Source organism: Facivitalis istanbulensis, from assembly GCF_040560405.1.
In the GTDB taxonomy this organism is placed as follows: Bacteria; Pseudomonadota; Alphaproteobacteria; order Sphingomonadales; family Sphingomonadaceae; genus Sphingomonas; species Sphingomonas istanbulensis.
Genome location: NZ_JAVSCQ010000032.1, coordinates 1 through 45,571 on the forward strand (window position 1 = coordinate 1; position 45,571 = coordinate 45,571).

General features: G+C 66.3%; 36 protein-coding genes and 2 pseudogenes. 20 read left to right on the forward strand and 18 right to left on the reverse strand.

The window, feature by feature from the left end; all coding sequences use genetic code 11:
• Positions 1-196: 196 nt before the first annotated feature.
• The 6 genes from RN629_RS15260 to RN629_RS15285 form a co-directional block, all read right to left on the reverse strand.
• Positions 197-1,282 (reverse strand): Rieske 2Fe-2S domain-containing protein, encoded by a 1,086-nt coding sequence (locus tag RN629_RS15260; protein ID WP_407036000.1) that lies wholly within the window; start codon positions 1,280-1,282, stop codon positions 197-199.
• 32 nt (positions 1,283-1,314) lie between these two features.
• The gene (locus tag RN629_RS15265) at positions 1,315-2,286 is read right to left on the reverse strand and encodes an alpha/beta hydrolase (protein ID WP_407036001.1); all 972 of its coding nucleotides are present in this window, start codon (positions 2,284-2,286) and stop codon (positions 1,315-1,317) included.
• Entirely contained in the window at positions 2,283-3,365 is a 1,083-nt protein-coding gene (locus tag RN629_RS15270; RefSeq protein ID WP_407036002.1) for an NAD(P)-dependent alcohol dehydrogenase, read from the reverse strand. Before RN629_RS15270 ends, RN629_RS15265 begins: the two co-directional genes overlap by 4 nt.
• 13 nt (positions 3,366-3,378) lie before the next feature.
• Complete coding sequence (locus tag RN629_RS15275) at positions 3,379-5,982, reverse strand: TonB-dependent receptor (RefSeq protein WP_407036003.1); 2,604 nt, start codon at positions 5,980-5,982, stop codon at positions 3,379-3,381.
• A gap of 89 nt (positions 5,983-6,071) precedes the next feature.
• Positions 6,072-6,959, reverse strand: a complete 888-nt coding sequence (locus RN629_RS15280; RefSeq protein WP_407036004.1) for an AraC family transcriptional regulator — start codon at positions 6,957-6,959, stop codon at positions 6,072-6,074.
• 29 nt (positions 6,960-6,988) lie between these two features.
• Positions 6,989-8,410: an aldehyde dehydrogenase family protein gene (locus tag RN629_RS15285; RefSeq protein WP_407036033.1), complete on the reverse strand. Its 1,422-nt coding sequence runs from the start codon at positions 8,408-8,410 to the stop codon at positions 6,989-6,991.
• A 77-nt stretch (positions 8,411-8,487) separates the two neighbouring features.
• Here RN629_RS15285 and RN629_RS15290 point away from each other — a divergent pair, with 77 nt between their 5' ends.
• Positions 8,488-8,943: a MarR family winged helix-turn-helix transcriptional regulator gene (locus RN629_RS15290; protein WP_407036005.1), complete on the forward strand. Its 456-nt coding sequence runs from the start codon at positions 8,488-8,490 to the stop codon at positions 8,941-8,943.
• Here RN629_RS15290 and RN629_RS15295 read toward each other — a convergent pair.
• The gene (locus RN629_RS15295) at positions 8,930-9,754 is read right to left on the reverse strand and encodes a p-hydroxycinnamoyl CoA hydratase/lyase (protein ID WP_407036006.1); all 825 of its coding nucleotides are present in this window, start codon (positions 9,752-9,754) and stop codon (positions 8,930-8,932) included. The genes RN629_RS15290 and RN629_RS15295 overlap by 14 nt on opposite strands.
• Positions 9,755-9,852: 98 nt before the next feature.
• Here RN629_RS15295 and RN629_RS15300 point away from each other — a divergent pair, with 98 nt between their 5' ends.
• Positions 9,853-10,578 (forward strand): alpha/beta fold hydrolase, encoded by a 726-nt coding sequence (locus RN629_RS15300; protein ID WP_407036007.1) that lies wholly within the window; start codon positions 9,853-9,855, stop codon positions 10,576-10,578.
• A 60-nt stretch (positions 10,579-10,638) separates the two neighbouring features.
• Here RN629_RS15300 and RN629_RS15305 read toward each other — a convergent pair whose 3' ends face one another.
• The 4 genes from RN629_RS15305 to RN629_RS15320 all read right to left on the reverse strand — a co-directional run bounded on the left by RN629_RS15305 (position 10,639) and on the right by RN629_RS15320 (position 15,552).
• The gene (locus RN629_RS15305) at positions 10,639-12,714 is read right to left on the reverse strand and encodes an acetate--CoA ligase family protein (RefSeq protein WP_407036008.1); all 2,076 of its coding nucleotides are present in this window, start codon (positions 12,712-12,714) and stop codon (positions 10,639-10,641) included.
• Between the two features lie 33 nt (positions 12,715-12,747).
• Positions 12,748-13,584, reverse strand: a complete 837-nt coding sequence (locus tag RN629_RS15310) for a p-hydroxycinnamoyl CoA hydratase/lyase (protein WP_407036009.1) — start codon at positions 13,582-13,584, stop codon at positions 12,748-12,750.
• 19 nt (positions 13,585-13,603) lie between these two features.
• Entirely contained in the window at positions 13,604-15,034 is a 1,431-nt protein-coding gene (locus RN629_RS15315) for an aldehyde dehydrogenase (protein WP_407036010.1), read from the reverse strand.
• 65 nt (positions 15,035-15,099) lie between these two features.
• Positions 15,100-15,552: a MarR family winged helix-turn-helix transcriptional regulator gene (locus RN629_RS15320; RefSeq protein WP_407036011.1), complete on the reverse strand. Its 453-nt coding sequence runs from the start codon at positions 15,550-15,552 to the stop codon at positions 15,100-15,102.
• A 176-nt stretch (positions 15,553-15,728) separates the two neighbouring features.
• On the opposite strand from RN629_RS15320, the gene RN629_RS15325 reads away from it, so the two are divergent.
• Positions 15,729-15,923 carry a hypothetical protein gene (locus RN629_RS15325; protein ID WP_407036012.1) on the forward strand — a complete coding sequence of 65 codons (195 nt, stop codon included), beginning with the start codon at positions 15,729-15,731 and terminating at the stop codon, positions 15,921-15,923.
• Between the two features lie 29 nt (positions 15,924-15,952).
• Here the strand turns inward: RN629_RS15325 and RN629_RS15330 are convergent, their stop codons facing one another.
• Positions 15,953-16,144, reverse strand: coding sequence for a hypothetical protein (locus tag RN629_RS15330; RefSeq protein ID WP_407036013.1), 192 nt, complete (start codon positions 16,142-16,144; stop codon positions 15,953-15,955).
• On the opposite strand from RN629_RS15330, the gene RN629_RS15335 reads away from it, so the two are divergent.
• Positions 16,143-17,813, forward strand: a complete 1,671-nt coding sequence (locus tag RN629_RS15335; protein WP_407036014.1) for an aspartyl protease family protein — start codon at positions 16,143-16,145, stop codon at positions 17,811-17,813. The genes RN629_RS15330 and RN629_RS15335 overlap by 2 nt on opposite strands.
• Before the next feature lie 87 nt (positions 17,814-17,900).
• On the opposite strand, the gene RN629_RS15340 is transcribed toward RN629_RS15335, so the two are convergent.
• Positions 17,901-19,025, reverse strand: a complete 1,125-nt coding sequence (locus RN629_RS15340) for a glycosyltransferase (protein ID WP_407036034.1) — start codon at positions 19,023-19,025, stop codon at positions 17,901-17,903.
• Positions 19,026-19,253: 228 nt separating this feature from the next.
• Between RN629_RS15340 and RN629_RS15345 the strand changes: the two genes are divergently transcribed.
• Positions 19,254-20,756, forward strand: a complete 1,503-nt coding sequence (locus RN629_RS15345; protein WP_407036015.1) for a hypothetical protein — start codon at positions 19,254-19,256, stop codon at positions 20,754-20,756.
• A gap of 137 nt (positions 20,757-20,893) precedes the next feature.
• On the opposite strand, the gene RN629_RS15350 is transcribed toward RN629_RS15345, so the two are convergent.
• Entirely contained in the window at positions 20,894-21,322 is a 429-nt protein-coding gene (locus tag RN629_RS15350; RefSeq protein ID WP_407036016.1) for a MerR family transcriptional regulator, read from the reverse strand.
• 33 nt (positions 21,323-21,355) lie between these two features.
• Here RN629_RS15350 and RN629_RS15355 point away from each other — a divergent pair, with 33 nt between their 5' ends.
• From RN629_RS15355 to RN629_RS15365, 3 genes are all read left to right on the forward strand, one after another.
• The gene (locus RN629_RS15355; protein WP_407036017.1) at positions 21,356-22,135 is read left to right on the forward strand and encodes a MauE/DoxX family redox-associated membrane protein; all 780 of its coding nucleotides are present in this window, start codon (positions 21,356-21,358) and stop codon (positions 22,133-22,135) included.
• A gap of 441 nt (positions 22,136-22,576) precedes the next feature.
• Positions 22,577-24,778 carry a TonB-dependent receptor gene (locus tag RN629_RS15360; protein ID WP_407036035.1) on the forward strand — a complete coding sequence of 734 codons (2,202 nt, stop codon included), beginning with the start codon at positions 22,577-22,579 and terminating at the stop codon, positions 24,776-24,778.
• Positions 24,779-25,188: 410 nt separating this feature from the next.
• Positions 25,189-26,317 (forward strand): IS3 family transposase gene (locus tag RN629_RS15365; protein ID WP_407036018.1). Its coding sequence is split into 2 segments (ribosomal slippage): positions 25,189-25,479 and positions 25,481-26,317, totalling 1,128 coding nucleotides; the frame shifts between segments, so codons are not numbered across the junction.
• 228 nt (positions 26,318-26,545) lie between these two features.
• Here RN629_RS15365 and RN629_RS15370 read toward each other — a convergent pair.
• Positions 26,546-27,077: pseudogene (locus tag RN629_RS15370) on the reverse strand (transposase).
• A 451-nt stretch (positions 27,078-27,528) separates the two neighbouring features.
• The gene (locus RN629_RS15375) at positions 27,529-29,217 is read right to left on the reverse strand and encodes an FAD-binding protein (protein ID WP_407036019.1); all 1,689 of its coding nucleotides are present in this window, start codon (positions 29,215-29,217) and stop codon (positions 27,529-27,531) included.
• Between the two features lie 186 nt (positions 29,218-29,403).
• On the opposite strand from RN629_RS15375, the gene RN629_RS15380 reads away from it, so the two are divergent.
• From RN629_RS15380 to RN629_RS15400, 5 genes are all read left to right on the forward strand, one after another.
• Positions 29,404-30,627 (forward strand): cytochrome P450, encoded by a 1,224-nt coding sequence (locus tag RN629_RS15380; RefSeq protein WP_407036020.1) that lies wholly within the window; start codon positions 29,404-29,406, stop codon positions 30,625-30,627.
• Between the two features lie 79 nt (positions 30,628-30,706).
• Positions 30,707-31,024 carry a 2Fe-2S iron-sulfur cluster-binding protein gene (locus RN629_RS15385; protein WP_407036021.1) on the forward strand — a complete coding sequence of 106 codons (318 nt, stop codon included), beginning with the start codon at positions 30,707-30,709 and terminating at the stop codon, positions 31,022-31,024.
• Positions 31,025-31,088: 64 nt separating this feature from the next.
• Positions 31,089-32,180, forward strand: a complete 1,092-nt coding sequence (locus RN629_RS15390; RefSeq protein WP_407036022.1) for a Gfo/Idh/MocA family protein — start codon at positions 31,089-31,091, stop codon at positions 32,178-32,180.
• A gap of 142 nt (positions 32,181-32,322) precedes the next feature.
• A complete protein-coding gene (locus RN629_RS15395) occupies positions 32,323-33,087 on the forward strand; it encodes a glucose 1-dehydrogenase (protein WP_407036023.1) in 765 nt (254 codons plus the stop codon).
• Between the two features lie 215 nt (positions 33,088-33,302).
• Positions 33,303-35,741, forward strand: coding sequence for a TonB-dependent receptor (locus tag RN629_RS15400; protein ID WP_407036024.1), 2,439 nt, complete (start codon positions 33,303-33,305; stop codon positions 35,739-35,741).
• A gap of 101 nt (positions 35,742-35,842) precedes the next feature.
• Here RN629_RS15400 and RN629_RS15405 read toward each other — a convergent pair whose 3' ends face one another.
• Together RN629_RS15405 and RN629_RS15410 are read right to left on the reverse strand one after the other, a co-directional pair.
• Complete coding sequence (locus RN629_RS15405; RefSeq protein ID WP_407036025.1) at positions 35,843-36,724, reverse strand: SDR family oxidoreductase; 882 nt, start codon at positions 36,722-36,724, stop codon at positions 35,843-35,845.
• An 83-nt stretch (positions 36,725-36,807) separates the two neighbouring features.
• Entirely contained in the window at positions 36,808-38,097 is a 1,290-nt protein-coding gene (locus RN629_RS15410; protein WP_407036026.1) for a cytochrome P450, read from the reverse strand.
• 177 nt (positions 38,098-38,274) lie between these two features.
• Here RN629_RS15410 and RN629_RS15415 point away from each other — a divergent pair, with 177 nt between their 5' ends.
• From RN629_RS15415 to RN629_RS15445, 7 genes and pseudogenes are all read left to right on the forward strand, one after another.
• Positions 38,275-39,216 carry a LysR family transcriptional regulator gene (locus RN629_RS15415; RefSeq protein ID WP_407036027.1) on the forward strand — a complete coding sequence of 314 codons (942 nt, stop codon included), beginning with the start codon at positions 38,275-38,277 and terminating at the stop codon, positions 39,214-39,216.
• Between the two features lie 66 nt (positions 39,217-39,282).
• Positions 39,283-39,618: a Dabb family protein gene (locus tag RN629_RS15420; RefSeq protein WP_407036028.1), complete on the forward strand. Its 336-nt coding sequence runs from the start codon at positions 39,283-39,285 to the stop codon at positions 39,616-39,618.
• Positions 39,619-39,687: 69 nt separating this feature from the next.
• Positions 39,688-41,367, forward strand: coding sequence for a hydantoinase B/oxoprolinase family protein (locus RN629_RS15425; RefSeq protein ID WP_407036029.1), 1,680 nt, complete (start codon positions 39,688-39,690; stop codon positions 41,365-41,367).
• Complete coding sequence (locus RN629_RS15430; protein ID WP_407036030.1) at positions 41,364-43,460, forward strand: hydantoinase/oxoprolinase family protein; 2,097 nt, start codon at positions 41,364-41,366, stop codon at positions 43,458-43,460. Before RN629_RS15425 ends, RN629_RS15430 begins: the two co-directional genes overlap by 4 nt.
• On the forward strand, positions 43,457-44,218 hold the full coding sequence (locus tag RN629_RS15435; RefSeq protein WP_407036031.1) for an HpcH/HpaI aldolase family protein: 762 nt from the start codon (positions 43,457-43,459) through the stop codon (positions 44,216-44,218). The genes RN629_RS15430 and RN629_RS15435 overlap by 4 nt, the downstream gene beginning before the upstream one ends.
• A gap of 155 nt (positions 44,219-44,373) precedes the next feature.
• A pseudogene (locus tag RN629_RS15440) lies at positions 44,374-45,039 on the forward strand (thiolase family protein); the annotation flags it as partial.
• A 124-nt stretch (positions 45,040-45,163) separates the two neighbouring features.
• A complete protein-coding gene (locus RN629_RS15445; protein WP_407036032.1) occupies positions 45,164-45,478 on the forward strand; it encodes a hypothetical protein in 315 nt (104 codons plus the stop codon).
• Positions 45,479-45,571 lie beyond the last annotated feature (93 nt).

Genomic DNA, 45,571 nt, shown 5'->3' on the forward strand with positions numbered 1-45,571 from the left:
CTTGGGAAAGAACGGTTGCAGACGCGCCATCTGCTCATCCGTCAGCCAGTACAGGTCGCTCATCCACTCTCTCCTCACGGAGCCTGAATCAGATCGCGCCTCCCACATCAATGGGTCCTGACCCTAGGCCGTCCGGCGCACGGAACGCGGTGGAGGGCGCGGCGCTATCGCCCTCCAGCGCATCGGCGGGTTGGCGTCAGACGGCTTCCGGCTCGGGCTCGCGTTCGGCGGCGATCGCGCGGTGGATCATCAACCGGGAGCGCACGCCGCCGGCATCGATGTTCAGCTTCATCAGCCGGCGCTCGGGGTATCGCAGCAGGTTCGCCTGCTGCCGTTCGAGCATCTCCAGATCCTCGCCGAAGATGGTGCCCTGGCCGGAGCGGATCGTGTCGGTCAGGTCCTTGTCCGCCACGGCGAACCGGCGGGCCATGCCCCAGAAATAATGATGCGAGGTCTCGGTCTCGGGCGTGATGAAGTCGACCACGATGCTGGACGCCTTCCAGCGATCCTCGGCCTGGTAGCCTCCCTTGCCGGCGATGGCGACGCCCACTTCGATCAGCACATGGCTGGGCAGGGTGAAGCGGCAGATCTGCCAGCGATCGACCGGCTGCTCGTCCGGCAGCCCCGCGCCGCGCAGCGCCATCTTCCAGAAAGGCGGCGCCTCGATGCCGTCCATGAACCGGCGCGTGATCACCTCTTCGCCCGTGACGAGCGTTTCGACCGGGGCCTCGTCAATCTCCTTCTGGCCGATGCTGCTGCTGTGGACATAGGTCTCATGGGTCAGGTCCATGAGGTTGTCGATCATCAGGCGATAATCGCAGTCGATATGATAATAGCCGCCGCCATAGGCCCATTCGGGGCTCTCCGCCCATTCGAGATGGTGCAGCCTGGCGGGATCGGCGGTCTCGGCGTCGCCTGGCCATACCCATAGGAAACCGTAGCGCTCCAGCACGGCGAGGCGGCGGATCGCGGCGAACTTCTCCACCCGCTGGCCGGGCATCGCGGTGGCGCGACCGGCGCACCCCATCACCAGGCCGTGATAGCCGCACACCAGTTCGCCATCCCGGACGAAGCCGAGCGACAGCGGGGCGCCGCGATGCGGGCAAAAATCCTCAAGCGCGACGACCTGTCCTTCGGCGCCGCGGAAGAACACCATGGGCTGGCCGCAGATCGTGCGGGCGAGCGGGCGGTCGGTGAGTTCATCGGCCGATGCCGCAACGTACCAGGCGTCCTTGGGCCAGGGTTGCGAAGCGATAGGCGCAGTGGCGGCTTGCCCGGGCATGCATAGTCTCCGTTCTTGAATCCAACATATGTTCAGGCCGGCATGGTGTCCTGCCCGGCGTCGTGCCGAAGCGCCGCGAGCATGTCCGTCGCGGCGGCCGCGAAGGCGGCACAATCCCGCTGCGCGGACGGGAGCGCTTGGCGGAAATGGATGAAGCCGTGGATCATCCCCGAGGCCTCCAGCCGTCGTACCGGAACGCCGCTCGCTTCCACCCGGTCGGCATAGGCATGGGCCGCGTCGTGCAGCGGATCGAGCGCGGCGGTATGCAGCAGCAGCGGCACCGCGGGGATCGGCCCGTCCAGGCAATCGTGGCGCGGATCGCCGATCGCAGCATCATAGTGTCGATTGAACCAGGCCATGTCCTCGGCACCGAGGAAAAAGCCTTCGCCAAAGGTGCGGTGGGAGGGCCAGTCGGTTCCCCCGCCGACATAGGGATAGAGCGTCCAGCAGGCCAGCACCGGCACGGGCGCGGGGCGATGCGCCAATTGCTGCGTCGTGACGATGGCGAGATTGCCGCCGGCACTGTCGCCGCAGGGGATGAGACCGGTGATCCGAAAGCCGAATATGTCCTGCGTACCGGCGATCCAGCGGGCGGCGGCTTCGGCATCGTCCGCGGCGGCGGGATAGGGATGTTCGGGGGCCAGGCGATAGTCGATCGCCAGCACCGGCAGATCCAGCGTGTCGGCCAGCCAAGTGCAGACGCTGTGATGCGTGTCGAGATCGCCGATCACGAAGCCGCCGCCATGGAAGAACAGGACCAGCGGACTGATGAGGCGATCGGCCCGGCGATCGTAGAGCCGCGTGGCGATCGGCCCGGCGGGCCCGGCTATCGTCTGATCCTGCACGCGCGCCAGCGGGCGCGGCGGCAGATCGGCGACGACGCAAGTCGCACGCATCGCGAGCCGCGCCGCCGAGACCGTCAACGCCGAAAGCGGCGGGGCGGCGCTTTCCGCCAGACTGGCCAGGAAGGCGGCGACGTCGGGGCGCGGCGTGGTCGCGGTCACGCATCCTGCTCCATGAGCAGCACCGGCTTGATCACGGTGCCGGATTCCGAATCCTGGACGGCCTGGGCGATGGCGGTGAAGGGATAGGTGCGGACCAGCTTCTCCATCGGCAGCCGGCCGGCCCGGTAATGCGCGATCAGCGCAGGCAGGAAGCGCTGCGGATCGATGCCGCCTTCCACCACGCCGACGATATGGCGACCAAGACTCATGATCGCCGACGCGTCGATCGTGAGCCTGGGATCGGACGGATAGGCGCCGACCAGCGCCAGCGTGCCGCGCGTGGCGAGCAGATCGACCGCCGGGCCGAGCAGGGCCGGGACGCCGGTGGTGTCGACGATATGGTCGAAAGGCCCGGCGAGCGCATCGAGACTGGTGGCGGTGTCGGTCGCACCCAATTCGCGTCCGAGATCGAGCCGGTGCGCGTGGCGGTCGAGCAGCGCGATCCGCCCCGCGCCGGCAATCGCCGCCGCCATGACCGCGGCCAGCCCGACGGCACCGGCGCCGAACACCGCGATCGACTGGCCCGCGCCCACCTTCAGCGTCTCCAGCACCGTGCCCGCGCCGGTCTGGATGCCGCAGCCCAGCGGCGCGAGCAGGTGGAGCGGCAGGTCGGCATCCACCTTCACCACGTTGCGCGGATGGGCGAGCGCGTGGGTGGCAAAGGCGGACTGGCCGAAGATGTTGCTGCCGATCCGTTCCCCGCCGCGCCACAGCCCGCCCTGTTCGGGCCCAAGCACGCCGAGGAAGTTGCGCGGGAAGAATTCGGGGCAATAGCCGGGCTGATGATCGTGGCAGGCCGGGCAGGCGCCGCAGCTGTCGAAGCTGAGCAGCACCGTGTCGCCCGGCGCGAGGCCAGTCACCCCCGGCCCCACCGCCGCGACCACGCCGGCGCCCTCATGCCCGAACACGGCAGGGAAGGGCACCGGCAGCGCGCCGTCGCGCATCACCATGTCGGTATGGCAGATGCCGCAGGCGACGATCCGGACCAGCACCTGGTCGGGGCCCGGCGAGTCGATCCGCAGCCTCTCGATGCGGAAGCTGCCGCCTGCGGCCTCGGTGACGGCTGCCTGAATGTCCATGATCGTGCTTCCCTTAGAATTTGAAGCCGAGGCGCGCATACCATTCGCGCGGACGGCTATAGGTGCCGAAGAAGGTGCCGGCGGCGATGTTGGAGCCGCCGGAGGTGAGGTAGCGATTGTCGGTCAGGTTGGTGCCGCCCACCGTCAGCGTCCAATGGTCGCCCGGCTCCTGATAGGCGATGCTGGCATTGACGAGATCGACCGCCTTGCGGCGCAGCACGAAGGTCCGTTGGGTATCGTTCCACACGCTGCTGGCATGGCTCCAGTCGGCGAGCAGGATCACCGATCCGCCATTGCCGATCCGCGTCTCGTAGCGCGGCGAGATATTGGTCTTCCAGTTCGGCGTCTTGGGCAGCGCCGCGCCGACCACGGTGCCCGCCTGGAAGGAACTTGGCCCCCCCACCGCGGCGGCGGCGGCCGAGACGCGGGTGTAATAGGCGTCGATATAGCCGACCGAGCCGTTGATGGTCAGCCCGCGCATGGGGGCCGCGATCGCCTCCAGCTCGAAGCCGCGGATCCGCGCGTCGCCGGCATTGGCGATGGTGGGCGAGGTGCCGACCTGGATGTTGAGCTGAATGTCCCTATAGTCGGTGGTGAACGCCGCGGCGTTGAGCTGCAGCTTGCGTTCGAACAGCGTCGACTTGACGCCGAGCTCGATGGTCTTCGCGCTTTCCTCGTTGAAATCGGGCGCGACATTGCCCTGCGGGTTGGTGAGGCGCGTGGTCCAGCCGCCGGTCTTGTAGCCGCGCGACCAGCTGCCATAGACCATGATCGCGTCGCTCGGATGCAGCTGCACGCCGAACTTGGGCGAGAAGTCGCTGAATGTCTTGCGGTTCATGCCGGGCACATAGACGCGCACCGGATTGCTCGGATCGGGATAGCCCAGTCCGGTCTGGCAGGAAACCGGGGCGAGCGGGTAGGGGCCGTTCGGGGTGATGTTGCCGTTCGCGTCCGAACAGCCGAACAGCTTGTAGTTGAAGCCGTTGAGTTCCTGCTGGCCGCCCTCGAAGCGCTTCTTCTCCTTGGTGTAGCGGCCGCCGATCGTCACGCCCAGCCAGTCGGTGGCGCGATAGTCGATCTGGCCGAAGGCGGCATAATTGGCGGTCTCCAGCCGGTTGGGGCCGTCCAGCTGCACCTGGCCCTCGGCGAAGGTCACATAATCGTGGAGATTGCCCGCTTCCTTGAAGTAATAGCCGCCGAGCACATAGTTCAGCTTGTTGTCCAGCGCCTTGCCGAGCAGCTGCACTTCCTGGCTGAACTGCCACTGATGCATCCTGAAGCTGAGCTGGAGGAAGTTGAGCGGCGAACCGTCGGCGTCGAGACCGGCGGCCCATTCGAGCTGGCGATAGGCGGTGATCGACTTGAGCGCGATCGCGTCGCTCAGGTCATAGTCGATCACCCCGGAAAAGCCCCAGTTCTTGAGGTCGGAAAAGGCGTTGCCGGTGGCATAGCTCTTGTCCGGGTCGGCGATGAGGTAGCGGCTGTCCCAGGGCAGGCGGTTGTTCAGCGGGTTGGCGTCGACATTGACCCCGGCATAGCTCGGTATCTGGAGGTGCGGGGTGAACTGCGTGGCGGAGGTGCCGCACAGCGCCGAGGCACCGCGCGCCGCGATCTGCGCCTGGGTGGCGCCGATGCAGAAATTGTAGAGCCCGGCAAAGTTGAATCCGGTGGTGCCGGTGGGATCGAAACCGGTGCCGGGCAGGTTGGACGTGCCGGCGAAATTGCCGGGAACCGCTTCGGCCGTGGCGATCAGCTTGTTGGCGCTGGTGCCCTTGTCGCGGCTATAATCGCCCGAGATGGTAAGGGAGAGCGGGCCGCCATTGGACCATTTGGCCTTGCCGCGCAGGTTCCAGTTGTCGTTGCCGCCCTCGCGCGGGGCGTTGCCGTAGCCGGCGGCGGCGAACGCGGTGTAGGACGGGGTGTTGTTGACGCGCTGGTCCGGATAGGGGATGCGTTTCAGGAAGCCGTCGCGCGATTGCACCCCGAAGCTGAGGATCGCGCCCAGCCCCTCGGCGATCGGGATGTCGATCGCGCCGCGGGCGTTCAGCCGCTTGTAGCTGCCGGTGGTCACGTCGCCCTGGACGCGGAACGCCTTGCCCGGATCGCGGGTGACGATCGAGATCGCGCCGCCGATCGTGTTGCGGCCGAACAGCGTGCCCTGCGGACCCTTCAGCACCTCGACGCGGGCGACGTCCATGAGGTCCTGGTTCGCGCCCACCGTCCGGGCGAGGTACACGCCGTCGAGATAGAGGCCGACGCCAGGGTCGATGTTGAAGGCGAAATCGTCCGAGCCGATGCCGCGAATATAGGCGGAGAGCACCGCAGGCGACCCCGAAAAGGGCGTGCCGGCATCGAGATTGACGTTGGGCGCGATGGCGGAGAGCTGGGAGATGCTGCCGACGGCGCGCTCCTGCAGCGTGTCGGCGCCAAAGGCGGAAATGGCGATCGGCACGTCCTGGACGTTCTCGGCGCGCTTCTGGGCCGTCACGACGATCTCCGCGATGCCGCCATCCTGTTGCCTGGCGTCCGGCTGGGTGGGTTGTTCGGTGGTTTGGGCCCAGACGGGGGCCGTCCATGCCGCCGAAGCGAGCAGGGCCGTGGCGAGACCAATGCGCATTTTCCTCTCCCGATGACACGCCTTTTGGCGTTTGTGCAGGAAGGCTACCGCCTCGCCGCGTGCCCGTCTTGGACGGGCGCGCACCGCGATCAGGACGGACGCGCACCCGCCATGCGCCACTCGCGCGGCGTGGTGCCGAAGCGGCGGCGGAAGCACCGGCTGAAGAAGGCGGCGTCGTTGAAACCGAGCGTAAAGGCGATATCGGTCACGCTGCGCCCCGGCTCTGTCACCAGCAGTTCGGCGGCATGGGTGAGCCGGCGTTCGGCGACGAAGGCGGTGGGGGTCAGGCCGGTTTCGCGCAGGAACGCCTTCTGGACGGCACGGGGGCTGAGGCCGGTTGCCGCGCACAGGCTGGCCGTGCCGAGCTCGGGATCGTTCAGGTGGCGCAGCGCATGGGCGACGGGGGTCTCGGCGCCGCCTGCGGCCAATGGCGCGTTGCGCTGCTGGCGGAAGACCAGCCGCGTCGCATCGACCAGCAACCCGCCCACGCCGTCATCGACCTCGTCGAGCATCGCGCGCTGGTCCCACAGGCCGAGCAGCATGCGGTTGAGGAAGGCGACGTGCGGAACCTGCCCCGGCAGCAGCCGGCCATGCAGCGCGTCGAGCCCGATGCCGTCGACCAGCTGGTCGGCGGGGACTTGCACGATCAGGCAGTCGTTCGCGTCGGAGATATCGATCGTATAGGGCCGGCTGTCGTCGGCGACCAGGATGTCGCCCACGCCCCCCGAGACGGCCGCGTCGCCGTGCAGCATGGTCAGCCGCCCGCGCCGCTGGAGATGAAGCACGACATGGTGCCCGTCACGATTCATCTCGCGGCGGACCTGCGCCCGCCCGCTGCGGGCGCGGGCGAGGCCCACCGGACCCAGGCGCCACCGGGCGAGATCGGCGCGGATGCCTTCGGGGGCGATGGCGGTCATGCCCGGAAAGGCTTTGGCGACGATGTCGCGCCAGAAGAGGTGCCGCCGCGGGAGCGGCACCCCCTGGGTGGTGAAATGTTCGACCGCGCTCAGGCGGACGGCTCCAGCTCGACGGCGTTGACGATATGCGCCTGGGTATATTCGTGCAGCCCCGCCTGGCCGAGTTCGCCGCCCAGACCCGATTGCTTCGATCCGCGGAACGGAATGCGCGGATCGATGGCGAGATGCTGGTTCACCCACACCGTGCCGCTGTCGATCTTCATCGCCACGTCCGTCGCGCGGGCGACGTCGCGGCCCCAGATCGTGCCGCCCAGGCCATAATCGGAATCATTGGCGCGGGCGATCACCTCCTCGATGTCGCGATATTTCAGCACCGGCAGCACCGGGCCGAACTGCTCCTCGCGCACCAGCGGCGCGTCGTCGTCGAGATCGCGGACGATCGTCGGCGCGATGAAATAGCCGGGGCGGTCCAGCGCGTCGCCGCCGGCAACTATGGTGCCGCGCTGCCGGGCATCCTCAATCAGCGCCTTCACCTTCTCGAACTGCATCGCATTCTGCACCGGGCCGACCGTGGCCCCCTGCTTGGCGCCGTCATCGACCACCGCGTCGCGGGCAAGCTGCGCGATCTCGTCGCAAAAGGCCTCGTACATGCCTTCGGGTACATAGGCGCGCTTCACCGCCACGCAGATCTGTCCGGCGTTGTACATCGCGCCCTGGAAGACCTTCTGCGCGGCCAGGGCCGGCTCGACGTCATCCAGCACGATGGCCGCGTCGTTGCCGCCCAGTTCCAGCGTCACCCGCTTCACCCCATCGGCGGCGCTGGCCATCACCTTCTTGCCGGTCGCGGTCGAGCCGGTGAAGGCGACCTTGGCGACATCGGGATGGGTGGTGAGCAGCGCGCCGAGATCATTCTGGTCGCAGACGATGTTGATCACGCCCGGCGGCAGCAGCTCGGCGAAGATCTCGCCCAGCAGCAGCGAGGTGAGCGGCGTCGTCGGCGCGGGCTTGAGTACCATCGTATTACCCGCGACCAGCGCCGGGCCGATCTTGTTCGCCGCCAGGATCATCGGGAAGTTCCACGGCGTGATCGCCGCGACCACGCCCAGCGGCGTGCGATGCTCGACGATGCGGTTGCCGCCCTCATCGCGCAATATCCTGGTTTCCGGGCGCATCTCGGTAAAGGCGCGCAGCGTGAACACCGTTCCCATCACCTCGCCAGTCGCCTGATCGAGCGGCTTGCCCTGTTCGGTGGTGAGCAGGCTGGCGAATTCGCTCAGCCGCTCCTGCAGCCGCGCGGCGACCGCCTCGACCCGGGCGGCGCGCTCCTCGATCGGCGTCGCCGCCCAGGCGGGGAATGCGGCCTTGGCCGCGGCGACGGCGGCGTTCAGCTGCGCGGCATCCGCCCTGGGGCAGCGGGCGAACGGTTGGGCGGTGGCGGGATTGACGACGTCGAACTGCGATGCGCCATCGACCGCCTCGCCATTGATCAACAGCTTGAAGGTGCGTTCCAATGCCATTCTCCTAAAACAGGCCGCGACTCGCCGCGGCGGATTTTCTATTTTGATTAAATGTATCCCAGGCATACCAAATGGACAAGATGACCCAGCTGCCTCCAAAGGATCCCGAACTCGATGCGCTGATCGGCTACCAGCTGCAGATGGCGCGCCTCCGGCTGATGGACGCGGCCTATGCCGTGCTGGCGCCCTATGGCATCTCGCCCGCGCGGGTGACGGCGCTGGCGCTGATCCGCGCCCAGCCGGGCCTCGACCAGTCGGCGCTGGGCAGGGCCCTGTCGATCAACCGCGCGAGCGCGATGAAGCTGGTCAACCTGCTGGTGGAGCGCGGGCTGGTGGAGCGGCGCGCGGGGCGCAACCTGCGCAGCCACGCGCTGCACCTGACCGGGGAGGGCGAGACGCGGTTGCCCGAGATGATCGCGCGGCTCCGCGATTCCGAAGCGCCGCTCCTTGCCGATCTGTCCAGCACCGACCGCGCCACGCTACTCCAGCTGCTGCAACGGATCCACGACCCGCTCAGCTGCGATTGAGGTCGTAGCTGCCCAGCCCGGGCTTGTAGCTCTTTTCGTCGATGAACTGGCGGATGCCTTCCTTGCGGCCTTCGCTCTTGTCGTGGAAGTTGGCCGCTTCCTGCATCCGCACGAGATAGTCTTCGGCCTCGTCATAGGTCAGGTTGCCGACGCGGCGCACCGCGTCCTTGGCGTATTTGAGCGCGACGGGGTTCTTCTTGAGCAGCAGTTCGGCGATCTCGCGCACGCGCGCCTCCAGGCGATCGGCCGGGACGCTTTCATTGACCAGGCGGCAGGCGGCGGCCTGCCTGCCGTCGATCAGGTCGCCTGTCAGCGTCAGCCACATCGCGTCGCGCATCGGCAGTAGGTCGACCACCACCTTGGTGACGCCGCCGCCCGGCAGGATGCCCCAGTTGATCTCGCTCAGCCCGAACCGGGCGTCGTCGGCCGCCACCGCCAGGTCGCAGGCGAAGAGCGGGCCGAAGCCGCCGCCGAAGCACCAGCCATTGACCATCGCGATCGTGGGCTTCTGAAACCAGCGCAGGCGGCGGAACCAGCCATAGCTTTCGCGCTGCGACTTGCGGATGCCGCCCAGTCCCTGTGCCTCGGTCTCGCGGAAATATTCCTTGAGATCCATGCCGGCGGACCAGGCATTGCCCTCGCCGCCCAGCACCAGGACGCCGACATCGTCGCGGAATTCCAGCTCGTCGAACACCTCCGCCATGCGCCGGTTGAGCGCGGGGTTCATGGCGTTCCGCTTTTCGGGGCGGGCGAAATAGACCCAGGCGATGCGATCCTCGACCCGATACGACACGCCGTCCTTGCTGATCATCCGATTCCCTCCATCGATTGCTCTTTGAATGTATCATTGGCATACAATAATCCATTCGGAAAGGGGCAGTGTCGATCTGCCCGAAAGGAGCGATGCCGATGTCCAAGCCGTTCCCAAGCTTCGTTTTTCTCTGCGGATTGCTGAGCGATGCGCGGGTCTGGTCGCCGGTGACGGAAACGTTGCCGGGACGGATCTTCGCCTTTCCCGGCTTCGATTCGCTGGCCGCCATGGCGGAGTCGCTGCTGGCGGCGACCACGGGGCCGCTCGTGCTGGTCGGCCATTCGATGGGCGGGCGCGTCGCGCTGGAGGCGGTGCGGCAGGCGCCGGGGCGGATCGCCGGGCTGGTGCTCGCCAATACCGGGGTGCATCCGCCCGCGGAAAACGAGGGGGCCGGGCGCCAGCGCCTGATCGACATCGCCCGGACACAGGGCATGGCGGCGCTCGCCGCGGCCTGGCTGCCGCCGATGATGGGCGCGGCACCGGCGCGGGTCGAGGCGCTGATGCCCGGCCTGCGCGCGATGGTGGAGGCCTATCCGCTGGACGCCTATCTCGGCCAGATCGCCGCGCTGCTCGATCGTCCCGATGCGGGGCCGATACTGGCGGGCTATGGCGGTCCGGTGCTGTTGCTTTCGGCCGACCGGGATCGCTGGTCGCCACCCGCCCAGCACGCGGCGATGCACGCGCTTGCCCCGCAGGCCATGCTGCGCATCGTCGACGGCGCGGGCCATATGCTGCCGGTCGAGGCGCCCGAGGCGACGGCGGCGGCGATCGCCGACTGGGCCGCCGCCCATGGCCTGATCGATCCCGGAGCCGCCCCGGCGTAATGGTGGTCGGCGGTCGGCGGGGGCCAGGGTGGCCCACGCCGACCGCCTTCCGAACGCGGCTCAGGCGGTGAGGATCAGCGCGTCGAGCGCGACCGCGCCGTCGGGACGGGCGATCACCGGATTGAGGTCGATCTCACGAATGGCGGGCGTGCCGGCTAGTATATGGCCGAGCGTCTGCACGATCGCCGCGACCGCATCGAGGTCGACCGCCGGTGCGCCGCGATAGCCGTCGAACAGCGCCGCACCCTTCAGCCGGCGCAGCGCCGCGACGATGCTGTCGCGGGTCAGGTCCGGGGGCAGCAGGCATACATCCTTCATCAGCTCGGCGGTCACCCCGCCCAGGCCGACCAGGATCACCGGCCCCCATTCGGGATCGTTGCGCGCGCCGACGATCAGCTCGACGCCGCGTTCGCCCATCGCCTCGACCACCGCGCCTTCGAGCACGATCCCGGCATCATAGGCCGCGACATTGTCATGGAGCCGCCGCCAGGCCGCCCGCAGCGCGGCTTCGTCGGCGATGGAGAGGATCACGCCGCCCGCATCGCTCTTGTGGCTGAGCGCCACGGCCTGCGCCTTCAGGGCGACCGGATAGCCCACCCGCGCCGCGATGGCGACGGCCTCGTCCGGGGTCTGGGCGAAGTCGCCCGGCGGGAACGGGATGCCATGGGGGGCGAGCGCGCGCTTCGCCCGATATTCCGGCACCACGCCACGCGGCAGATCGAGCGTGATCGGCATCACGGCCTCGACCGCCTGGTACCGCTCGGGCGCGAGCAGGCGGGTCAGCGCGCGAAAGGCGCGGTCAGCGGTGGGGAAATAGGGGACATTCTCGGCATGGAGCGCCGCGATCGTCTCCGGCGGCACCGGTGCGCCTTCGTCCAGCCCGGCGAGGATCACCGGCTTGGTAGGGGCGAGCGTCCGCACCGCCGCGGTGATCGGCGGGAATTTGCGGGCGCAGGTGCCGATATCGGTCTGGATGATGCCCAGCACCACCGCGGCATAGGCCGGGTCGGCGAGGAGCGGGGCCAGCGTGCGGCGGTACAGGTCGGGATCGACCAGCGCCTGCGCGGTCAGGTCCATCGGGTTGGAGACGCCGATGAAATCCGGCAGCGTCGCGCGGATCGCGTCATGGGTCGCGCCGCCGATCGCGGGGAGGGGCATGCCGATCCGCTCGGCGAGGTCGAGCGTCAGCGCCTTGAACGCGCCCGATTCCGCCAGCACCGCGACGCCGCCCTGCGGCAGCAGCGGGGTGCGCGCCAGAATCTCGGCGACGTCGCCCAGTTCCTCCAGGCTTTCGACCACCACCACGCCCGCGCGGGTGACCTTGGTCTTCATCAGCGACCAGTCGCCCGCCATCGCGCCGGTATGGGTGGCGGCGCTGTCGCGCGCGGCGCTCGACGTGCCGGGGTGGAGCAGCACGATCGGCTTGCCCGCCGCCTTTGCCCGCGCCGCCAGGTCCAGGAAGCGCGCGGGCTTGCGGAACTGCTCGACGATCATCGCGATCACGCGGGTGTTCGGCTCGTCGATCAGCCAGGCGACATAATCCTCGACCCCGGAGGCTGCTTCGTTGCCGGTCGAGATCCAGGCCGAGACGCCGAGCTGCTTGCCCGTCAGCGTCGTGCCCAGCACCGCCGCCATCGCGCCGGATTGCGAGACGATGCCGACGCAGGGCCGGCCCGTCACGTCCAGCGGCGGCATCTCGACAAAGGTGAGCGGGACGCCGGCGATATTGTTGACGAGGCCGAGGCAGTTCGGCCCTTCCACCACCATGCCATGCTCGCGGGCGATGCGTGCCACTTCGGCCTGCGCCGCCAGCCCGTCCGCGCCGCCCTCGGCAAACCCTGCCGAGAAGATGATCGCCGCGCCCACGCCGCGCGCGGCCAACGCCCGGATGGCGTCGAGCACGGCGGGGCCGGGGATGGCGAGGATGGCGGCGTCCACCCCGGGCGGCAGCTGGTCGATCGAGGCGAGGCAGGGCCGCCCCTCGATCGTGTCCCGCCTGGGGTTGATCAGGTGGATGTCGCCCGCGAAACCGTGGCGGACGAGGTTGGCGAGCACCGTCGCGCCGAGCGCGCCGGGTTTCTCGGAGGCGCCGACGATGGCGACCGAACGGGGAGTAAGCAGGCGGGCGAGATCCATCGCTGGCGTCCGTTCCAAGAGGGCAGGGGAAGATCAGGCGCGGGTGCGATCCTTGTCGTACGCGCCGAGACCGGGCTTGTAGCTCTTCTCGTCGATGAACTGGCGGATGCCTTCCTGGCGGCCTTCCTTGTCGAAGCTGTTCGCGGCTTCCTGGGCGCGGACCAGATAGTCCTCGGCATCGTCATAGCTCATGATCGAGACGCGGCGGATCGCGTCCTTGGTCGCCTTGAGCGCCACCGGGTTCTTCTTCAGAAGCACGTTGGCCACGTCGGTGACGCGCGCCTTGAGCCGGTCGAGCGGATGCGCCTCGTTCACCAGGCCCCATTCGGCGGCGGTCCTGCCGTCGATATTCTCGCCCATCAGCGCGTGGTACATGGCGTTGCGGAACGAGGCGAGCTCCACCGCCACCTTGGTCGCCCCGCCGCCGGGCAGGATGCCCCAGTTGATCTCGGAAAGGCCGAACTGCGCGTCGTCCGCCGCGAAGGCGAGGTCGCAGGCGAAAAGTGGGCCATAGCCGCCGCCGAAGCACCAGCCATTCACCATCGCGATGGTCGGCTTCTGGTACCAGCGCAGCCGCCGCCACCAGCCATAGCTCTCGCGCTGCGCCTGTCGCACCGCCCCCAGGCCGCCCGCCTCGGTCTCGCGGAAATATTCCTTGAGATCCATGCCGGCGGACCAGGCGGTGCCTTCGCCGCTCAGCACCAGCACGCCGACATCGTCGCGGAATTCCAGCGCGTGGAGCACCTCCATCATGTCGCGGTTCAGGGTGGGCGACATGGCGTTGCGCTTCTCGGGACGGTTGAAGCGTACCCACGCGATTCCGCCTTCGACGTCGTAGGCCACGACGCCGTTGCTGCTCGTTTCGGTCATGTGCAATCCTTGCTTGGGTTCAGATCGGATAATGGCCGGGCTGGGTCTCGATCGTGATCCAGCGCAGCTCGGTGAAGGAATCGATACCGGCCCTGCCGCCGAAACGGCCATGGCCGCTGGCCTTGACGCCGCCGAACGGCATCTGCGCCTCGTCGTGCACGGTCGGCCCGTTGATGTGGCAGATGCCCGACTGGATCCGCCGCGCGACCCGCAGCCCCCGTGCCGTGTCACGCGTGAAGACGGAGGCCGACAGGCCGTATTCGCTGTCGTTCGCCAGCGCGATCGCGGCCTCTTCGTCGGCGGCGCGGATGATGCCGACGACCGGGCCGAAGCTCTCCTCGCGGAACAGGCGCATAGAGGGGGTGACGCGATCGACGACATGCGCGGGCATCAGCACGCCGTCCGTCGGACCGCCGGCGACCTGCACCGCGCCGTTCGCCACGGCATCGGCGACGAGCGACTGGACATGCCCCACCGTCTTGCGATCGACCACCGCGCCGAGCGGCGCCGTGCCCTCGCGCGGATCGCCGACGCCCAGCGTCGCCACCTTGGCGGCGAACATCTCGACAAAGGCATCGGCAACGGCGTCGAGCACGATGATCCGTTCGGTCGACATGCAGATCTGGCCCTGATTCATGAAGGCGCCGAACGCGGCGGCCTTCACCGCCTCGTCGAGATCGGCGTCGTCGAGCACGATCAGCGGGGCCTTGCCGCCCAGCTCCAGCAGCACCGGCTTCAGATGGCCGGCGGCGCGCTGGGCGATGATCCGGCCGACATGGGTGGAGCCGGTGAAGTTGATCCGGCGGATCCTGGGATCGTCGATCAGCGCGCCGACGATCTCGGCGGCATCGTCCGGCGCGTTGGTGACGATCGACACCGCACCCTCCGGCAGCCCCGCATCGGCAAAGGCCTCGGCGATCAGGCTGTGGGTGCGCGGGCATTGTTCGCTTGCCTTGAGCACCATGGTGTTGCCGCAGGCGAGCGGCACGGCGATGGCGCGGACGCCGAGGATGATCGGCGCATTCCAGGGCGCGATGCCGAGCAGCACGCCGACGGGCTCGCGCACGGCCATGGCGATGCAGCCGGGCTTGTCGGACGGGATCACCTCGCCGCCGATCTGGGTGGTGAGCGCCGCCGCCTCGCGCACCATGGCGGCGGCGAGCATCAGGTTGAAGCGGGCCCATCCCTCGGTGGCGCCGATTTCCCCCATCATCGCGTCGACAAAGGCGTCCGCGCGGGCCTCCAGCGCGTCGGCGGCGCGCATCAATGCGGCACGGCGGGCGGTCGGGCCCATGATCGACCAGCTGGCAAAGGCCGTGGCCGCGCGTTCCACCGCGGCATCCGCATCGGCGATACCGGCGGCACGGCTAATAGATGCAACCTGCCCGGTGACCGGGTTCAGCCGTTCGAATGTGGCGAATTCCGTCGCCTTCTCGATGACGATCGACATCGTCCCTCTCCCATTATTGTTATCCCATATAACTTAATGGAGGAGGGGCCGCAAGCCGGTTTGCGTCAGTCCGCTCCCGAGGCCTGAATCCTTTTGAGAAGCGCGACGAGCGTCTCGCGCTCTCCCACGGAGAGGTCTCGCAACAACCGGTCTTCGTGCAGGCGGATGCGGGCCAGGCCATCGGCAAAGGCGGCCGCGCCGCGATCGGTCAGCTGGAAGACGAAGGCCCGGCGGTCCTCCGGGGAGGTGGTGCGCGAAACATAGCCCGCATCGGTCAGCTCGCCGATGAGCGACACCATGTTCGCGCGCTGAATCCCCAGGACCTTGCCGATCTGGCCCTGGTTTATGCCGGGGTTGGCGGCAATGACCGAAAGGACGCCAAAGACGACCTGCCGGATCCCGGTTTCCGCCATCGCCGCATGGAAATCGACAGACATCCGGGCGGACGCACGTCTCATGTGATAGCCGACGAACGAATCAAGCGGTCCAAGTGTGGCGGTGTCATTGGCAGCGGCCATGCGTCCTCCTTTGTGCAAGTACGCGCCTAGCGACTCTGCCGATGCGGCCTCAAGCCCAAAGGTCGATCCACCACATGGCCGGGCGATTGTCTCGACGCAGGCGTCGGCCACCGATCGCGATTTCGATGATCGGACGCTGTCATGAAGACCATCCCCCGATCGAAGGACAGAATGGGTTGGCCGGTGAGGTGGAGCGAACTTTCGCCGGGGTCGACCGGCGCTATACCGGCGCCGTCTTCACCATGATCGACAAGCATCCGGCTGGCATGGACGGCGGTCTCAAAGACGAAACGGGATTTTGGGTGTCGGCGACCACCCAGTCGCGCGCGCTGTATCTATCGAGGAAGAAGGACTATTCGGGTGGGTCTTGATCCCGCCCGCGCTCTTGCTGTCGAAAATGTCAGTTGTTCGTTATCGGAAGCGAATATGGCATTTGATACGCCGTGCCGATCAAAGACCGAACGGGGGGTGGCGTGAGGGGGATGAAGGACGCTGGCGCGATCATATCATTGGCGCTGCTGGGCATCGCGGCGATGACCGCACCGGTATCGGCGGCATTGGCTGCCTCGACGTCGTGCAAGGCCTCGCTCATGGCGAGTATCCCGGTCACGATGCAGGGCCTGCGCCCGGTGGTCGAAACCAGCATCAACGGCAAGCCCGCCGCGTTCCTGCTCGACAGCGGGGCTTTTTACAGCACCATCTCTCCTCCCGCCGCCAAGGCCCTGGGCCTGGCATTGCGACCACTGCCCTTCGGCTTTCGCTTGAACGGGGTCGGCGGCAGCAGCGAGGCCTGGGTCACGACGGTCGAGCGCTTCTCGCTGGCCAAGCTGGACGTTCCGCGCGTCGAATTCGTCGTTGGGGGCACCGATATCGGCCAGACCGGCCTGCTCGGACAGAATGTGCTGGGGCTGGCCGATGTCGAATATGACCTGCCCGGCGGCATGGTTCGCCTGTTCCGCGCCAATGACTGCGGCAAGGCGATCATGGCCTATTGGACCGAGGGTAAACCGTATTTCGTGATTCCGATCGAACCGCGCAGCGACCGTCAGCGTCACACCGTCGCCACCGTCCAGCTGGACGGCGCGAAGCTCAACGCCACCTTCGACACCGGCGCGGCGCGCACCGTCATCTCGCTGCGCGCCGCGGCCCGCGCGGGGGTGCATCCCGGCGATCCGGGGGTGGTCGAGGCGGGCTGGAGTACCGGGCTCGGACATCGCGTCGCCAGGGAGTGGATCGGCCGCTTCAACCTGCTGAAGATCGGTGAGGAAGAACTGCACAATGTGCGGCTGCGCATTACCGATCTGGGCGCGGTCGATACCGACATGCTGCTGGGCGCGGACTATTTCGTATCGCACCGGCTCTATGTCTCGAACAGCCAGCATCGCATCTATTTCACCTATAATGGCGGTCGCCTGTTCGACACGAGCACGCGGGTCGATCCGACCAGCGCCACCATCGTCCAGAACGACGCGACCTCCGGCCCCACCGCGCCCGCCAATGACGCCGAGGATTTCAGCCGTCGCGGCGCGATGTTCCAGACGCAGCACGACATGCCCCACGCGGTCGAGGCCTTTTCGAAGGCGATCACGCTGGCCCCCCAGGACCCGCGCTTTCCCCGGCAACGCGCGCTGGCGTATCTCATCCAGCGGCGCCCCGTGCTGGCGCTCGATGATCTGAACACCACGCTGACGCTCGATCCCAAGGACGTCGAGGCCCGGATGCTGCGCGCCGACCTGCGCCTGCGCTTCGGCAATCCCGGTGGGGCGATCGCCGATCTCGACAGCGTGGCGGGGCAATTGCCGCGCGAGGACGCCACCCGGATGCGCGTCGGCCAGCTCTATTCGCGTGCGGACGCCTTCGACGCCGCGATCGGTCAGTTCGACCTGTGGCTCGATACGCACCGTGACGATGCCCACCGGGCGGAGGCGCAGAACGGTCGCTGCTGGGCCCGTGCGCTCGCCAACAAAGACCTGGACCAGGCCCGTCGCGACTGCGACGCCGCCATCCGCGAGGTGCCCGGCAATGCGTCTTTCCTCGATAGCCGGGGGCTCGTCGCCTTTCGTCGCGGCGACGGTCAGGCGGCCATCGCCGACCTGAACGCTGCCCTGGCGATTCATCCCAGCCGGGCCTGGCCGCTCTACATCCGCAGCCTCGCGGAGAAGCGACTGGGGCAGGCGGAGGCCGCCAGCCGCGACCAGGCCGCCGCCCTGGCGCTGGACCCGCATCTGCCCGACCGGGCCCGCAAATACGGACTGGCCTGAGCCGGGCCGTCAGCGTCGCGCATATCGCGCGCGGCCCAATCTGGCGGCGGCCATATCGCCGATCCCGGCCAGCAAGTGTCCGGGCAATCAGGTCTGGGGCGTGACCACTTCGCCGATCATCGGAGCGGGGGCGGCCCGACGGCGCAGGACATTGCGCATCACCCGGATATAGTGGTCCGCACCATGCTCGATCGTGAAGCGTCGGGCCTGGTGCAGCGTACGGCGGGCGTCCTGGCTCTGCGGCCGCGCGGTTCGGATCGCGGCGGCGAACCCTGCTTCATCGCCCACCGGCACCAGCGTGCCCAAGGCCCCCTGTTGCAGCAAGGAGGCCATGGAGCGGCTGCAATCGGTGGCGATGATACCGATATTGGCGGCCAGCGCCTCCAGGATCACCGCCGGCACCCCTTCATAGTGCGAGGACAGGAGCAGCGTGTCATATTGCGACAAAAGCCCTGCCGGATTGGTGACATAGCCGCGAAACGCGACCCGCCCGGACACGCCCAGTTGCAGCGCCAGCGCTTCGAGCATCGCACGCTCCGGCCCGTCACCGAAGATGGTCAGCGTATCCGCGGCATCACCACCTTGCGCGAAACCGCGCAGCATCAGCGCGAGGTTCTTCTGCGGGGCCAGCCGGGCCACCGTCACGAAACGATGGCCGCCACCGGCATGCCGGGGCAGGGCGGCGGCGTCCTGGCGCAACCGGACGATCTGCGCCTCGGACAGGGCAGGATCGGGAATGACCGCCACGCGCGCGGGCGAAACGCCGACACATTGCACGATCTCGGCGCGCATCGGCTTTTCCATGCCGACGAAATGGTCGATCGCCAGACCCTGGATGCGCAGCCATATCCGATAGAAGACGCGGTAGAAGAGCGAGGCATCCGCCCGGTCCAGATTGTTGCTGATCTTGGCCACGATCGGCGGGCAGTCGCGCCCCAGGATCAGCTTGAGCATGACCGCGACAAAGGCATAGGTATTGCCTGCGCAGAACAGCATGTCCGGTCGCAGGATCCTCACCGCGCGCGGCAGGGTCAGGACCATCCAGAGGGTTTCCCAATGCGCGATGCCGGGCCAGCGCCGCCGGGGCGACACGAAATCAAGGCCTGCCCCTACATCCTCGGCCATCGCGCCGTCGGTGCGTCCCAGGAAAAGCGGCGCATCCAGCCCCGTGTCGCGCCAGCGCCGCACAAGACGCAACGCTATCCGCTCCACCCCCCCGGGCTCGAAGCTGTGCAAGAAGGTCAGAACGCGCAAAGTGGCGTTCGCTCTGATCGTCGAGGATGTTGCCCCATGGCTGCGCCCATAGAGCGCGCAAATAGCACGGTCGAGTACGAAATATATAGGGTGGATGACGGATGCGTCATGTCGATCGACGATGACGCCCCTTGCCTTCGGAGCCAAAGCGACACATCGCACCGCGCGATGGAACCGGGGCGGGACATGGGACGGATGAAAGCGATCGGGCCGATCGGCCTGGTCATGCTGTTGGGGCTGGTCGCGCTGATCGTGCGGGCCCAGACCTTTGCCAATCCGGTGATCGGGTTCGACGAGCAATTCTATCTGCTGGTCGGCGACCGGATGCTGCACGGCGCCTTGCCCTATGTCGACATTTTCGATCGCAAGCCGATCGGGCTGTTTCTTCTCTATGCCGGTGCGCGCTTGCTGGGCGGCGACGGCTTCCTCGCCTATAAGCTGGTCGCGACCGGCTTCGTGATCGCCACGGCCTATGGCGTGCAGCATATCGCGCGGCGCTTTGCCGGGCCGGTCGCCGCGACGGCCGCCGCGATCCTCTATATCCTCTGGCTGAACCTGATGGAAGGCGAGGGGGGGCAGTCCCCCGTCTTCTACAACGCGCTCGTCCTGGTCGCAGCCGGCATGACCCTGCGCGCGGTCGAGCGGCGCGGGCGGCTCTTTCCCTGCGGCGTGGTCGCGATGGCGGCGATCGGGCTGGCGCTCCAGATCAAATATTCGGTGTTGCCCGAAGGGTTCGCCTTTGGTTGCATCCTGCTCTGGCTCGGCTGGCGCGCGCGGACGGGTATCCTGCGGTTGATGGGCATGGCGCTGGTCTGGGTCGGGCTGGCGTTGCTGCCTACGATCGCCGCCTATGGCTATTATCGTGCGATAGGGCAGGGTCCTGCCTGGATCTTCGCCAATTTCCTGTCGATCGGCGGACAGGCCGCGCGCCCCTGGACCGCCGAGCTGGAAGGGCTGGCCACCTGTATCGGCATCCTGTCACCGCTCGTCCTGGTCATAGCATTGGGACGTCCCTGGCGCTGGATGACGCCCGATCGACGGTCCGGGTTTCGCTTCCTTCTGATCTGGCTGGCGGTGACGGTTGCGGCGATCCTGCTCTATGCGCGGTTCGGCAGCCCGCATTATGCGATGCCCGTCCTGTTGCCCGCGCTCATCGTCGCCGCGCCGGTGCTCGACCGCTGGCGACGGGGTTGGATCGCCGTCCTCCTCCTGGCGATCGCCTTGGCCGGACAGATGGTGCTGGCCTTCAGCGAACGCGCCAAGGGCGGTCGCGCCGCAGCCCTGGCCGTGGCCCGCGCCGCGACGCCGACACCGGGCTGTCTCTATGTCTATGACGGCTATCCGGCGCTCTATATGCTGACCCATAGCTGCCTGCCCTCGCACTGGGTCTTTCCCGGCCATCTGAACACCCGGGACGAAGCCAGCGCAACCGCGATCGGGACCGACCCGGCCGAGGAGATCCGCCACATTCTGGCCCGGCAGCCGGGCGCGATCGTCGACGATTATCCGCGCTTCGCCTTTGGCAACCGGGCGACGCGCGCGATCCTGCGCGATGCGCTGGCGCGCCGCTATCACCTGGCCGCCTGCGTTCCGACCGGCCCCGGCCGGGTACGGCTGGTCTATCGGCCGGGACCGGGGGCGACGCCAGCGCATTGTCCGTCACCGGTCGACCTGGGGACTGCGAATTAACCCAAGCGATGTCGCGCGTGATCGCTGTCCGTTCATAACGGCGTCGTGGGCGCGTGTCGGAGGGCCGTCAGGGAAACGGCCGCGCCGCTTCGTATCTCCGTGGACTGACCAGAACAGCATGGCGAGGAGGCATGTCGCTATGTCGACAGGCCCGGCTGCTGTCCTGTTTCGAGGGATATCAGGATCGGGCAAGGCCCTGCCTGACCATTGCCGCACTCCTCCGCCAGCCTGGTCAGCACGGCGCGCGCCTTTTGCAGTTCGACGATCCGGGCATCGAGCGCTGCGATCCTTTCCCGTGTCAACGCCCGGACTTGCATTCGGTCATTGGTGGCATCCAGTGCGAGCAACTCGCCGATCTGCTCAAGCGTGAAACCGGCGCTCTGGGCTGAACGGATAAACCGCAAACGGCGTAGATCGGTTTCGCCATAGCGGCGGATGCGCTGCCCCGATCCCCGAAGTTGCGAACGTTCGGGCGTGGGCAGAAGCCCGCGGCGTTGGTAATAGCGGACCGTTTCCACCCCCACGCCAACTTTCTGCGCCAGTCCTGCAATCGTCCAGTTGGCCACGCCCTTGACTCCGTACCATGGTACGGACGGCATATGGGTGGCGTACCCCGGCCGGAGAAGATGATGGTGACCGCAGCGCCCAAGACCGCGATCCTTTACCGCATGGTGCTGGACAAGCATGTCTGCCCATATGGACTGAAGGCCAAGGACCTGCTCCGGCGACAAGGCTATGTCGTCGATGATCGGTGGTTGCGGACTCGGGAAGAGACCGATGCCTTCAAGGCCGAACATGGCGTGAAGACCACGCCCCAGATCTTCATCAATGGCGAGCGGGTGGGGGGGTATGACGACCTGCGCCGCTTCTTCGGCAAGCCGGTCGCCGATCCCAAGGCGACGAGCTATCGCCCGGTGGTGGCCTTGTTCGTCATGACCGCGTTGATGGCGCTGGCGGCGTCGCAGGCGGTCTATGACAGCCCCTTTACGGTGCGGGCGGGCGAATGGTTCATCGCATTCAGCATGGCGGTGCTGGCGTTGTTGAAGCTCCAGAATGTCGAAAGCTTCGCGACCATGTTCCTGAATTACGACCTGCTCGCCAGACGCTGGGTTCCCTATTCCTATATTTACCCCTTTGCGGAAGGACTGGCGGGGGTGCTGATGATCGCGGGCGTGGCGATCTGGGCATCGGTGCCGATCGCGCTGTTCATCGGGAGCATTGGCGCGGTGTCGGTGGTGAAGGCGGTCTATATCGACCGGCGCGATCTGAAATGCGCGTGTGTCGGCGGGGCAAGCAACGTGCCGCTGGGCTTCCTGTCCCTGACGGAGAATGTCATGATGATCGCCATGGCCGTCTGGATGATCGTCCGACATGCATGAGTGTTTGGTCATCGCTCGGTTTGGCGGGCATCGAAGATAGGTTCTGCGGAGCCGGTTGAGCTGGTCCGGCCGTCCCGGACGGTTTGGCGGCGGCGCCAAGCTCTACCCTGTCGCTGTTCGCCGCCATTTTTGCGAGTGTCCTGTCCGGGGCATGCCCCGGACGTCGCGCTGCGCCACCCCGACCATAGCCTCGTCCGCCGCCTTCGCCGCTTTGTGGGGGGCCGAGACGATCGCGGCCGCGCCATCGATCCGTCGGGCTGCGCGCCCTCTGCCTGCGTTGCGGATCGGGCGAGGGCGGCGGTGAGGCCGGGGACCCAATAGACCTGAGACAGCACGGCGCGCGCCATCGCAGGCGGTTCTCGATTATCACTTGGTAATGCGAACTATTTGCGTTAGTCGGCGCTCCCACAGGGGCCAAATGGTTTCGAGGGGGGAATGAAGATGCTGGTTCGATCGATGTCACGGCGCGGGTGGTTGAGTGGCGTGGCGCTGGGGGTGATGACGCTCGCCCAACCGGCGCTGGCCGAGACTGTCGATGGCGAGGAAAAACAGGGCGATCCCGACATCGTCGTGACCGCGGCACGCACAATCCTGCCGCCCAACGCCCTGCCGCTGACGATCGATATCATCGGCAAGGCCGCACTCGACCAGCAAATCGCCATCTCGGGCAGCGTGACGGACGCGGTCGCAGTGCTGACGCCCAGCTTTTCCCCGACACGCGGGAAGCTGTCGGGCGCGGGCGAGACGTTGCGCGGCCGCTCGCCGCTATACGCCATCAACGGCATCCCCCAGACGACGCCGCTGCGCGACAGCGGTCGCGACGGCTTCACCATCGATGGTTTCTTCGTCGATCGGGTCGAACTGATCTATGGCTCCAACGCCTTGCAGGGCGTGGGCGGCACTGGCGGTATCATCAACCAGGTGACGGTCGGCGCACCGACCGTCGAGGGCTTGTCGGGACGCGCGCTGTTGCAAGGCACCGCTGGCGATAAGTTCGAGGACGACTCCCTGGGCGGTAAGGCGGCGGGCCTTGTCCAGTACAAGGCCGGGGCGTTCGACGCGACGGTCGGCGCATCGTTCGAGCGGCGCGGGGTGTTCTACGACGCACAGGACCGCCGTATCGGCATCAACCTGACTCAGGGCGAAACGCAGGATTCGCGCGCGCTGAACCTGTTCGCGCGGATCGGGATGACGGTGCGCGGTACCGGGCGGATCGACCTGATCGCCAACCGCTACGAACTCAACGGTTACGGGAATTTCGTGCCGCTTGCCGGCAAACGCACCGCCGGCATCCCGACCAGCGCGGTGCGCGGCAACCCGCCGGGCAAGCCCGCGGCCAACCGCGCCGAGGCGCTGTCGCTGTCCTATACCGACAGCGACGTCGCCGGCGGCAACCTGACCGCCCAGATCTTCTTCAACCGCACCTATGACACGTTCGGCGGCGAGCCGAACCCGATCCCGACCTTTCAGGACCCGGCGATCGCCCCGCTCGGCACGTTGCTCGACCAGTCCGAGAATCGTTCGCGCAAGCTGGGCGCGCGCGCCAGCTATGAGCGCGCGGTGCCGGGGTTCGAGGCGCTGACCGCCACCATCGGGTTCGACGCGCTGTACGACAAGAGCGAACAGCGGCTGATCGCCACCGATCGCGTGTGGGTGCCGCCCGCCGATTTCCAGAGCCTCGCCCCGTTCGCGCAGGCCAATCTGAAGCTGTTCGACGGCGTGGTGCGTCTGGCCGGCGGGCTGCGATGGGAAAATGTGAAGGTGAGGATCGCCGATTACCACACGCTCGCCTCCACCACCTATAACGGCACCAACCCGGCCACCTATGGCGGCGTCGCGGTGAAGGGCGGCAAGCCCGGTTTCAACCGGATTATGCCAAATGGCGGCGTGATCGTCGAGCCGATGCCCGGCATCCGCGCCTATGTCAGCTATGCCGAAGGCTTCACGATGGCTGATATCGGGCGCATCACCCGTTCGGTCAGGACGCCCGGTACCGATCTGTCCAGTTTCCGCGCGATCGATCCGGTCATCTCGAACAATCGCGAGGTTGGGGTCGAGGTAAAGCGCGGACCGCTCGATGCCAGCGCGACATATTTCTGGTCGTCGAGCAACAACGGCCAGGTGCTGCTCGCACTCGGCAACGGCATCTTCGAGGTGCAGCGCCAGCGCGTCGAGATCCAGGGCCTGGAGCTGAACCTCGCCGTGAAGACGCCGCTCGATGGGCTGCGTGTTTCGACCGGCTATGCGCATATCCTTGGCCGCTATGACAGCGATACGCGCGCGCCGGACGGGATCGTCGATACCGATCTCGACGGAAGCAACATCTCGCCCGATCGTCTCAACCTCGCGGCCGATTATGTCGCAGGGCCGTTGACCGCGCGCGTGCAAACCCAATTCTATCTGGCGCGCAATTTTCGCGGCAAGGCGAATCCGGATCCGCGCAACAACTTCGCGGGCTACAATGTCACCGATGCATTCCTGCGCTATCAGACGCGCTTTGGCGGCTTGACGCTGAGTGCGCAGAACGTCTTCGACCGCTTCTATATCGACTATAACAGCGACACCCGCCTTCCCAATGACAACCTTGCCTTCTTCGCGGGACGGGGGCGCACGTTCACGCTGGGGTGGGACTATCGTTTCTGACCGGATCCGTCATCCAAACTGGCCCTTGAGGCTGGATGACGCACGGGTAGAAAATGGGCATGGCGGCGCGATGGCAACGGGCACCGTCGGTGCAATTCCTGCGGCAACCAGCCCGATGGAATGCGCGTTTTCGTCGGGGCAGCCTTGGTTGCCCTGACGAAAAGAGAGATGGTCTCTAAAGACCGGACCAGGGAAGCGGTGAGGCTCATCACCTGATGTCCTTCCCATATCCTCGGGCCATCGGAGTGTGCGGGATGACGACGGATTGGTCCGCAGGCTGGGATTCCGTCGCCGATGTGTTCATGGCGATCCGCTCGCGCACTGGAGAGGTGGCTCGGGAAATCTGGACATCAGGGATAAGTGGATTGCCGATCTGACAGCGGCCATGGTGGCCGCGAGCAGGAGGCAAGATGAGCAAGCGACCGCGCCGGAACCATAGTCCGGCGTTCAAGGCCAAGGTGGCGCTGGCTGCGGTGAAAGGCGAGAAGACGCTGGCCGAACTGGCGCAGCAGTATGACGTGCATCCGAACCTCATCAACCAATGGCGGGCGCGGCTGCTGGAGGGCGCGGCGGATGTGTTTGGCGGGGAACCCGCTCCGGCCGGGCCTGTGGTGGACGTCACGGCGCTGCACGCGAAGATCGGCGAGTTGACGCTGGCGAACGATTTTTGGGCCAGTGCGCTCGGGAAGGCCGGTCTGGCCCACGCGCAAGGCGATGATTGACCGTCGTCATGCGCTACCGCTGGCGGGTCAGGCGCGGCAACTCGGGATCAGCCGCGGCAGCATCTACTATCTGGCGCGCGCCGTGCCTGACGCCGACCTAGCCATCATGCGACGGATCGATGAGTTGCACCTGCTCTACCCGTTCGCGGGCAGTCGGATGCTGCGCGACCTGCTTTGGCAGGAGGGCATTTCAGTCGGCCGGCTGCATGTCGCGACGCTGATGAAGCGGATGGGATTGGAGGCGCTCTACCGCCGCCCGAAAACGTCGAAACCGGCGCCGGGACACAAGATCTATCCTTACCTGCTGCGCAAGCTGGCGGTGACGAGGCCCAACCATGTCTGGGCGACGGACATCACCTACGTGCCCAGGGCCCGCGGCTTCGTCTACCTCGTCGCTATCGTGGACTGGTTCACCCGGCGGGTGCTGGCGTGGCGGGTGTCGATCTCGCTGGATGCCGAATTCTGCATCGAGGCGCTGGAGGAAGCGCTCGCCCGCTACGGCAAGCCGGCGATCTTCAACAGCGACCAAGGCTCGCAGTTCACCAGCACCGCGTTCACCGCCGTCCTCCTGCGCGAGAAGATTGCCATCAGCATGGACGGCAAGGGATGCTGGCGCGACAACGTCTTCGTGGAACGCCCGTGGCGCTCAGTGAAATACGAGGAGGTCTACCTCAACGCCTACGCCTCGGTCCCCGAGGCTCGCGCCGGCATCGACCGCTACATGGCGTTCTACAATGCTGTCCGGCCGCATTCCGCGCTTGGCGGTCGCACACCCGACCAGGTATACTTCCACCAGCCGCTACTCACAGCGGCGTGATCCACAAGCGGCAATCCACTATCCGAGCCGCGAGCCTGTCCAGACAAACCGAGCCACCTCTAAGGGCCTCGCTCTTGTATAAGAGTGAGGCATATGGACACCTCGAAGAACCGCATGATTTCGGCATGATCGGGCTTCGGTGGAGATAGCAGACGCGATGGCGTCGTCCAGTTGGCTGATTTCGGCTGATTTTGCGGTTCTCGCCAGACTTTCTTCGCCGTTTCGGCGTCAGTCGGACGCAGTTCTCCCTTCGTGCCAGACGAGCCGTTTGAAGTTGTAGGCCAGGTTGGCCATGCCGATTTTCATCCTCGCGCGCTCGATGCCGATGGTGCGGACGGACAGGGCCAACGGACAGGGCCATGCGCGATTTCTGCACGGCAAAGACATGCTCGACCGCGGAGCGCACTTTCGAGCGGGCGGCGTTGGCACGCTGGTGCCGCCGGTCCATCGGCTTGCCCCTGGGCTTGCGGAAATGGATCATCGATTTGAGCCTGGCTCGGCGGATCGCGGCCTCGTTCTTGGCCGAGCGATAGGCGGTGTCAGCCCAGACCGACTGTGCGATATTCCCGGTGTCGAGCACGTCCTCGAACGCGCCGCTGTCATGGCGCGCCGCGTGGGTCACCGCCCATTTGCGGATGAAGCCGAAGGTGCGCTCGATCCCGGCGTGGTTCTTGTAGCCGAACATCGGCACCATGATCTGCGCCGGAGCCGCCACGCGCGTCTCGCCGGCCTCGCTGCGCTTCAGGCTGCCGCGCTTCATCGTCCAGCGTGCGTCGATGTCTTTCTGGCTCGATGCTCCTCGTAATCCCAAAACCCTGCCTGCCGCGCCGTCACTGCCTCCGACCGTCGCAATGGTCAGTCAATCACGGCGCCGAGTTCACCGCCAGGGGTTTTTCGAGGCGTCCGTTGGCTCCATCTGCAACATGTATGACCCAGATGAATGCCGGAACTACTTCACCGCCGCAGGATATGCGTTCGATTAAACGCTCGATGCTCTATCTGTTCGACGTGACGGTGAAATACTGATCGCGCGAGTCCAGCCTGCCCGGTCAGCCTGACGACGGAGCCGGGCCGGACCCGGCGGTCGGTCGGTTGGGCCGCCAGAGGGATGCTGTGGGATGATCGGACCATAGAGACATGATCCGATCATCCGTCACACCGGGATCACCGCCGCGAGGATGCGCTCGGGTCGCGGGCGAGATGCTGGCCCGTCAGGCTGCGGCGTCCGCGCTCATCGCGTTGGATCGTGCGGCGACATGCCGGCCCGCGCGTCGTCCCGAAAAGATCGTGTCCGCCAACGCCATGCCGCTTACATCTGCGGCGGACATCAAGCCGACGGCGGTACGCCCGGCGGCATAGAGGCCGCGGATCGCATGACCGTCGCTACGCGTCACCTCGCCGGTCTCCTCATCCACCGTCAGCCCGCCGAGCGAGAACATCATCGTCACGGTAAAACGATTGTCGAGATCCATGTTGATCGCGTGAAACGGCCCCCGCGCGATCCGCGCCACATTCTCCGGCGCCTTGCCACCGGGGTCGCTGCCGCGCTGGGCGCCAAGGTCCGCCGCTTGGACCTCGCGCTGAAGCGCGGCTGGATCGACCCCGATCCTGCGCGCGAGCGTCGCCATCGTGCGCGCCTTTCTGGCGCCGCCGAACAGCATGTTGAGCAGGGTGGGCATGGTATAGAGCCGCAACCCCTTGCCGGGAAAAAGCGCCTGTTTGCGGGCGAGCCGATAGGCATCGTGGTCGAGGATCAACCAGGCCTTGCCGCCGGTCTGGTCCCCGATCGCTTCGCCCAGAAAGGCGGTATAGGCATCTTCGTTGATGAAGCGCTTGCCCTCGGCATTGATGATGATGCCATGCAGCAGCGCGGGCGGCGGCGCGATCGAGCGGGCGACGAAGAAATTGTCCAGATAGTCGGTGTTTCCGCCGACGGAGCGGCCGAGATCGATCCCGCTCCCGTCGCAGCCCATCGATCCCAGGCGCATCACGGTGCGGTACGCCCGCGCATAGGTCGGGCGCTGTTGTTGCAGTTTCGCGAGATTGTAGATGAAACCGCCTGCGGCCAGCACCACCCCCGATCGCGCGCGGATCAGCTTGCGCGTGGTGATCTGGTCCTCGAAGGCCCGGGCGGCCTTGATGGCCTTTTCCGCCCGCGCGCCCCCCATCGGCCGCATGGGTGATACGCAGGCGTTGAGCGCTTCATGGGCCTCATGCAGCTTGGGCGGGATGGCGAGCACCTCGATTCCAATGACGCTATCCGATTCGTCGACGACAAGACGGCGCGCCGGCGCGTGGGCAAGTACGCGCACGCCCTTCGCGATCGCCGATTCCTTCAACGCGGCATAATGGGCGTAGCCGGTGAAGCCCGCGCCGAATGCCCGGTGACCGCGCGCCGCCGGACGGGCATTCGCCGCGTAGGAGGGCACCTTCTCGTTGCCGGAATAGTAAAGATAGCTGCCTTCGGGCGGATAGGTGGTCTTGTGTTCGAACAGCGTCGAGTCGTACCGGACGCCCTGCGCCTCCATCCATTCTATCTGTCCCGCACTCTCCTCGCAGAAGCGGCGCAGCGTTTCAGGGCGCACCGACATTTTTTCCTGCGAAAGATAGGCGTACATATTGTTCGCATCGTCGTGGATGCCGGCTGCCTGCTGGTGTCGGGTCGCACCGGCATAGGTGACGCCGCCCGACCATTTCGTCGCGCCGCCGCCCGCGAACCGATCGACGACCAGGACGTCTGCACCGCGTTCGCGCGCCGTGATTGCCGCGACCGCGCCCGCGCCGCCAAAGCCGACCACGACGACATCCGCCATATCGTCCCAGCGGACATCGTTGGCACTGCGCACGCGTAGCGGCTGTTCAACCGGCGTGTCGTTCGAAAAGGCTGGAGCTTTCGCCATGTCGTTCCTCTCTCGTCGCCGGCGCATCGCTGGTCGGCCGTTATCCGCTCTTGCCAAATAACTCTAACAAGTATTAGATAAAATGACAACGCTTCGAAGATGGGAAGGCGGGTAGCTTTCCCGGTCGACGGAACCGGCAGGCCTGCCAGAATTCAACGAGGGGCCGCTGTGAAGGAGAAGATGACGATGGCGCTATCTGACGTCGCCGCACGCGTGCGGCCGGCACATGTTCCGGATCATTTGGTCACCGATTTCGATCTGTACGACGTGCCCATCATCGATGCCGATCTCGGCAAGTCATGGGCGGCCTTGAAGAAGCGGGTGCCCGGCTCGACCTTCTGGAGCGACCGTCACGAGGGATATTGGACGGTCCTGGCCGGGCGCGATGTCGAGCAGGTTTATACCAGGGCGGAGACGTTTTCGAGCGCCGACATCTTCATTCCACCGAACGGCTCGCGCGAGCATGCGCTGATCCCGCTGGAACTCGATCCGCCCGAATCACTGAAATATCGGCGCGTCATCCAGACCCAGCTCATGCCGGCGGCGCTCGACGATCTGGCCGAGACGGCGCGTGGCGAGATGATCGATCTGATCGACGGCCTGGCGGCACGGCAGGGGTGCGACTTCATCCGCGACTTTGCGGGTATCCTGCCGATCATCGTGTTTCTCACGCTCATGGGCCTGCCCCGGGACGATCGCGACCATCTCGTGCCGCTAGCCGAGATGTCGACACGGCCCGCCTATCCCGAGCAGCGGCTGGAAGGGCACCTGGCATTGCGGGCCTATCTGCGGGACAATATCGCGAAGCGGCTTGCGAACCCCGGTGCCGACCTGCTCAGTCGCATGGCGCTGGCCGAGGTCGATGGCGAGCGGATGACCGAGGACGAGCTGCTCCGCTTCACCTCGACGGTGATGATCGGCGGCCTCGATACGGTGACGAACCTGATGGGCTTTACCGCGCTGCATCTTGCACGCAATCCTGACAAGCGTCGCGAATTGATCGCCAATCCGGAACTCGTGAACGCGGCGGTGGACGAATATGTGCGCCGTTTCGGCGTTGTCGGCGTGGCGCGGCGGGTGATCCGCGACGTGACCTTGGGCGATGCGGACATGAAGGCCGGGGACATGGTGCTTGCCCCGACATTCCTGCATTCCATCGACGACACGATCTTCGATCGTCCGCTGGAAGTGGATTTCCATCGCAAACAGGCCAGGAACATGACGTTCGGCGGCGGTGCCCATCTGTGCCTCGGCATGCACCTGGCGAAGCGGGAACTGCGGATGTTCCTGACCGAATGGCTGGCGCGGATCCCCGACTTCGCCGTGACCTCGGAAGACGACCTGCACGTCGCCACGGGCATCGTTTCCGGCCTGACCACGCTCCCGCTGCGGTGGAGCAGCGCCTGCTGATCGCCGCGATCTTCGGCATGGCGTCCCGCCGGACGACAGGCCGACCCGACCTACAAAAATGACACGAAGGACATGATTGATGCCGACCTTTTCGGTGACCAAGCGCGACGGAACGACGGTCGAAGTGACCGGCGAGCAGGGCCTGACGGTAATGGAGGCGATCCGTGACGCTGGGATCGACGAGCTTCTGGCACTGTGCGGTGGTTGCTGCTCGTGCGCCACATGCCATGTCTATGTCGACACGGCATCCGCCGCGACGATCCCGCCGATGAGCGGGGACGAGAACGACCTGCTGGAAGGCTCGCCGCATCGCACCGAGCGCTCGCGCCTCTCCTGCCAGATCGTGCTCGATGCCGCGCAGGCGGATCTGCGGGTGACGATCGCCCCGGAGGATTGAGCCGACCCGCCGCGGCCGAACACCCGGCCCGACCCCATCGCACCACGGCACGGACGCATCCATCATGACGGCACAGATTCGAATCGGTATCATCGGCGCCAGCGCGGAACGGGGGTGGGCGCATGACGCGCATATCCCGGCCATCGCGGCGTCCCCGGACCTCGTCCTTAAGGCGGTGTCGACCACCCGGCAGGAGACGGCCGACCTGGCCGCCAGAGCGTTCGGCGTTCCGGCGCATGCGACGCCCGATGCGCTCGTGGCACGCGACGACGTCGATCTGGTCGTCGTGACGGTGAAGGTTCCGCACCATGCAGAACTGGTGACAAAGGCGCTCGCCGCGGGGAAGAACGTGTTCTGCGAGTGGCCGCTTGGCAATGGCGTGGATGAAAGTATCGCGCTTGCGGAGCGGGCCGATGCGGCAGGCGTGCGGGCCTTTATCGGCCTGCAGGCGAGTTCGGGGCCCGAATTCGATCATGTTCGCGCGCTGGTCGCCGATGGTTTCGTTGGTGAGGTCCTGTCCTCTTCGATCGTGGCGTCAGGCGCGAACTGGGGGCCGGCGGTCATGCCCTTTGACGCCTATGTTCTCGATGGTGCGTCGGGGGCGGGCATGCTGGAGATTCCGCTGGGGCACACGCTCGACGGCGTCTGTGCATGCCTGGGCGAGATCGAGTATCTCGTCGCCGAAACCGCACAACGGCGCACCCGCTCCGCCATCGTCGGCACCGATCGCGTGCAGCAGATCACGACGCCCGACCAGATCCTGGTCGCGGCCCGGTTGCGGTCGGGCGCGCCGCTGTCGATCCATTATCGCGGGGGTATGTCGACCGGCACGAATTTCCTTTGGGAGATCAACGGCACGAAGGGCGACCTGAGCATGACCGCCGCCCATGGCCTGGGCGAGATGACGCCCTTGTCCGTCAGGGGCGGACAAGCGGGTCAGGAGCAGGTTCCGCTGGCGACTCCGGAGGAATGCTTCTGGGCACCGGGCAAGCCGGATGGCGTGGCGCGCAACGTGGCGCAGCTTTATGCCCGTATCGTCGCCGATCTGCGCACCGGCACGCGAACGGCGCCGGATTTCCACCATGCCGTTCGACGGCATCAGGTGCTTGCCGCGATCACGGAGGCGGCGGTCACCGGACAGCGGCAATATGTCTGACCATGGTGTCGGATCGCGGATAAAATCTAATAGGCGTTTGATTTATCTGGTGTGGGGTCGCGGCTTGCGCTACAGTCGAGGCACGATTTGATCATCAGCGACTCCGTTGCGGGTTGACGGCGATGACAAGGAGGGGATCAGCATGATGGAAGCGGCGAAGCGTTTGGACGGCAAGGTCGCCATCGTGACCGGCGGCGCGTTGGGGCTGGGCGAAGCCTGTAGCCGGTTGTTCGTCGCGCACGGCGCGCGCGTCGTCATCGCCGATATCAACGACGAGGCAGGAAGCCGGCTGGCGAGCGAGCTTGGCGAGCAGGCCATGTTCGTCCATCTGGACGTTAGCAAGGGTGAGGAATGGACGCGGGCCGTGTCGGCGGCGGTCGACCGTTTCGGGCCGGTGACCGTTCTGGTCAACAATGCCGGCATCGTCGCGGTGCAGCACCTTTCGGACATGAGCGAGGCGGATTATCGCCGGCTCATCGACGTCAACCAGGTGGGCTGTTTCCTCGGCACCACGGCGGTGATCCCGACGATGCGTGCAGCGGGCGGCGGATCGATCGTCAACATCGCCAGCGTCGCGGCGGCGTTCGGCATGAAGCATTTCGCGCATTATACCGCGAGCAAGTGGGCGGTGCGCGGCTTCTCGCGCGCGGCAGCGATGGATCTCGCCGACTTCAACATTCGCGTGAACGCGGTGCTGCCGGGTACGATGCAGACCCCGATGAATGCGGGGCTGCCCGCGCCCACGCAACAGGCGATTGCGCGCTTCGGCCGCCCGGAAGAGGTGGCGGCCATGGTGTTGTTCCTCGCCTCGGATGAAGGGTCGTTCTGCACCGGGCAGGACTATGCCGTCGAAGGTGGTTTCCTGAACCTCATCGGCGAAATCGTGATGGACGATCAGCACGACTGATCCCGGCTGATAAGGCGGAGCCAGCGCAAGACACCATACTTGCCCTCCGGGAGGGCAGGGACGGTCGCGCCGTGTCTTGCGGGATTTCAGATTCTTCGGTGCCGCGGAGAAAGGTCCCGGGCGATCCTGTCATCGACATGATGACCGACATCGATCGGTGTCGAGGCGGTCAACAGCAGATCGATAAAATAATAAACATCATGGAGGGGTTGTATATGGTTCCCAGGATTATTCCCTCACGAGGGATTCTGCTGTCGACGCTGTGCATGATTCCCTTGTGGTCCCAGGCTTTCGGACAGGAACGGCCGGCTGAGGGCGCGAAGCCGTTCAATACGCCGGTCGCGCAGGATCAGGCGGGCAGCCAGGAGATCGTCGTGACCGCCAACAGGGTGACGCAACGGCTGACCGACGTCGGTGTCGCCGTCGCGGTCCTGGACTCGCAGGCGCTCGAAACGCGCAATGTCACGTCGGCGGTCGATCTGCAGAACGTGGTGCCCGGACTTTCGGTCAGCACCTCCGGGTTCGCGACCCCGATCTACAGCCTGCGCGGTGTCGGTGTGAACGAACCTTCGATCGCCTCAGGATCGAGCGTGGCGGTCTATACCGACGAGGTGGCCTATACCCTGCCGGTGATGACCCGGGGTGCGGTGCTGGACCTTGAAAGGGTCGAGGTGGTCAAGGGGCCGCAAGGAACTTTATATGGCCAGAACGCCACGGGCGGGGCCATCAACTATATCGCGGCCAAGCCGACGGACGTGTTCCACGCAGGGGTGACCGGGACATATGGCCGGTACAATCAGACGGCGCTCGAAAGCTATATCAGCGGTCCGCTGGCCGACGGGCTCAAGGCACGTCTGGCATTCCGCGTGGATCGTCAGTTCGACGGTTGGCAGGAGAGCGTGTCGCGGCCGGGCGACAGGCTCGGCCAGACGCGCAAGGTGGCGGGCCGCCTGATCGTCCAGGCCGATCCGACGAGCGCGTTGCGGCTGACCTTCAACGCGAATGGCTGGGTCGACAGATCCGATACCCAGGCGACGCAACTCGTGCAGTTCGTGGGGCAGAGCGGGAACGGGCTGAACCCCAATGGTACGCCCGCCGGCTTGCCCCAGGTGGTCACCGCGCCCGCGATCCTGCCCCCCGCCAACCAGGCGGACCGGCGCACATTGCCATATCCCGAATCGCCGCGGGGCGCCGACTGGAATCGGTTCGACCGCTTTCGGGCCGACGACTGGTTCTGGCAGGGATCGGTGCGCGGCGATCTGGACGTCGCCGATCGCGTGACGCTGACCTCGATCACCGCCTATATGCGGACTCGCATCCGATCGAACCAGGACAATGACGGGATCGGGACGAGCCTGCTCTCGGGAGCGACGCTCGGGCGTGACGTCAACAACGGCAAGTTCTTCAACGATGGCGAGACCCGGACCTTCAACCAGGAGTTGCGTCTGACCGCCATCACCGATGCCTTCACCTTTATCGTCGGCGCGAATTACCTGAACGAGCGGGTGACCGACATCCTGAAGCTCTCCGCGACGGACTTTCCGCCGACGAACAACCTGCCCGGCGGGGGCTTCGCCAATACGAATACCGGCGGCACGCACCGTGTCGACAGCTACGGCGTGTTCGGGAATATCGACCTGAAGCTGACCGAGCAGCTTTCCATTGCCGGCGGCGTGCGGATCAGCAAGGAGAAGCGACGTTTCGCCGGGTGCGCCGCGGACAGCGGTGACGGCCGCGCCGCCAATGTGTTCAATACGCTCTACAGGCTGACCGGCACACCGAGGGCGATCCAGTCGGGGCAATGCTATTCGGTGAACAGCCCGGGCAGTCCCGGCCTGTTCACCTCGACACTGACGCAGGACAATGTCCCCTGGAACGTCAATGTGAACTTCAAGCCGACGGTGCGGTCGCTACTCTATGGGCGGATCAGCAAGGGCTTCAAGTCCGGGAATTATCCCACGATCCTGACCAACAACAATGGCTCGTTCCTGCCGGTGCGGCAGGAATCGCTGCTGGCGTACGAGGTCGGCGCGAAAGTGGATGTGCGCCGCTTTTTGTCGGTCGAGGCCGCGCTGTTCTATTACGACTATAGCGACAAGCAGCAGCGGGGGCGTGAGGATACCGGCCCGTTGTTCGGCCTGGTCGCCAAGCAGGTGAATGTGCCCAAGTCGCGGATTCAGGGCGCCGAGCTGAGCCTCTCGCTTCGTCCGGTCGAAGGCCTCATCCTTGCGGCGGCCGGTTCCTATCTCGACTCCAAGATCCAAACATATGTCGGCTATAATATCGACGGCGGCTTCGGCGATCAGTCGGGCGGCCCCATCCCCTTTGTGTCCAAGGAAAATGTGAACCTCGACGTGAATTACGAGCGACCGATCACCGACACGCTCGCAATATTCATGGGCGGCAACATGGCCTATCGCAGCAAGTCGGTGGCGCAGATCAATGCCGCACCGGTCTGGGACCTGAATGCCTACACGACGTATGACGCGCAGCTTGGGCTCTCGTCGGATCGCGACGGATGGCGTGTCTGGATCTGGGGCAAAAATCTCGGCGACGAACTCTACTGGACCAATGTGATCAAGGCGTCCGAAGTGATCACGCGCTTTACCAATATGGGGCGCACCTATGGCTTGACCGCGGCGTTCAAGATGTAGGGCATGACCGAAGCCGGCCCCGCCTCGCGGGGCCGGCTTCACGTGCGGATATCAGCCGTCGCAAGGCGGACGGCCATCCGCCCCGGGACGCTGAACCTGCGTCAGGGGTGATAGCCGTCGAGTTGCGCCTCGGCGATCATGCGAATGCCCTCTTCGGGTGGGCGATGGGTCATGCAAACCGGGCGGTTCTCCCGGATCGCCCGGACGACCATCGGCCCGACGAGTTCCGGTTCGATCGCGACGCTGGTATGCGTTCCGCCAAGTACGCGAACGGGGCCGCGCCCGGCACCCCCCGCGATCAGCGCCTCGCCGCGTTCCTCGGCATAGCTGGCGAAGGGCTTGACCGCCGCATCCGCCGCCCGCTCCTCGGCCGACCGCAATTCCCCGCTGCGGGTATGCGCCGCAGTGTTGATCTGGCCGGGATAGAGAATGGTCGTGTTGAAGCCGTCGGCGCGCAGTTCCTCCGCCGTCACGCGGGAGAAGCCATCGGTCGCCTCCTTGCTCATCGTGTAGATTGCCATGCCCGGGATGGTCAGCATCGACGCCATGGAGGAGGTGTTGACTATATGCTTCTCGCCGGTCTGTGCGCGCATCCGCGGCAGAAACACGTGGTAGCCGTGCAGGAGGCCCCAGATGTTGATGTTGATCATATATTGCAGGTCGGCATAGCTGGTGTCCCAGATCGCGCGCATCGGCCGCACTGCGACGCCGGCGTTGTTCACCAGGATTTCGATCGTGCCGAACGCGTCGAAGGCCGCGTCGGCGAGTGCCTGCATGGCGTCGAGCCTGGACACGTCCGTCTGGATTGCGATCGCCTTCCGGCCCTTCGCGACGACTTCGTCACGCACCTTTTCGGCATCGTCCTTGCGAATGTCGGCGATGACCACATTGGCGCCCGCATCCGCCAGCGCATGGGCGATCGAGCGGCCGATGCCGTTGCCGCCGGCTACGACCACCGCGTTCTTTCCAGTGATGTCCGTCAAATCCTCTCTCCTTCGTGTCCGGGGGCCGCCGCAAGGGCGCGGCCTGAACCCGGGTCATTGTCCTGACGTGGGTTGCCGCGCGGCTATTTGGTCCATTGGACGCAAAGGGTCTTCGGTCCCCGGGTGCGGCCCTTTGCCTCCCAGTCCGGATCGAATTCCATCGGGCTGAGCGAGGTGAAGCGTTGCGTCACGCCGCGAAGGATGACCTCGATATCCATCCGGGCGAGTTGCGACCCGACGCAGAAATGCGCGCCGAACCCGAACGCCAGATGCTGCGCGGGCTTCTCGCGATCCAGATCGAACTGGCGCGGGCATGCATAGACCTTGGGGTCGAGATTACCGGCATGAGGAATGGGCAGGACGGATTCGTCCTTGCGGATGAGCGTGTCGCCGAACTGCACGTCTTCGATGGCGACGCGGGCGCGGGGCGGGGCGACGCCGACCGGCAGGAACCGGAGGAACTCGTCCACCGCCTTCAGGATCAGGTCGGGCTCCTCGCGCAGCCGGGTGAATGTTTCCGGGTTGTGCACCAGCCAGTAGAGGCAGTTCGAGATGAAGGACGCGGTCGAATCGTGACCAGCCATGAGCAAGACGGTGCCGACCCCCTCCAATTCCTCCTGACTCCACAATCCGTTGACCTCCGTATCCAGCAGGAGCGCGCTGATCAGGTCGTCGCCGGGCTTCTCCCGCTTGCGGCAGCAGAGCTCCTTGAAATAGGTTTTGATGGTCTCCAGCGCTTTGCTGGCATCGGCGGCGGTGGCGTGGCGCGTCGCGACGAAATCATGCGCGTGCTTGACGTAGATGTGCCGTTCCTCCGGCGGCGCACCGAGCAGTTCGCACAGCAGGAACAGTGGCACCTTGTAGACGAATTCCGGCAGCATATCGACGCCCGGGCCCTGCCGCTCCATCTCGTCGAGGCAGTCCTCCACCAGCCGTTCGGTGAACGGCCGTAGCCCGTTGACCCGTTTGGGCGTGAGATGCTTCATCAGGGTGCGTCGCCGTTCGGATTGTGCTGGCGGATCCATGACGATGAAGCTGTCGGGGAAGGGGGCCCCGATCTCGAGCGCGCGGGCACGCGGATAGTCGCCATGCGCCTTTCGCGCGACGCTGAAGCGGTTGTCCATCAGCACCGCCTTCACTTCCTTGAAGCCGGTGGCGACCCATCCCTGGCCGTTGTTGACCGTGCCGTAGGGGAGTTGCGCCCAGGCAACTGATCCCTCGTCGCGCATGACGTCGAACTGGTCCTGCAACGCCCGGCTGTTCACCTCGTCCTGCTTCATGGGGATCTGGAACGGACAGACTCCGGTGCGCGCTTCGGGTTCGGGCGATGTACGCAGCGGTTGATCCGCCACGACGTCGGGGGTGGTCGCCATGATCCTCTCTCCTTGTTCAACGCGGCCGTCGATCGATCGGTCGGTTGGCGCATCGCGAATGCCCGGCTCCGCCTGATCATATCGGCTCGAATAATATAACGGCCGTTTGATAATGGCCGATCGAACGATCATGGTCCAATGCGTGATATTGTCGATTCGATGCCTTCAAGGTATCGAATGGCGATGATTAATCTCCAGCGGCTGGGCTATGTGACGGCGATCGCGGAAGAGGGGAGCTATGCCGCCGCCGCCACGCGGCTGGGCCTGTCGCAGCCGGCTCTGTCGCGCAGCATCCAGGGGCTGGAGGAGGAATATGGCATCCGGCTTTTCGACCGGGGCCGTGCGGGGGCGCAACTGACAGCGGACGGCGCCGCCTTTGTCGGCATTGCCGGGCGCCTCCTGAACCAGGCGGATACCGCTAACGAGCAACTCATGGCGCTTTCCGCGGGCGGTGGCAGTCTGGTGGCCTTTGGCCTCGGCCCTGTATCGGCGGCGGCAATCCTGCCGCGCCTGTTGCCCGCGCTGTTGTCCACCGGCGCGCGGCTGCGGATCAGGGTGGAAGCGCTGAACACGCTGCAACAGCTTCTCCGTCAGGGCGAGATCGACTTTTTCATCAGCGGATTGCCGGTTCGGGACCGTTTGTCGCGGCTGCCCGATGACTTTCGGGTGCGTCGCATCCCGCTGACCTCGGTCAATCTGCTAGTCCGGCCGGGGCATCCGCTTCTCGCGGGCGATTGCGAGCCCGACGACCTGCGCCGTTACCCAATTGCCGCGGGCAGCTTCCTGCGCGAGCTTCTGCCGTCGGCGCGGCTGGCGCAACTGGGCGTTGCTCCCCCGATCGTGGAGCTGGACGATTATGCGACCCTGAGCGCGCTGGCGCGGCAGAGCGAGTTCATTGTCGTCGCGGTTCGCGGGCTTGCCGATGTGCGGCCTGATCTTGGCCTCGTGCCGCTGCCGGTCGATCTCGCGGTGAACGAGGTCGAATATGGCTTTGTCTCGGCGAGCTTCAACGATCTCTCAGCCGAGGCGCGGCAGATCGCGACGATGATCCTGGACCAGCTCGCGAGCCAGATGGGCCGCGCAAAGCCGCCACCCGGGATACCATTTTCTAATAAGTGATAGACTCATGGGCCGTGCGGCCGTATTTTTGCGGGCCTCTCAAAAACACATCGGAGGCCGCGGAGCATGATCGTTCACTGTTCGCTCTGGAAGTTCAAGGACGGCACCTCCCCCGAGCTGGTCGAGGACATTGTGCAGCGTTGGCGGGCGCTGGAGGCCATCGTCCCCTCCGTGCGCAAGATCGAGGCAGGGCCCGATCTCGGCAATTGGGACGAGAATTACGACATCGCCGCGCTCATCTATTTCGACGGGCCGGAGGGCTATGAGTCCTATCGCACCAACGAGGATCATCTCGCCTTCGCGATGGAGTTCCTAGTCCCCAATATCGACGGGTTGCACATGCGCGCGGCCGTGCAGTTCACATTGCCCGACATGGCGGCCCAGCGGGACATGCGCTATTAAGTTGACATTCTAAGTCAACTTATAAAAAATGCCGAAACCGACCATGTGAAGTCGGTGCAGGAGAGTGTCATGACGAGTGCGATCACCGCAGACGCCGCCGTGGAAGGGGGCGAGGTAGCAGCCGGGGTAGGGCACGGGTCGACGGATCCGCTGGAACGGGAGATCTTCCGTTACACCGCGGCGTCGATCACCGAGGAGCTAGAGGGCAACATCACCCGGACCGCCTACAGCCCGCTGATCCAGGAATCGCAGGATTACTGTGTTTCGCTGGTGTCCGCCGACTACCGCCCGTTCATGCAGTCCGAGGCCTCGATCCCGATCTTCGTCTCCGACATGGGCGAAGTCGTGCGCGATGCGGTCGCGGTCATCGGCGTGGATACGTTGTCCCCCGGCGACGTGTTCGTCACGAATTATGGCAGCGGGCAGCACCTCAACAACGTGGTGCTCGGGGCGCCGCTGTTCCATGGTGACCGGCTGACCGCGTATATCGCCATCCGCGCGCACTGGGCGGATGTCGGCGGGCTGGTGCCGGGCGGTCAGACGATGGCCGCACGCTCGATCTTCCAGGAGGGCACACGCTATCGCGGGCTGCGATTGATGCGCGCCGGGGAGATCGTGCCGGAGGTGCTGGCGACACTCCAGGCCAATACCTATCAGAGGGAAGCGCTGACGGGCGACATGATGGCACAGCTCGGCGCCTGCGTGCTCGGCGCGCGGCGCTGGACTGAGCGCGTCGTCGCTCGTTGGAGCGCCGACGAGACAACCGCACTGATCGCCGCGCAGCTCGCGGCGAGCGAGGCCTTTGCGCGGCGCGCGATCCGCGACCTGCCCGACGGCGTCTATAGCGACGAGCGCCGCTGGCAATTCGACTTTGGCGGTGTTGCGGTCGACATGGCGTTCCGGCTGGAGATCCGGATCGAGGGCGATCGGATGATCTGCGACCTGTCGGGCATGCCGCCGCAGACGACGCTGCCGATCAATTGCGGTGCAATCGGCGGTGCGATGGCGGCGGTACGGCTGGCCTTCCGCTACCTGATCGGCGGCGATGCGCCGACCGATGGCGGCTTCTTCGCGCCGCTGGAGGTGATCGTGCCGCCGGGCACGATCGTCAGCGCGGGAGAAGAGGCGCCGATGGGCTTCTGGAACATGACGATGCCGTTGCTGATCGACATGTTCGTGGCGGCGATCGGCAACACGCATCCCGAACGCGTTCCGGCCTCGCACTTCGGATCGATCGGCGGCCTGATGATCAGCGGCCGGCGCGAGAGCGGGGAACGCTGGCTGATGGTGGAAGGGCTGATCGGCGGGTTGGGCGCCGAGTGCGACGCCGATGGCTATGGCCCGGTGAAATGCCTGATGCTGGGCAATATGAAGGGCATTCCGCTTGAGATGGCGGAGGCGCGCTATCCGCTCCGCTACCGCTCGATCAGTCTGGATCGCGAGTCGGGGGGCGTGGGAAAGTATCGCGGCGGACCGGGCGCGGCCAAGGTGATCGAGCTGCTGGCCCCTTGTTCGGTCGACACCTATCCGGAACCGGCCGTCCCGGCCAAGGGGCTGGCGGGCGGGGGGGCCGGCAAATTGAGTTCGGTCAGGGTGCGGCGGCCGGGAAGCGACGAATGGCTGCCGCTCGCGGGCAGCAGCGCGCAGATCGGCCCGCTCCCGGCGGGAACGCTGATCCGGCAGATCAGCGGTGGAGGGGGCGGCTGGGGCAGGCCCGATTCCGACAGCGGACAGGAGAAGGTGGCATGAGCATCCCTGGTTCCCATGAGGCGTTCGCCCGCATCGGCTGCGACATTGGCGGGACCTTTACCGACGTGGCCGCGGTCGATGCGGAGGGGCGACTCCATATCGGCAAGCGGCTGACCACCCATGGCAATGAGCATCAGGGTGTGATCCAGGCGATCCAGGATACCGCCGTCGATCTCGCCTCGCCGGACCTGATCGTCGCGCACGGCACCACGCTCGTCATCAATTCGCTGCTCGAACGGCACGGCGCGAACGTCGCACTGGTGACGACTCTGGGCTTTCCCGACGTGATCGACGTGGGACGCGGCAACCGCAGTGACATCTTCAACATGCGTTTCCGCCGTTCCCCGCCGCTGATCGCAGATACGATGCGGTTCGAGGTGGACGAGCGGATGAATGGCGACGGGTCGCTGGACAGGGCACCATCCAACGAGGCGCTGGCCGCGCTGGCCGAGCGGCTGAGGCAGGCGGGGGCGGAAGCAGTCGCCATCGGCTTCCTCAACGCCTATGCCAATCCGGCCAATGAGGATGCGGTCGCCGCGTTCCTGCGGGCTGCGCTGCCCGATGTACCGGTCACCACCTCGTCCTCGATCAGCCGGCAGTGGCGCGAATATGAACGGTTCACTACCGCCGCCGCCAACGCCTATATCGCGCCGGTCTTTCAACGCTATCTGGGGCGCCTGACCGGCGGGCTGGAACAGGACGGCTTCTCCGGCGAATTCATCGTCCTCGATTCGAGCGGCGGTGCGATGACGGTCGACAGCGCGCGGCGACAGCCGGTGCGGGCGGTGGAATCGGGGCCGGTGGGCGGCGTCATCGGCGCACGGAGCCTGGCCCACGATCTTGGCATCGCCAACCTCGTGGCGCTCGACATCGGCGGCACGACCGCCAAATCCACACTGGTCGAAAATGGTGACTATGCGACCCGCGACCTTTACTGGATCGGCGGGGAGAAGCAGGGCTTTCCCTTGCAGGTCAGCACGGTTGACATCCTCGAGGTCGGTGTCGGCGGCGGTTCGATCGCGCGGATCGACGAGCGCGGGGCGCTTCAGGTTGGTCCGCGTTCGGCCGGGTCGAAGCCCGGGCCGGCCTGTTATGGCCTGGGCGGGACACAGCCGACGCTGACCGACGCCAATCTCTATTGCGGGCGGATCGACAAGGATCATTTCGCCGGCACCTTTTCGCTCGACATCGCGGCAGCGGAAACGGCGATCGCGCGGGTCGCGGCCGAGGGGGGCATGTCGCCCGATCGCCTCGCGCTGGGGATCATCCGGCTCGCCTGTCTGCAGGCGGCGTCCACTGTGAGGCGACAGACGCTGGAGCGCGGCAACGACCCGCGCGATTATACGCTGCTGGCCAGCGGGGGCGCGGGGCCGCTTCATGCCTGCGAGGTGGCGGTCGAGGTCGGCATCGATCGGGTGCTGATCCCGCGCTTTCCGGGCCATTATTCGGCGCTTGGCATGCTGAGTGCGAATCTGCGGCAGGATCGTCGCGAACAGATGGTGCAGGATATCGACACCCTGAGCCCGCAGGCGGTGCGCGAATTGCTCGATCGCGCGGCGTCCGACCTGACCGGCGAACTGGGCGGCACGGGCGAAATGCGCGGCGAAGCGCTCGCTTTCCGATATTCGGTCGCACTGCGTTTCGCCGGACAGGAGCATGTGCTGTGGATCGCGCCGCCAGCGGCCGGCCTGGACGTTCCCGACGACTTCGCGGCCTGTTTCCGTCGCGCGTTCGAGACGGAATATCTCCGGCGCTACGGCCATCTCGACAAGCTCTCGCGGGTAGAGACGGCGGAGGTCCAGGTCATTGCAGAGCGTCCGTTGCCGCCGGTCTCGGTCGATTTCACCGACGCGGCCGATGGAACCTGGGGCGAGAATCTGTCCCTCTGGGGCGAGGGCGAGGGGGTGCGGATCGCCACCCCGATCATCCCGCGCTCGACGCTCAAGGAAGGGGACCGGTTCGCCGGCCCGGCGGTGCTGCACGAGGTCGGCTCGACCACCGCCATTCCGCCGGGGGCGACGGCGGAGGTGCTGCGCGGCGGCGCGATCCTCGTCGATGTCCGTCATGTGCGCGGCGGGAGTGCGCCGGCATGACCCATGGCAGCGTGGCAGCGGCGCGGCTGAGTCTGCGGGGCACGGACGTGCCGATCGGCATCTATATCTCGTCCACCGATCCGACGACGACGGAGATCGCTGCCGCGGCGGGGCTCGATTTCGTCATGATCGATGGTGAGCATGGGCCGCTGGATCGGCACCTGGTGCTCGGCCACGTTCGCGCGGCAAAGGCGGCGGGGATCGTGCCGATCGCGCGGATGCTGGAAGGCAGCGACACGCAGATACAGGCGCTACTCGACGTCGGTTGCGCCGGGGTGGTGGTGCCCAAGGTCGAAACCGCCGCGGACGCGACGCGGATCGTCCGCGCGTCGCGCTATGCGCCCACCGGCAGGCGCGGCATGTGCCCGGCCTGTCACGATGGCGGCTATTCCGTGAACGGCTTTCGCGATCGGATGACGCAGCGCGACCGGGAGACCTTGGTCATCCCGATCATCGAAACGCGCAAAGCGCTGGATAACATAGCTGAGATCGCGGCGGTCGATGGCATCGACGTGATCCATTTCGGCCCGGGTGACCTTTCTGCGGACATGGGCCTCGATCTGGCGATCGACCTGCCTGTTCTGCGTGACGCCTGGGTAACGGTGCGGGATGTGTGCCACGCCGCGGGCAAGGCGCTGCTGGTGCCTGACAATATGGGGTTCGAGGGCGGCGACCTTTATATCTGGCCGATGGAATTGATGCTGTTGCGCAGCACGCTGGAGGCGATGATGCGCGATCGCGCGGCTGGGGCACAGTAGCGGGCGCACGGCGGCGTTCCGCCGCCCCCTCGCGCGGCGGCGCGGCGGAAAAGCGTAAGCCTCTTCCCGCCTTTTCCAATCCCCGCATTTCGCCCTGTCCCGGCCGCGAGCATCGGCCCGGGCTTTGGAGTATGCAAATGGAACCGGTCTACCTTATGGCGGGCGGGCGCACCGCCATCGGCACGTCCGGCGGCAGCCGCAAGGACGTGCCTGCGAATACGGTGGCCCGCGTCGTCCTCGCCGAGGCGATCGCGCGGGCCGGCCTCGCGCCGGACGATGTCGGGCATATGGTGGTGAGCCAGGCGATCCCTGGTACGCTGAAGGATGCGTACATCGCGCGGGTCGCGGCGGTGGAGGCGGGCGTACCGATCCATGTGCTCGCGCTCACGGTGAACCGCTTGTGCGGTTCGGGACTGCAGGCGATCATCTCCATGGCGCAGATGATCGCACTGGGCGAGTGCGACGTCGGGGTCGCCGGTGGCGCCGAGTCCATGTCCCGCGCGCCGCACCTGTCCTCGTCCACCCGCTTCGGGCAGAGGCTGAGCGATGTGGCGATGGTGGACGCGCTGGTCGGAACCCTGAGCGATCCGTTAGATGGCGTCCATATGGGCGTCACTGCGGAGAATGTTGCCCGGGATCACGGTATCGCGCGGCAGGCCCAGGACGCGCTGGCGGTGGAGAGCCACGCCCGCGCTGCCAGGGCACTGGCCCAGGGACGGTTCAAGGCGCAGATCGTCGGCGTAGAGGTGCGCGACCGCAAGGGTACGCGGCTGTTCGACGCGAACTCGATGGCGCGGTTGAAGCGGGTCTTTGCGGTGGAGGGTAGCGCAACCGCCGGAAATTCGTCCGGGATCAACGATGGCGTGGCCAGTGTCGTGCTGGACGCGCGTGGCGATGCGCCCTGGGCGCGGATCCTGTCCTCGGGGTATGCGGGGGGCGAGCCGCATGGGAATCGGTCCGGTCAAGGCCGTGGCGGACGCGCTGCCACGGGCGGGCCTGACGATCGGGCAGATCGAGGTCATCGAGGCGAACGAGGCCTTTGCCGCGCAGGCCTGTGCCGTGGCCGCAGCGCTTGGCTTCCGCCCGGACAGGGTCAATTCGAACGGATCGGGGATTGCGGTGGGGCATCCGATCGGCGCCACCGGCGCGATCCTGACGGTCGAGCTGCTGTACGAGCTGGAACGGATCGGGGGGCGCTACGGCCCGGTCACGCTGTGCATCGGCGGGGGGGCAACTGTGATGCTCATGCGAGAGCGATAGGCTGTCGCTTTCGGATCATGGCGTTGAGGATGACGAGGAGTTGCCGTGCGACGGCGATGAGGATCGTCTTGGGCGCCTTGCCCTTGGCGCGCA

Excerpts from the sequence above, each read along its gene's own strand:
- RN629_RS15300 (WP_407036007.1), top strand. The coding sequence starts at position 9,853 with ATGTCCAAGCCGTTCCCAAGCTTCGTTTTTCTCTGCGGATTGCTGAGC.
- RN629_RS15290 (WP_407036005.1), top strand. The coding sequence starts at position 8,488 with ATGGACAAGATGACCCAGCTGCCTCCAAAGGATCCCGAACTCGATGCG.
- RN629_RS15270 (WP_407036002.1), bottom strand. The coding sequence starts at position 3,365 with ATGGACATTCAGGCAGCCGTCACCGAGGCCGCAGGCGGCAGCTTCCGC.
- RN629_RS15320 (WP_407036011.1), bottom strand. The coding sequence starts at position 15,552 with ATGGCCGCTGCCAATGACACCGCCACACTTGGACCGCTTGATTCGTTC.
- RN629_RS15410 (WP_407036026.1), bottom strand. The coding sequence starts at position 38,097 with ATGGCGACCACCCCCGACGTCGTGGCGGATCAACCGCTGCGTACATCG.
- RN629_RS15345 (WP_407036015.1), top strand. The coding sequence starts at position 19,254 with ATGGGACGGATGAAAGCGATCGGGCCGATCGGCCTGGTCATGCTGTTG.
- RN629_RS15330 (WP_407036013.1), bottom strand. The coding sequence starts at position 16,144 with ATGAGCGAGGCCTTGCACGACGTCGAGGCAGCCAATGCCGCCGATACC.
- RN629_RS15360 (WP_407036035.1), top strand. The coding sequence starts at position 22,577 with ATGCTGGTTCGATCGATGTCACGGCGCGGGTGGTTGAGTGGCGTGGCG.
- RN629_RS15445 (WP_407036032.1), top strand. The coding sequence starts at position 45,164 with ATGGGAATCGGTCCGGTCAAGGCCGTGGCGGACGCGCTGCCACGGGCG.
- RN629_RS15385 (WP_407036021.1), top strand. The coding sequence starts at position 30,707 with ATGCCGACCTTTTCGGTGACCAAGCGCGACGGAACGACGGTCGAAGTG.
- RN629_RS15260 (WP_407036000.1), bottom strand. The coding sequence starts at position 1,282 with ATGCCCGGGCAAGCCGCCACTGCGCCTATCGCTTCGCAACCCTGGCCC.
- RN629_RS15430 (WP_407036030.1), top strand. The coding sequence starts at position 41,364 with ATGAGCATCCCTGGTTCCCATGAGGCGTTCGCCCGCATCGGCTGCGAC.
- RN629_RS15395 (WP_407036023.1), top strand. The coding sequence starts at position 32,323 with ATGATGGAAGCGGCGAAGCGTTTGGACGGCAAGGTCGCCATCGTGACC.
- RN629_RS15305 (WP_407036008.1), bottom strand. The coding sequence starts at position 12,714 with ATGGATCTCGCCCGCCTGCTTACTCCCCGTTCGGTCGCCATCGTCGGC.
- RN629_RS15435 (WP_407036031.1), top strand. The coding sequence starts at position 43,457 with ATGACCCATGGCAGCGTGGCAGCGGCGCGGCTGAGTCTGCGGGGCACG.
- RN629_RS15375 (WP_407036019.1), bottom strand. The coding sequence starts at position 29,217 with ATGGCGAAAGCTCCAGCCTTTTCGAACGACACGCCGGTTGAACAGCCG.
- RN629_RS15355 (WP_407036017.1), top strand. The coding sequence starts at position 21,356 with ATGGGTGGCGTACCCCGGCCGGAGAAGATGATGGTGACCGCAGCGCCC.
- RN629_RS15380 (WP_407036020.1), top strand. The coding sequence starts at position 29,404 with ATGGCGCTATCTGACGTCGCCGCACGCGTGCGGCCGGCACATGTTCCG.
- RN629_RS15315 (WP_407036010.1), bottom strand. The coding sequence starts at position 15,034 with ATGTCGATCGTCATCGAGAAGGCGACGGAATTCGCCACATTCGAACGG.
- RN629_RS15420 (WP_407036028.1), top strand. The coding sequence starts at position 39,283 with ATGATCGTTCACTGTTCGCTCTGGAAGTTCAAGGACGGCACCTCCCCC.
- RN629_RS15400 (WP_407036024.1), top strand. The coding sequence starts at position 33,303 with ATGGTTCCCAGGATTATTCCCTCACGAGGGATTCTGCTGTCGACGCTG.
- RN629_RS15275 (WP_407036003.1), bottom strand. The coding sequence starts at position 5,982 with ATGCGCATTGGTCTCGCCACGGCCCTGCTCGCTTCGGCGGCATGGACG.
- RN629_RS15310 (WP_407036009.1), bottom strand. The coding sequence starts at position 13,584 with ATGACCGAAACGAGCAGCAACGGCGTCGTGGCCTACGACGTCGAAGGC.
- RN629_RS15335 (WP_407036014.1), top strand. The coding sequence starts at position 16,143 with ATGGCGAGTATCCCGGTCACGATGCAGGGCCTGCGCCCGGTGGTCGAA.
- RN629_RS15425 (WP_407036029.1), top strand. The coding sequence starts at position 39,688 with ATGACGAGTGCGATCACCGCAGACGCCGCCGTGGAAGGGGGCGAGGTA.
- RN629_RS15415 (WP_407036027.1), top strand. The coding sequence starts at position 38,275 with ATGGCGATGATTAATCTCCAGCGGCTGGGCTATGTGACGGCGATCGCG.
- RN629_RS15390 (WP_407036022.1), top strand. The coding sequence starts at position 31,089 with ATGACGGCACAGATTCGAATCGGTATCATCGGCGCCAGCGCGGAACGG.
- RN629_RS15295 (WP_407036006.1), bottom strand. The coding sequence starts at position 9,754 with ATGATCAGCAAGGACGGCGTGTCGTATCGGGTCGAGGATCGCATCGCC.